This is a genomic window from Enterobacter cloacae complex sp. P6RS (assembly GCF_014982245.1).
In the GTDB taxonomy this organism is placed as follows: domain Bacteria; phylum Pseudomonadota; class Gammaproteobacteria; order Enterobacterales; family Enterobacteriaceae; genus Enterobacter; species Enterobacter bugandensis.
Window position 1 is genome coordinate 20,420 of the sequence record NZ_JADCLB010000013.1, and the last position, 56,810, is coordinate 77,229.

General features: G+C 55.2%; 55 protein-coding genes (1 of these 55 cut by a window edge). 44 read left to right on the forward strand and 11 right to left on the reverse strand.

Going from position 1 to position 56,810, the window contains the following annotated elements:
* Positions 1 to 60: 60 nt before the first annotated feature.
* Entirely contained in the window at positions 61 to 330 is a 270-nt protein-coding gene (locus INF73_RS07665; RefSeq protein ID WP_032644970.1) for a DUF1435 domain-containing protein, read from the reverse strand.
* Between the two features lie 216 nt (positions 331 to 546).
* Here INF73_RS07665 and INF73_RS07670 point away from each other — a divergent pair, with 216 nt between their 5' ends.
* Both INF73_RS07670 and fhuF read left to right on the forward strand, forming a co-directional pair.
* Positions 547 to 1,611: a GGDEF domain-containing protein gene (locus INF73_RS07670; protein WP_028015427.1), complete on the forward strand. Its 1,065-nt coding sequence runs from the start codon at positions 547 to 549 to the stop codon at positions 1,609 to 1,611.
* 94 nt (positions 1,612 to 1,705) lie between these two features.
* On the forward strand, positions 1,706 to 2,494 hold the full coding sequence (gene fhuF, locus INF73_RS07675; protein WP_193541905.1) for a siderophore-iron reductase FhuF: 789 nt from the start codon (positions 1,706 to 1,708) through the stop codon (positions 2,492 to 2,494).
* A 96-nt stretch (positions 2,495 to 2,590) separates the two neighbouring features.
* Here the strand turns inward: fhuF and INF73_RS07680 are convergent, their stop codons facing one another.
* A complete protein-coding gene (locus INF73_RS07680; protein ID WP_028015425.1) occupies positions 2,591 to 3,937 on the reverse strand; it encodes a PTS sugar transporter subunit IIC in 1,347 nt (448 codons plus the stop codon).
* A gap of 328 nt (positions 3,938 to 4,265) precedes the next feature.
* Here INF73_RS07680 and INF73_RS07685 point away from each other — a divergent pair, with 328 nt between their 5' ends.
* Complete coding sequence (locus tag INF73_RS07685) at positions 4,266 to 4,724, forward strand: YbaK/EbsC family protein (RefSeq protein ID WP_023331967.1); 459 nt, start codon at positions 4,266 to 4,268, stop codon at positions 4,722 to 4,724.
* A 40-nt stretch (positions 4,725 to 4,764) separates the two neighbouring features.
* Here the strand turns inward: INF73_RS07685 and bglJ are convergent, their stop codons facing one another.
* Together bglJ and INF73_RS07695 are read right to left on the reverse strand one after the other, a co-directional pair.
* The gene (bglJ, locus tag INF73_RS07690) at positions 4,765 to 5,400 is read right to left on the reverse strand and encodes a DNA-binding transcriptional activator BglJ (protein WP_028015424.1); all 636 of its coding nucleotides are present in this window, start codon (positions 5,398 to 5,400) and stop codon (positions 4,765 to 4,767) included.
* Complete coding sequence (locus INF73_RS07695; protein ID WP_028015423.1) at positions 5,397 to 6,134, reverse strand: LuxR C-terminal-related transcriptional regulator; 738 nt, start codon at positions 6,132 to 6,134, stop codon at positions 5,397 to 5,399. The genes bglJ and INF73_RS07695 overlap by 4 nt, the downstream gene beginning before the upstream one ends.
* A gap of 408 nt (positions 6,135 to 6,542) precedes the next feature.
* Here INF73_RS07695 and INF73_RS07700 point away from each other — a divergent pair, with 408 nt between their 5' ends.
* The 17 genes from INF73_RS07700 to INF73_RS07780 all read left to right on the forward strand — a co-directional run bounded on the left by INF73_RS07700 (position 6,543) and on the right by INF73_RS07780 (position 21,355).
* Positions 6,543 to 7,319 (forward strand): threonine/serine exporter ThrE family protein, encoded by a 777-nt coding sequence (locus INF73_RS07700; RefSeq protein ID WP_028015422.1) that lies wholly within the window; start codon positions 6,543 to 6,545, stop codon positions 7,317 to 7,319.
* Complete coding sequence (locus tag INF73_RS07705) at positions 7,310 to 7,783, forward strand: threonine/serine exporter (RefSeq protein ID WP_041911301.1); 474 nt, start codon at positions 7,310 to 7,312, stop codon at positions 7,781 to 7,783. Before INF73_RS07700 ends, INF73_RS07705 begins: the two co-directional genes overlap by 10 nt.
* A 67-nt stretch (positions 7,784 to 7,850) precedes the next feature.
* Positions 7,851 to 8,492: a TetR family transcriptional regulator gene (locus INF73_RS07710; protein WP_028015420.1), complete on the forward strand. Its 642-nt coding sequence runs from the start codon at positions 7,851 to 7,853 to the stop codon at positions 8,490 to 8,492.
* A gap of 41 nt (positions 8,493 to 8,533) precedes the next feature.
* Complete coding sequence (locus INF73_RS07715) at positions 8,534 to 8,986, forward strand: MarR family winged helix-turn-helix transcriptional regulator (protein ID WP_028015419.1); 453 nt, start codon at positions 8,534 to 8,536, stop codon at positions 8,984 to 8,986.
* A gap of 84 nt (positions 8,987 to 9,070) precedes the next feature.
* The gene (locus INF73_RS07720) at positions 9,071 to 9,499 is read left to right on the forward strand and encodes an organic hydroperoxide resistance protein (protein WP_013095463.1); all 429 of its coding nucleotides are present in this window, start codon (positions 9,071 to 9,073) and stop codon (positions 9,497 to 9,499) included.
* A 147-nt stretch (positions 9,500 to 9,646) separates the two neighbouring features.
* Complete coding sequence (gene dnaT, locus INF73_RS07725; RefSeq protein WP_193541903.1) at positions 9,647 to 10,192, forward strand: primosomal protein DnaT; 546 nt, start codon at positions 9,647 to 9,649, stop codon at positions 10,190 to 10,192.
* Positions 10,189 to 10,926 (forward strand): DNA replication protein DnaC, encoded by a 738-nt coding sequence (dnaC, locus tag INF73_RS07730; RefSeq protein ID WP_045259520.1) that lies wholly within the window; start codon positions 10,189 to 10,191, stop codon positions 10,924 to 10,926. Before dnaT ends, dnaC begins: the two co-directional genes overlap by 4 nt.
* Positions 10,927 to 11,010: 84 nt before the next feature.
* Positions 11,011 to 11,493: a DUF2501 domain-containing protein gene (locus tag INF73_RS07735; protein ID WP_028015416.1), complete on the forward strand. Its 483-nt coding sequence runs from the start codon at positions 11,011 to 11,013 to the stop codon at positions 11,491 to 11,493.
* 268 nt (positions 11,494 to 11,761) lie between these two features.
* Complete coding sequence (gene opgB, locus INF73_RS07740) at positions 11,762 to 14,053, forward strand: phosphatidylglycerol--membrane-oligosaccharide glycerophosphotransferase (RefSeq protein WP_193541901.1); 2,292 nt, start codon at positions 11,762 to 11,764, stop codon at positions 14,051 to 14,053.
* Between the two features lie 180 nt (positions 14,054 to 14,233).
* The gene (locus INF73_RS07745) at positions 14,234 to 14,872 is read left to right on the forward strand and encodes an EAL domain-containing protein (RefSeq protein WP_193541899.1); all 639 of its coding nucleotides are present in this window, start codon (positions 14,234 to 14,236) and stop codon (positions 14,870 to 14,872) included.
* A gap of 178 nt (positions 14,873 to 15,050) precedes the next feature.
* A complete protein-coding gene (locus tag INF73_RS07750; RefSeq protein ID WP_193541897.1) occupies positions 15,051 to 15,545 on the forward strand; it encodes a spore coat protein U domain-containing protein in 495 nt (164 codons plus the stop codon).
* A 2-nt stretch (positions 15,546 to 15,547) separates the two neighbouring features.
* Entirely contained in the window at positions 15,548 to 16,324 is a 777-nt protein-coding gene (locus INF73_RS07755) for a molecular chaperone (RefSeq protein ID WP_028015412.1), read from the forward strand.
* On the forward strand, positions 16,245 to 18,533 hold the full coding sequence (locus INF73_RS07760; protein WP_227413047.1) for a fimbria/pilus outer membrane usher protein: 2,289 nt from the start codon (positions 16,245 to 16,247) through the stop codon (positions 18,531 to 18,533). Before INF73_RS07755 ends, INF73_RS07760 begins: the two co-directional genes overlap by 80 nt.
* Complete coding sequence (locus INF73_RS07765; RefSeq protein WP_193541895.1) at positions 18,524 to 19,480, forward strand: spore coat protein U domain-containing protein; 957 nt, start codon at positions 18,524 to 18,526, stop codon at positions 19,478 to 19,480. Before INF73_RS07760 ends, INF73_RS07765 begins: the two co-directional genes overlap by 10 nt.
* 123 nt (positions 19,481 to 19,603) lie before the next feature.
* On the forward strand, positions 19,604 to 20,344 hold the full coding sequence (locus INF73_RS07770) for a winged helix-turn-helix domain-containing protein (RefSeq protein ID WP_193541893.1): 741 nt from the start codon (positions 19,604 to 19,606) through the stop codon (positions 20,342 to 20,344).
* A gap of 1 nt (position 20,345) precedes the next feature.
* On the forward strand, positions 20,346 to 20,819 hold the full coding sequence (locus tag INF73_RS07775; RefSeq protein ID WP_028015408.1) for a hypothetical protein: 474 nt from the start codon (positions 20,346 to 20,348) through the stop codon (positions 20,817 to 20,819).
* Between the two features lie 29 nt (positions 20,820 to 20,848).
* A complete protein-coding gene (locus tag INF73_RS07780) occupies positions 20,849 to 21,355 on the forward strand; it encodes a GNAT family N-acetyltransferase (RefSeq protein WP_193541891.1) in 507 nt (168 codons plus the stop codon).
* Between the two features lie 90 nt (positions 21,356 to 21,445).
* Here the strand turns inward: INF73_RS07780 and tsr are convergent, their stop codons facing one another.
* Complete coding sequence (gene tsr / locus INF73_RS07785; protein ID WP_193541889.1) at positions 21,446 to 23,110, reverse strand: methyl-accepting chemotaxis protein; 1,665 nt, start codon at positions 23,108 to 23,110, stop codon at positions 21,446 to 21,448.
* 83 nt (positions 23,111 to 23,193) lie between these two features.
* A complete protein-coding gene (hpaR, locus tag INF73_RS07790; RefSeq protein WP_023334396.1) occupies positions 23,194 to 23,634 on the reverse strand; it encodes a homoprotocatechuate degradation operon regulator HpaR in 441 nt (146 codons plus the stop codon).
* Positions 23,635 to 23,905: 271 nt separating this feature from the next.
* Here hpaR and hpaG point away from each other — a divergent pair, with 271 nt between their 5' ends.
* From hpaG to INF73_RS07865, 15 genes are all read left to right on the forward strand, one after another.
* Positions 23,906 to 25,183 carry a 4-hydroxyphenylacetate degradation bifunctional isomerase/decarboxylase gene (gene hpaG / locus INF73_RS07795; RefSeq protein WP_193542007.1) on the forward strand — a complete coding sequence of 426 codons (1,278 nt, stop codon included), beginning with the start codon at positions 23,906 to 23,908 and terminating at the stop codon, positions 25,181 to 25,183.
* Positions 25,180 to 26,646, forward strand: coding sequence for a 5-carboxymethyl-2-hydroxymuconate semialdehyde dehydrogenase (gene hpaE, locus INF73_RS07800; RefSeq protein WP_047367279.1), 1,467 nt, complete (start codon positions 25,180 to 25,182; stop codon positions 26,644 to 26,646). The genes hpaG and hpaE overlap by 4 nt, the downstream gene beginning before the upstream one ends.
* A gap of 2 nt (positions 26,647 to 26,648) precedes the next feature.
* On the forward strand, positions 26,649 to 27,500 hold the full coding sequence (gene hpaD / locus INF73_RS07805) for a 3,4-dihydroxyphenylacetate 2,3-dioxygenase (protein WP_041911312.1): 852 nt from the start codon (positions 26,649 to 26,651) through the stop codon (positions 27,498 to 27,500).
* A gap of 9 nt (positions 27,501 to 27,509) precedes the next feature.
* Positions 27,510 to 27,890, forward strand: a complete 381-nt coding sequence (locus INF73_RS07810) for a 5-carboxymethyl-2-hydroxymuconate Delta-isomerase (protein WP_193359903.1) — start codon at positions 27,510 to 27,512, stop codon at positions 27,888 to 27,890.
* A gap of 8 nt (positions 27,891 to 27,898) precedes the next feature.
* The gene (gene hpaH, locus INF73_RS07815) at positions 27,899 to 28,702 is read left to right on the forward strand and encodes a 2-oxo-hept-4-ene-1,7-dioate hydratase (RefSeq protein WP_045259529.1); all 804 of its coding nucleotides are present in this window, start codon (positions 27,899 to 27,901) and stop codon (positions 28,700 to 28,702) included.
* A gap of 10 nt (positions 28,703 to 28,712) precedes the next feature.
* A complete protein-coding gene (gene hpaI, locus INF73_RS07820) occupies positions 28,713 to 29,507 on the forward strand; it encodes a 4-hydroxy-2-oxoheptanedioate aldolase (protein ID WP_193542005.1) in 795 nt (264 codons plus the stop codon).
* A gap of 21 nt (positions 29,508 to 29,528) precedes the next feature.
* A complete protein-coding gene (gene hpaX / locus INF73_RS07825) occupies positions 29,529 to 30,872 on the forward strand; it encodes a 4-hydroxyphenylacetate permease (RefSeq protein ID WP_193542003.1) in 1,344 nt (447 codons plus the stop codon).
* Complete coding sequence (gene hpaA / locus INF73_RS07830; RefSeq protein ID WP_047363639.1) at positions 30,844 to 31,734, forward strand: 4-hydroxyphenylacetate catabolism regulatory protein HpaA; 891 nt, start codon at positions 30,844 to 30,846, stop codon at positions 31,732 to 31,734. The genes hpaX and hpaA overlap by 29 nt, the downstream gene beginning before the upstream one ends.
* A 195-nt stretch (positions 31,735 to 31,929) precedes the next feature.
* Positions 31,930 to 33,492: a 4-hydroxyphenylacetate 3-monooxygenase, oxygenase component gene (gene hpaB / locus INF73_RS07835; protein WP_045259532.1), complete on the forward strand. Its 1,563-nt coding sequence runs from the start codon at positions 31,930 to 31,932 to the stop codon at positions 33,490 to 33,492.
* A 17-nt stretch (positions 33,493 to 33,509) separates the two neighbouring features.
* Positions 33,510 to 34,022 carry a 4-hydroxyphenylacetate 3-monooxygenase reductase subunit gene (locus tag INF73_RS07840; protein WP_193542001.1) on the forward strand — a complete coding sequence of 171 codons (513 nt, stop codon included), beginning with the start codon at positions 33,510 to 33,512 and terminating at the stop codon, positions 34,020 to 34,022.
* A gap of 176 nt (positions 34,023 to 34,198) precedes the next feature.
* Positions 34,199 to 35,116 (forward strand): YafY family protein, encoded by a 918-nt coding sequence (locus INF73_RS07845; protein WP_193541999.1) that lies wholly within the window; start codon positions 34,199 to 34,201, stop codon positions 35,114 to 35,116.
* 192 nt (positions 35,117 to 35,308) lie between these two features.
* A complete protein-coding gene (locus INF73_RS07850; protein ID WP_028015394.1) occupies positions 35,309 to 37,462 on the forward strand; it encodes a carbon starvation CstA family protein in 2,154 nt (717 codons plus the stop codon).
* Positions 37,463 to 37,527: 65 nt separating this feature from the next.
* Positions 37,528 to 37,731, forward strand: a complete 204-nt coding sequence (locus INF73_RS07855; protein ID WP_003856610.1) for a YbdD/YjiX family protein — start codon at positions 37,528 to 37,530, stop codon at positions 37,729 to 37,731.
* Between the two features lie 10 nt (positions 37,732 to 37,741).
* On the forward strand, positions 37,742 to 38,695 hold the full coding sequence (gene yjiA / locus INF73_RS07860; protein ID WP_193541997.1) for a GTPase: 954 nt from the start codon (positions 37,742 to 37,744) through the stop codon (positions 38,693 to 38,695).
* Between the two features lie 186 nt (positions 38,696 to 38,881).
* Complete coding sequence (locus INF73_RS07865) at positions 38,882 to 40,729, forward strand: 3'-5' exonuclease (protein WP_193542900.1); 1,848 nt, start codon at positions 38,882 to 38,884, stop codon at positions 40,727 to 40,729.
* Between the two features lie 77 nt (positions 40,730 to 40,806).
* On the opposite strand, the gene INF73_RS07870 is transcribed toward INF73_RS07865, so the two are convergent.
* Complete coding sequence (locus INF73_RS07870) at positions 40,807 to 42,165, reverse strand: esterase-like activity of phytase family protein (RefSeq protein WP_193542898.1); 1,359 nt, start codon at positions 42,163 to 42,165, stop codon at positions 40,807 to 40,809.
* A 410-nt stretch (positions 42,166 to 42,575) separates the two neighbouring features.
* Here INF73_RS07870 and INF73_RS07875 point away from each other — a divergent pair, with 410 nt between their 5' ends.
* Complete coding sequence (locus INF73_RS07875; RefSeq protein ID WP_028015391.1) at positions 42,576 to 43,121, forward strand: YfaZ family outer membrane protein; 546 nt, start codon at positions 42,576 to 42,578, stop codon at positions 43,119 to 43,121.
* Positions 43,121 to 43,441 (forward strand): hypothetical protein, encoded by a 321-nt coding sequence (locus INF73_RS07880; RefSeq protein ID WP_045259538.1) that lies wholly within the window; start codon positions 43,121 to 43,123, stop codon positions 43,439 to 43,441. The genes INF73_RS07875 and INF73_RS07880 overlap by 1 nt, the downstream gene beginning before the upstream one ends.
* 45 nt (positions 43,442 to 43,486) lie before the next feature.
* Here the strand turns inward: INF73_RS07880 and INF73_RS07885 are convergent, their stop codons facing one another.
* Entirely contained in the window at positions 43,487 to 44,857 is a 1,371-nt protein-coding gene (locus INF73_RS07885) for an NAD-dependent succinate-semialdehyde dehydrogenase (protein WP_060573262.1), read from the reverse strand.
* Positions 44,858 to 45,008: 151 nt separating this feature from the next.
* Here INF73_RS07885 and INF73_RS07890 point away from each other — a divergent pair, with 151 nt between their 5' ends.
* The 6 genes from INF73_RS07890 (at position 45,009) to INF73_RS07915 (ending at position 54,436) form a co-directional block, all read left to right on the forward strand.
* Positions 45,009 to 45,752 (forward strand): AraC family transcriptional regulator, encoded by a 744-nt coding sequence (locus tag INF73_RS07890; RefSeq protein WP_193542896.1) that lies wholly within the window; start codon positions 45,009 to 45,011, stop codon positions 45,750 to 45,752.
* A 47-nt stretch (positions 45,753 to 45,799) separates the two neighbouring features.
* The gene (locus INF73_RS07895; RefSeq protein WP_136343920.1) at positions 45,800 to 46,438 is read left to right on the forward strand and encodes a LysE family translocator; all 639 of its coding nucleotides are present in this window, start codon (positions 45,800 to 45,802) and stop codon (positions 46,436 to 46,438) included.
* A gap of 175 nt (positions 46,439 to 46,613) precedes the next feature.
* A complete protein-coding gene (locus tag INF73_RS07900) occupies positions 46,614 to 48,881 on the forward strand; it encodes a class I SAM-dependent DNA methyltransferase (protein WP_193542895.1) in 2,268 nt (755 codons plus the stop codon).
* A complete protein-coding gene (locus INF73_RS07905; RefSeq protein ID WP_150144775.1) occupies positions 48,881 to 50,263 on the forward strand; it encodes a restriction endonuclease subunit S in 1,383 nt (460 codons plus the stop codon). The genes INF73_RS07900 and INF73_RS07905 overlap by 1 nt, the downstream gene beginning before the upstream one ends.
* Positions 50,260 to 53,520: a type I restriction endonuclease subunit R gene (locus tag INF73_RS07910; RefSeq protein WP_193542096.1), complete on the forward strand. Its 3,261-nt coding sequence runs from the start codon at positions 50,260 to 50,262 to the stop codon at positions 53,518 to 53,520. Before INF73_RS07905 ends, INF73_RS07910 begins: the two co-directional genes overlap by 4 nt.
* Positions 53,513 to 54,436 carry a DUF5655 domain-containing protein gene (locus INF73_RS07915; protein WP_136343916.1) on the forward strand — a complete coding sequence of 308 codons (924 nt, stop codon included), beginning with the start codon at positions 53,513 to 53,515 and terminating at the stop codon, positions 54,434 to 54,436. The genes INF73_RS07910 and INF73_RS07915 overlap by 8 nt, the downstream gene beginning before the upstream one ends.
* A gap of 90 nt (positions 54,437 to 54,526) precedes the next feature.
* Here the strand turns inward: INF73_RS07915 and tssD are convergent, their stop codons facing one another.
* The 3 genes from tssD to INF73_RS07930 are packed head-to-tail and all read right to left on the reverse strand — an operon-like array spanning position 54,527 to position 55,893.
* Entirely contained in the window at positions 54,527 to 55,018 is a 492-nt protein-coding gene (tssD, locus tag INF73_RS07920) for a type VI secretion system tube protein TssD (protein WP_193542094.1), read from the reverse strand.
* Positions 55,019 to 55,531: a hypothetical protein gene (locus INF73_RS07925; RefSeq protein ID WP_193542092.1), complete on the reverse strand. Its 513-nt coding sequence runs from the start codon at positions 55,529 to 55,531 to the stop codon at positions 55,019 to 55,021.
* Positions 55,531 to 55,893 carry a tlde1 domain-containing protein gene (locus INF73_RS07930; RefSeq protein WP_047363831.1) on the reverse strand — a complete coding sequence of 121 codons (363 nt, stop codon included), beginning with the start codon at positions 55,891 to 55,893 and terminating at the stop codon, positions 55,531 to 55,533. The genes INF73_RS07925 and INF73_RS07930 overlap by 1 nt, the downstream gene beginning before the upstream one ends.
* Positions 55,894 to 56,134: 241 nt before the next feature.
* Here INF73_RS07930 and INF73_RS07935 point away from each other — a divergent pair, with 241 nt between their 5' ends.
* Positions 56,135 to 56,810, forward strand: partial view of a DUF445 domain-containing protein gene (locus INF73_RS07935; RefSeq protein WP_059357826.1) — the 5' portion only. It continues 602 nt past the right edge of the window; the window shows 676 of its 1,278 coding nt (coding positions 1-676); it begins with the start codon at positions 56,135 to 56,137; its stop codon lies off the right edge, out of view.

A 56,810-nucleotide genomic window follows, 5' to 3' on the forward strand; every position in this document is an offset into this window, starting at 1 on the left:
AGTCCCCCCCCTCGCACCAATTATCTTATCTCCCTTCTGTAATACCTCTTATTTTCCCTGTTATTTCAAACTCATCATTATCACCAGAATTGCGCTGACTAATGCGACGCATGATGGCAGTAACACATAATGGCGTAGGTGCTTATGCCAGATCATGCCTGACGTCATCAGCAGCCCTGACACAATGATGGCCTTCCAGCTTTCGATGGAGAGATCGGCAAACATCAAACCGCCAAGGATTACGCCCGGCAACAATACTCCCCATGCACTTCCCAGCGCCCTGTTCAACATACATCGCCCTTTCATAACGATAATGATAAACAATATCATATGATAAAAATTATCATTTGTCAGCGCGGTGAAGCAAAAAAAATCGCCCTTTCCCCTTATGTAGAATGACAGAAATTTCCTAAGGTGATAAATTGCTCACCTGTTAACTACACATAAACTTTTTCTTATAATTACGCTTTGAGTTTTTTGCATAATTAAGTGCGAAACCACACCTATTCATCTGTTTTAATTAAGTTTTAATAAAAACGCACGACTATGACATCACAATCCTGGCGGTCTTTGGTTCAAAGAAAATATCAATTATCGTTACGTTTATTTTTATTTCTGAACGCAACGTCAGCCGTGTTCTCGGTAACAAACCCGCTCTATTCTGTACGCGTGTTTTCTGCCCCTCTGATTGCTATTTTCGCGATCAGTACTGGCCTGTTCGTCTGGCACTGGAAAAAACGCGCGCGGAAGATAAATATTCCTGCCGTTTCAGCAATCTTTGGTATTTTGTGGGCCTGGCAAATAGATTCGAAATTTTCGCTAATTACCCATGACCAGGCGATGTATTTGATAATAGCTTTACTCACGGTGCTTTTTATCGGAACGCTGGCCTTCGCCAGTAATATCAAAGCATTTACGCTGCACTCGCTCCCCGCCTTTATTGTCTGCCTGTGGTTAAGTGACCAGGATATATGGCTAAGAATGTCCTATTATTTCGCACTTCCTGTGGTGGCTATTGCTATTCATAACATTTTGCAACGGCGCAACGATCGCTTCGCCCAGGAGCTGCTCTCTCGCCTGCTGGAAGAACGGGAAACTCTGACCGATCTCAGTATGATGGACCCGCTAACCGGGCTCTATAATCGTCGCGGCCTGCAAAGCCGTCTGGAGAATCTGCCGGCGGTAGAAAACGGCGAACATTTTGTTCTTTTGATGGATATCGACCACTTCAAAGCCTATAACGACCATTATGGCCATATGATGGGTGACCAGGCGCTGAAGCGCGTCTCTGCGGCAATTCGTGATGCCGTCCGTTCGCGCGATATTGTGGCGCGTTTCGGTGGGGAAGAGTTCATGGTGCTGCTGACGAATATTTCACTTGAACACGCCCGCCATACGGCAGAGCGGATCCGTCAGAAAGTCTATGATTTGAAAATCCCCCATCTGTTCAACGAAAGCGTCGCCACCAATGTCACCATCAGCATCGGTATTGCCATTTTCGAAAACGAGGACGTGGAAAGCGCTCTGGAGAGAGCGGACAGAGCCCTCTATGAAGCAAAGCATTTAGGTCGCAATAACATTCTGCTGAGTGAAGAGCTACAAACCGCTTAAGCGCGTCTTCGGTTAATCAGGACAAAAGTCTTGCCATTGGTATGAGCAATAGTTAGGATTGGCAATCATTATCATTTAGATTTCTATCTCAACTATGGCTACGCATACCGCACACATCGTTGAACCACTCCTCTGGCGAGCGCCCGTCACCAGCGGGAATGCGTCGCTTGCGGATGCCATACGGGACAAGATTGCTAAGACGCGCGCCCACCTGCTGGACTTTATCAGGCTTGATGAAGCGCCCCCGCACCACGCCATGACGCTCGCTGAGTGGCAGCAGCCCTCTACGCTGCAGTCGCTGCTTGCAACCTATTCCGACCATATCTATCGCAATCAGCCGACCCTAACGCGGGAAAATAAACCTCTGCTTTCCCTGTGGGCACAGTGGTATATCGGGCTGATGGTTCCCCCACTCATGCTGGCGGTATTAACCCAAAAGAGCATGCTGGCGCTCTCCCCGGATCATTTTCACGTCGAGTTCCACGAAACTGGCCGAGCAGCCTGCTTCTGGATTGATCTGCACGAAGATCGCGGCGCAGAGCAGTTCTCTGCTCAGGAACGTCTGGAACAGCTTGTCATCCAGGCCCTGATCCCAGTGGTAGAGGCACTTGAAGCAACGGGCGAGATCAACGGGAAGCTTATCTGGAGTAATACCGGGTATTTAATTCACTGGTATTTAACAGAAATGAAGCCGCTGCTTGGCGATGAGAAAGTGGAGGCCCTGCGCCAGTCCTGCTTCTTTGCCAAACAGCTTTCCGATGGTCGCGATAATCCGTTATTCCGTACCGTTGTGCTCCGTGACGGGCTTCTGGTACGCCGTACCTGCTGCCAGCGCTATCGCCTGCCGGACGTTAAGCAGTGCGGGGATTGCACCCTGAAGTAGTGCAGTGAATTGCCCGGTGACGCTTCGCTTACCGGGCCTACAAAAACCTCGACTCGTAGGCCGGGTAAGGCGCAGCCACCACCCGGCACATCGTCTTTAAGCCACCTGCTGATTGTCCTCTTCCCCATTACGCTGTGCTTCTTCCGCTTCCTGCTCCAGCAGCTGCTTCTCGTACACTTTGAAGAACGGGTAGTAGATGATTGCCGACACGCAGGCCAGAACCACAACCAGGATAGCCGCGCGGAAATCCCAGCCCAGAGCCCATGCTGCGCCTATCGGCGCCGGTGCCGTCCAGGGGACGACTGAAATAACACGACCAATCAGATCAAACGTCATCGCCGCCCAGGCCAGCACGGCGTTAACCATTGGGGCTAGCAGGAACGGAATAAAGAACACCGGGTTCATTACAATCGGCGTACCGAAGATAACGGGTTCGTTGATGTTGAAGAAGCTGGGCACCACGCTCAATCGGCCAATAGAGCGTAAATGCGCTGAACGGCTGCGCAGATAGCAAATCACCAGACCCATCGTCGCACCCGACCCGCCAATCACGATGAAGAACGTCCAGAAGGCTTCCATAAAAATATGTGGCAGAGGATGGCCGGCAGCCAGCGCGGTCTGGTTCGCTCCGAGGTTAGTCAGCCAGAACATCTGCAGCATCCCGGAGACAATAGCCGCCCCGTGGATCCCGGCGAACCACAGCAGGTGGCCAATCAACACCGCCAGCAGGATCGCGGGCAGTGAATCCGCCGCGGAAACCAGAGGCTTGAAGATGGACATAATTGCCTGCGGGATCAGCATGTCAAACTGAGACTGAATCACCAGGCTCAGCGGATAAAGCGTTAACACCACCACCAGCACCGGGATCAGCAGGTCAAAGGAGTTTTTGATCATCGGCGGCACCTGGTCCGGCAGGCGAATACCGATGTTATGCGCCTTCAGGAAACGCATCATTTCAACGCAGTAAATCGCCACCAGAATGGCGGTAAAAATACCCGTTCCACCCAGGCTGTCGACGGGAAGCGTGCCTTTGGTTTTCGGGGCGGCAACCAGCAGAAACGCCATCAGCGACAGCATGGCGCACATGAACGGATCCAGCTGGTGCGTTTTGACATAATGTTTGCCAAGGTTATAGGCGATGGCCGCGCAGATATAAATGGACATAATGCCCATCGTCATATCAAACGGCGTCAGGATCTGGCCTTCAAACTGCTTCGCCATATCCAGCCAGGCGCGCGCGAAACCCCAGGTGGTATCAGGCGAAAACGGCGGGTAAGCAAACACTAATAAAAATGAACCCACAATCATGAACGGCATCGCAGAGATGAACCCATCACGGATAGCCATGACATGACGCTGGGACGAGATCCGCCCGGCGATCGGGCTCACGTAATTTTCAACGAAACGGAATATCAGATTAAACGCAGCATGGTTGGCAGACATGGTTGATCTCCTGTCAGACGTTTATTACAGGCGCGCTCGCGCCGCACGTTGTTCCATAAATCAGCTTCACAACCTTGCTGGCTTGCGTACCAGCGGTACTGCTCAGACGAAATGGTTTCATAATTGGCTCTTATTATTGGATACAGGGGACGTTACATACTCAGTATTAATCTACGCATCACGCTCTGCAACCGGTTACTGTAACCGGTTTCTGTGATTGTGAAGAGGATCCAGAAATCAGCCATCCTGGATATTTGTTACTTAAGAGATATTTACAGAGCATAAATTCTTATGACAGATTACGCAGGATATTTGTCAGGAGGAAACAATGAGTTTGCAGTCCGTACAGCAGTTTTTTGCCGACAACGCGCCGGAAATAGAGGTAATAGAACTTAGCCAGAGTACGGCTACCGTTGCGCTGGCTGCTGCCGCCCACCGTGTAGAGCCGGGACAAATCGCCAAAACCCTATCGTTGAAGGTTAAAAATGAGGTGATTCTGGTGGTGGCGAAGGGTGATGCGCGTCTGGATAACAAAAAACTGAAAGACACGTTTGGCGCGAAAGCACGCATGCTCAGCAGTGATGAAGTGGTTACCGTGACGGGTCATCCCGTTGGTGGCGTCTGCCCGTTTGGGCTTGAAAACCCACTTGCGGTTTACTGCGATATCTCTTTAAAACAATACGCTGAAGTGCTCCCCGCCGCTGGCGCTATCCATAGTGCCGTACGTATTTCTCCGGACAGAATGGCAGAGCTGACTTCAGCAAAGTGGGTTGATGTGTGCATCTGAATGACGCGCCAGAGCACATCTGGCGCGCAAAAGGCACAGGTTACAAAAATGTCGGTTTGCTTAGACCCACATTTCGAGGTTCTCTAACCGGAAGATGGGTAAGAATATCCGCTGCATCAAGCAATCCTACGTCAGAATTCACCCCTAGCTTCACCATCGCATTAAACTTATGCGCGCGAATAGTCTTGATATTGCGTTCAAGCTGCGCCGCGATTTCGGGAATGGAATATCCGCATGACATATAACGTAAAATTGCTCTTTCCGTTGGGCTTAACATCCGGTTCTGACTGCAGTACCAGTGGTTAAGCATATTGTCATTAATGCGCAGCGTTTCGCTCAACAATACCACTAACTCCTTCAGCAGGTGTTCAAGGGTCACCGATTTACTGACCACACCGTGAAGACGTGAAGGCGAAAGATGGCTAATCAACCTCGCCTCCATCTCATCCGAGACCAGGATAATGCGCTGAATATGGCTATGCGTAAACGCGAGATCCCGCAGATGCGCCAGGCAGTTACGTCGTTCTTCTCGCGCATCGGAAAGCGAATAGATCAGCGAGAAAAAATTCACGTGATGCAGTGCTTTCTTAAAGCCATCAAAATCATTAAACAGGTGCAGTTGATATTGGCTGAGTTCAGACTGCGTAAAAAGATGCTGCAGCCCGACCGCACTCATCGAGCAATTTTCGATGATGGCGATATGTCTTGTTGAATCGGTTTTTTCCATTCCTCGAACTCTCCATAGGCTGACATTAAACTCAGCTCTCTCATTCCCTGTGTACTGTTGATCCAGGCGTACATATCGGCATTACTCCGTAATGACAGCCTTCTCATCGCACTGTTTTTCTGCGCACTGATCGTTTTATTGCTCTTTTTAAGCAACGTAGCGATTTGGTTAATCCCCCACCCTTTGCCTAACAGGCGAAGCACCTTACGTTCTGAGTGCGTGAGCGCAATAAAGTGTTCGTCGTCATCCTCACTTTGCTCAGGTTCTGGGGTTAATAACGTCTGGCTTATCCGTTCTGCGCGTTCGCTCCCTGCCCGGATAGCGTTAACGACACCTTCGATAGGTTCCATATCAGAAAGCAGCGTGCTTTCCGGCCGCATAAGCAGCTCAACGGCAATAGGGTAAAACGGCCGGGAGACCAAAAAGATCCAGTGGATTTCCCGGTACTGGTTCAGTAAGCGGTAATACTCTTCGAGCGTACCCCGTGGGTTCCTGTATTCGCCTGAAACGTCGGCGATAATCACATCTGCGCGGCGCAACTGAAGCAGGGTTAACTCCTGCAGTGAGCGGCAGTAGGTCAATTCAAAATCGGGGAAATGACGTGCCATCACGTCCCCTAACCCATTCTGCATGACGGGTATCCGGCTAATGACAACGCCATGCTTACCAGGCAACGACAACATAGACCCTCCGTGTCCATTTTCCTTCGGTGCGTCAAGTAAAACGCACCAAGGTTTAAATATTTTCTTCCCTGAGTATAAAAAGATTAATACAAGCAGAAGATGAGATATGTTCTTAGTTTAGGAAATGCCTAAAACAGCGCTAATATCTCACAAAGCGCAAATCAATTTAATTGCGCAGACATTAAAATAACAACAAAATAAAATTAGAATTTCTAAATACAAATATTTTATTATTTCAAATTAATAATTCATCATATTAATAAATTAATCCTGTAAGTCGTCGTGACGCGGGGGGTAACTGTTTGCATAAACCTTGATCTGACCCACAGCAAGGGCCACTGCACTTTGTGCTAAAAGTAGGCATTACGGGCCAACCGGCAACTATTCACCTTATCTTCGGGACAATACATGCAGGCAGATCGGTCAACGCAGCGTGCTATCACGCGGCTCTGTATTCAGTGCGGTCTTTTTCTGCTCCAGCACGGCGCGGAAAGCGCGCTGGTCGAGGAGCTTTCAACCCGGCTGGGGCTGGCGCTGGGAATGGACAGCGTTGAGAGCGCTATCTCGTCCAACGCCATTGTGCTGACCACCATTAAAGACGGGCAGTGTCTTACGTCCACCCGTAAAAACCACGACCGCGGCATTAATATGCACGTTGTAACCGAGGTCCAGCACATCGTCATCCTGGCTGAGCATAAGCTTCTCGATCTCAAGGAGATTGAAAAACGTTTTAACCAAATCAAGCCATTACGTTATCCACGCTGGCTGGTCGTGCTCATGGTGGGGCTGTCGTGCGCCTGTTTTTGTAAGCTCAATAAAGGCGGCTGGGACGGCGCGATCGTCACCTTTTTCGCCAGCAGCATCGCCATGTACGTGCGCCAGCTGCTGACGCACCGGCAGCTGCACCCGCAAATTAACTTCTGCATTACCGCGTTTGTTGCCACCACGGTGTCTGGCCTGCTGCTGCGCCTGCCGCAGTTTGCCGCGACCCCGACGATTGCGATGGCCGCCAGCGTGCTTCTGCTGGTGCCGGGCTTCCCGCTGATCAACGCCGTTGCCGACATGTTTAAAGGGCACATCAACACCGGGCTGGCACGCTGGGCTATCGCCAGCCTGCTGACGCTTGCGACCTGCATCGGCGTGGTGATGGCGATGACGCTGTGGGGGTTACGAGGATGGGCGTGATAGATTTTCTGCTGGCGCTGGCACAGGACATGGCCCTGGCGGCCATTCCTGCCGTCGGCTTTGCGATGGTATTTAACGTTCCGCAACGCGCTCTGCCGTGGTGTGCACTGCTGGGCGCAATTGGCCACGGCTCGCGAATGGTGATGATGACGGCGGGCTTTAACATCGAATGGTCGACGTTTATCGCCTCTATGCTGGTCGGCAGCATCGGTATTCAGTGGTCGCGCTGGTATCTGGCGCATCCGAAAGTGTTCACCGTCGCCGCCGTTATCCCGATGTTCCCCGGCATATCTGCCTATACGGCGATGATTTCCGCGGTGAAAATCAGCCATTTTGGCTACACCGAGCCGCAGATGATTCTTCTCCTGAGCAACTTTCTTAAGGCGTCCTCCATCGTCGGTGCGCTCTCTATCGGGCTGTCGATACCCGGGCTATGGCTCTACCGCAAACGCCCGCGCGTTTGATATTTGTGTTATTTCGCTGCCGTGGAGATAATCTTTCTGGTCCGTTTAGTAAAAATAAGGAAAGGATGTGGCTAACTCTGGCAGCGAACACCCCGATCACAGTGAAGAATCGAGCCTGAAAGAGAAAATTTTTCAGAGCGCTATCGCGCTGTTTGCCGAATTTGGACTGAACGGCGCCCGCATGGAGCAGATCGCGGAGAAAGCAGGTACCACCAAACGCATGGTCGTTTACCATTTTAAAAACAAAGAAAATCTCTACCTGCTCGTCCTGGAGTACGTTTACACCCAAATTCGCGCTAGTGAAAAGGCGCTTAGCCTGGCGGATATGCCTCCCGTCGAAGCGCTGGTCCATCTGGTTGAAGCCACCTTTGACTATCATGCCGACCACCCGGATTACATCCGCATTATCTGCATGGAAAACATGCAGCGCGGCCGTTTTATGCAGCAGTCAAACTATCTGCGGCAGGTCAACCGCAGCGCGCTCGACCTGCTGGAAGGCATCCTGCGCCGGGGCAAAGAAAAACAGCTTTTCAGCCAGACGGTTGACGCCCGCGACCTTCACCGTCTGATCAGCAGCTTCAGCTTTCACTACGTTGCCAACAGCTACACCTTCACCCTGCTGTTTGAAGAGGGTGCAGACGAGCAGGCCCAGCGCCAGCACTACCGTAAAATGGCCGTTCAGGTGGCGCTGCGTTATACTTGCCCCTAAAATTGCTTGCAATTAAATCGTGCACAATCTATATTCATTTCATGAACGCAAAAACGAACGACACGACCGCTGCGCTCCTGCTGGATAACCAGCTCTGTTTTGCCCTCTACTCGGCAAATCTGGCGCTTAATAAGCTGTACCGGCAACTGCTGGCGCCGCTAAACCTGACTTACCCGCAATATCTGGTGATGCTGGTGCTGTGGGAGCAGGATGACGTGACGGTGTCGGACATCGGTGAACGGCTGTTTCTTGACTCCGCAACGCTGACGCCGCTTCTGAAGCGTCTGGAAAGCGCAGGGCTAATCAACCGCCACCGTTCGCGTAAAGATGAACGTCAGGTCGCCGTCACGCTGACTGAAGCCGGACGTGAACTTCAGCAGCAGGCACTGGGTATCCCACACGCGGTGGGGTGCGCCGCACAGTGTGATACCGACACCATGCTGGCGCTCAAGCAGCAGCTGGAACTTTTGCGACAACAGATTCAACGCGCGTAAGGCTATACTTTACGCGTTTTAATTCACCCATATACATCGCACGCTATTTAATAGCACATACAAAAGTAAGATGAGGAACCTGCCATGTCTTTAGAAAAAGTTGTTTATACCGCCAAAGCAAAAGCAACCGGGGGCCGTGACGGCCGCGCGACCTCTTCCGATGGCGTTCTGGACGTTAAACTGGGCGTGCCCAAAGAGATGGGCGGTATGGGTGGAGAAGTCACGAACCCTGAGCAGCTGTTTGCTGCGGGTTACTCTGCCTGCTTCCTGGGCGCGATGAAGTTTGTGGCGGCTCGCGACAAATTTACCCTGCCAAAAGAGGCGTTTATTGAAGGCGAAGTGGGTATCGGCCCGCTGCCGACCGGTTTTGGTATCGAAGCAAAACTGAATATCCACGTTGAAGGTATGGATCCTGCGGAAGCCAAAAAGCTGGTCGATGCGGCGCATATCGTTTGCCCGTACTCTAACGCGACCCGCGGCAACATCGACGTGACGCTGAATATCATCGCGTGATAACTGCCTGATGGCGCTGCGCTTTTCAGGCCTACGACTGTAGCCCCGGTAAGCGCAGCGCCACCGGGGAAATCCCCTCCATCCCCTCCCCTCTCTGTGCTACCATAAGCCCATATCACGCCCGTAGTAATCAGTTGAGTAAGCGTTATGTCCTCCAGAATTCTGACCACCAGCATTGCTGGCATTGATGCCTTTATGCGCGACCCACGCGGTGTGTTGATCCACGCCGAAGGCGGCACGGTTGCGGTTTTTGCCGACAACGCGCCGGCGTTTTACGCAATCACGCCGGAACGTCTGGCGCAGCTTCTGGAGATCGAAGCGCAGATGTCACGTCCGGCAAGCGACGTCACGCTGGATAACCAGTTTTTTGAAGAACCGGTTAATACCCCGCTAACCGTTCCGATGGGCAAATTTGTCCTGTACGCGGGCTGGCAGCCTGACGCAGATTTTCAGCGGCAGGCAGCATTGTGGGGCATTGCGTTAACTCAGCCAGCCACCGCGGAAGAGCTCGCCGCGTTTATCGCCTGGTGGCAGGCGGAAGGCAAAGTGTTCACCCACATTCAGTGGCAGCAAAAGCTCGCGCGTCATCTTCAAATTACCCGCGCCAGTAACAATGGCCAGCCTAAGCGCGATATCAACACGTTTTCAGAACCGGATAAACAGATCCCGAGTGGATTCCGAGGTGCGAAATGAAGAACGTCGGCGACCTGATGAAACGTCTGCAAAAAATGATGCCAGCCAACGTGAAGCCCGCCTTCACCACGGGTGAAGAGCTGCTGGCGTGGCAAAAGGAGCAAGGTAAAATTCGTGCCGCCGCGCTCGCCCGCGAAAACCGGGCGATGAAAATGCAGCGCACCTTTAACCGCTCCGGTATTCGCCCCCTGCACCAGAACTGCTCGTTCGATAATTATAAAGTTGAGACCACCGGGCAGATGAACGCGCTCGCCGCCGCGCGTCAGTACGTGGATGAATTTGACGGCAATATCGCCAGCTTCATTTTTAGCGGCAAGCCGGGCACAGGCAAAAACCATCTTGCTGCCGCCATCTGCAACGAACTGCTTCTGCGCGGCAAATCGGTCCTCATCATCACCGTGGCCGATATTATGTCCGCCATGAAAGACACCTTCAGCAACCGTGAAACCAGCGAAGAGCAGCTGCTTAACGATCTGAGCAATGTCGATCTACTGGTCATCGACGAGATTGGCGTGCAGACGGAATCCCGTTATGAAAAGGTCATCATCAACCAGATAGTCGATCGCCGCTCTTCGTCCAAACGTCCCACCGGCATGCTGACGAACCACAACATTGACGAGATGACCCGCTTACTGGGCGAACGCGTCATGGACCGCATGAAGCTTGGCAACAGTCTGTATGTCATCTTCGACTGGGACAGTTACCGCAGCCGCGTCACCGGCAAAGAGTATTAAGACAGTTCCAGGAATCGCCAGCAGGGCGCAGGTATATACTGGAACCCCTTCCGGCCCAAAACGGACCTTTTTGAGAAAGCCATTATGAAAAAACAGATTCTTATCAGCACCTTTTTAGGCGCGCTGCTGATTACCGGCGCAGCACAAGCGGCTTCGTGGCAGGAGTCCCTGTCAAGCGCCGCGAATGAGCTGACCAAAGAGAGCAGCAGCGCCCAGGGCGGGCTCTCGGCCTCTTCTCTCACCAGCCTCCTGAGCAACAGTTCCCAGAGCCTGAGCGCGGGCACGATGAACAACGCGGCGGGGATTCTGGAATATTGCGCTAAGCAAAAGCTGGCCTCGGTGACCGACGCGCAAAACGTGAAAAACCAGGTGCTGGGTAAACTGGGTCTCGACACGCAGGAGCAAAAAGCGGATACCAGCTATATGGACGGCATTCAGGGCCTGCTTAACGCGCAAAACGGCCAACAGCTTAACCTAAGCACCCTCGGCAACTCCGCCCTGGCAAAACAGGTGAAAACCAAAGCCTGCGATCTGGTGCTGAAACAAGGCGTTAATTTCATCTCCTGATCCACCCCATTTTCTGCCACAACACGCCGCGTTTAATGCGATAGGCTTGCATCGCGGCGTTAAACGAGCGTTTTTCCTACCTGCCACCGTCTCAGCGTCCGTTTATCAGGATGCGACCATCCTCATAAAAACGATTTTATAAACCAAATCCTAACAACAGCACACTTTCGTGACACTAAAATTGCAGCTAAACGACATCGCCATTACATTGTCTTACCAAAAATAAACAGTTAGCCAGCGAAGCACCTGGCGTCATGAGGATATGCTGTTGTCAGAATTCATCTCTCTTATCCTTTTTCTGGCTTCCGTCGGCGTTTATGCCTGGAAAGCCGGCCGTAACACCTGGTGGTTTATCGCCACGCTGGTGGTGCTCGGCATTTTTATCGTTTTAAACATTACCTTATACGCCAGCGATTACTTCACCGGCGACGGCATTAACGATGCTGTGCTCTACACCCTGACGAACAGCCTGACGGGCGCGGGAGTAGGTAAATACATCCTTCCGGGGCTGGGACTGATCGTGGCGCTGGTGACGATTTTCGGCGCGCTCGCCTGGGTGCTGCGCCGCCGTCGCCATCTTCCTCACCATCATGGCTACAGCCTGCTGGCGCTTTTCCTGGCGCTGGCCTCCGTCGACGCCAGCCCCGCGTTTCATCAGATCACCGAGCTTGTAAAATCCCAGTCGCGCGACGGCGATCCGGACTTCGTGGCCTACTATAAAGAGCCGTCGAAAACGATCGCCAACCCGAAGCTCAACCTGGTCTACATCTACGGTGAAAGCCTGGAGCGCACCTACTTTGATAACGATGCGTTTCCGAACCTCACGCCGGAACTGGGCGCGCTGAAAAACGAAGGTCTCGATTTCAGCCACACCATGCAGTTACCCGGCACGGATTACACTATCGCCGGGATGGTGGCCTCCCAGTGCGGTATCCCGCTGTTCGCACCTTTTGAAGGCAACGCCTCCGCCTCGATGTCGACGTTCTTCCCGCAGAATATTTGCCTGGGCGATATCCTGAAAAACTCCGGCTATGAAAACTACTTTATGCAGGGAGCAAACCTGCGCTTTGCCGGAAAAGATGTGTTCCTGAAATCCCACGGTTTTGACCACCTGTATGGCTCAGAAGAGTTAAAAACGACGGTTGCCGATCCCACCTACCGCAACGACTGGGGCTTCTATGACGATACGGTGCTGGACGAAACCTGGAAGAGATTCGAGGAACTTTCCCGCGCCGGGAAGCGTTTTTCTCTCTTTGCGCTGACGGTAGATACGCACCATCCGGACGGGTTCGTCTCGCGCACCTGTAAGCGAAAAAGCTATGACGTGGACGGCAAAAACAACAAGTCTTTCAGTGCGGTGACCTGTAGCCAGGAGCACATCGCCGCGCTGGTCGAGAAAATCAAAGCCTCGCCCTGGTTTAAAAACACCGTCATCGTCGTATCGTCTGACCATCTGGCGATGAAAAACAGCGCGTGGGACCAGCTCAGCAAGCAGGATCGCAGCAACCTGTTCTTCGTGCTGCGCGGCGACCAGCCGCAGCAGGAGTTAATCGCCACCAAACGCAACTCCATGGATAACGGCGCAACCGTGCTGGACATTCTGGGGGGCGACAACTTTATTGGCCTCGGGCGCAGCACGCTGTCGGGGCAATCCCTGTCGGAAGTGTTCCTCAACATGAAGGAGAAAATCCTCGCCTGGAAGCCCGACATCATCCGCCTGTGGAATTTCCCGAAAGAGATGAAAGACTTCACCGTCGATCGGGATAAAAACACCGTTGCCTTCTCCGGCAGCAATTTCCGCCTGCCGCTGCTGGTGCGCGTGTCGGATAGTCGCGTCGAACCGCTGCCGGAAAGCGAGTATTCCGCGCCGCTGCGCTTCCAGCTGGCCGATTTCGCCCCTCGCGATAACTTCGTCTGGATTGACCGGTGTTACAAAATGGGTCAGCTCTGGTCGCAGCCGCTGGCGCTCTCTACGGACTGGTGCGTCTCTCAGGGCCAGCTTGGCGGGGAGCAAACCGTGCAGCATGTCGACAAAGCCCAGTGGAAAGGCAAAACCGCCTTTAAAGATACGGTGATTGATACGGCTCGCTATCAGCACAACATCGACATGCTGAAAATCGTCGACAACGACATCCGCTATAAAGCGGACAGCTTTATCTTTAACGTGGCCGGCGCGCCCGAAGAGGTGAAGCAGTTTAGCGGCATCTCCCGTCCGGAGTCGTGGGGACGCTGGTCAAACGCGCAGCTGGGCAACGAGGTGAAAATCGAGTACACCCATCCGCTGCCGGAACAGTTCGACCTGGTGATCACCGCCAGGGCTTATGGACCCAATGCCAACAAGCCCGTCCCCGTTCGCGTGGGAGATCAGGAGCAGACGTTAACGCTTGGAAACGACGTGAGCACGCACACGCTGCACTTTGAGAATCCTTCGCGCAGTAATACCCTGGTGATCGTACCGCCGGACCCGCAGTCCACGAATGAAGGGAATATCCTTGGGCACTCACCCCGCGAGCTTGGAATCGGCATGGTCGAAATCAAAATCGTCAGCAAGGCGGGTTAAGACGCGTCGCGCCCGGCGTTCTGCCGGGCGCTTATGAAAATAAATAATCCTACATTATCCTTATAAATTAGATCAAAACACTTTATATAAGCCATTTTTATCTATAAATATCCCGCCAAAATCCAGATCCGTAAAATTCCAAGCTCCTGAAATCACCACGGAGCGTTACGCACGTTTATCATGCTAACCGGCTATAAGTTCGAATCCATCCGGGCACTGCGCACTGAAAATGTGATTGCCTGGGAGGTATTGTCCACAGCAAAGCCCAACGTAAATCTTGAAGATTACTTTGGCTCGCTGTCGGCGACGCAGCGTAAAGTGCACTTCTTTGCGCAGCTTCGTCACGCCATGTTTTGCAAGGATGGCGACAAGTATTACCTCAATGCAACATCGGATTTACTGCTGGAAACGGACTTCCTCGACAGGCTAAAAGAAGAAACCCCGAGCCCGGAGAAACTTGCTATCGAGATCACCGATCTCCATACGATGATCCAACTCGACGTTACGCAAAGCCAGGCGCTGAGGAAATGCATCGCGACGCTCCATCAGTGGGGGATAGAAGTGTGGGCAGACGATGTCTGTGAAGACCTACTTCCCGACCTGCTGACCAGCCAGATCCGCTTCTGCGGCATCAAAATTGACAAACATACCTTCTGGAACGGACGGACCGAGCAGGCGAAGTTTCTGCATCTCACCCGCGAGTGCAAGCGCGTCGCCAGCAAGGTGCTGATCGAAGGCATCGAAACCGCGGGTGATTTCGCGCTGGCCTGCGCGAGCGCGGCCGATTACGGCCAGGGCTATCTGTGGGGGAGAAAGTGACCCCTTTCATTTTGAATGCTGGCGATCGGGTCATCGTTCTGCGCGGCAACGCCTGCTTATGGCCTTGCCCCACTTTTTGCTGCCATACCCTGGCGGAATGCCATCAAAAACGCTGCCTGCTGGACGCTCAGTCATTCGCTTTGTAATTGCACTGTTACTCACGTCAGGAAATAAGATCATGAAAATTATTCCCACCGTTGTATGTTGTTCCGCTCTCCTGCTTCCTGCTGCTGCGATCGCCGCAGACAGTACCGCAAGCGCGACGATGCATGTATCACTTGAGGTCGTGAAGTCCTGCACCCTTAAAGCCAACGACCTCAACTTCTCGCGTCACGGCTCCGATGAGTCGAGCGAAATCCTGGCCAAAACGCAGGTCGATATCGTCTGTACCAACGGCACGCCGTTCACCCTCACCGCCACCAGCCCCGACGGCGAAAGCGGCACCTTCTGGCTGAAGCCGGAAAACGGCGAAACCGGGGCGCAGAAGATTGCGTGGAAACTCTTTGCTGACGAAGGCAAACAGAAGCAAATCAACGAGACGACTGGTCTGGACGATACCGGCAACGGTGCGGAACAGGAAGAAACGCTGTATGGCGTCATTGACGCCGGGGCGCTGACAACCGCCCAGGCAGGGAACTACAGCGACGATATCACGTTAAAACTGGAGTACTGATCGTGCGTCGCTACCTTCCCTGCTTCATTCTGTGGCTCATGATGCTGGCGCTGCTGTCGCGCTACGCGCTGGCCGCCACGCTTCAGGTGGCCCCGGTAACGCTCGATCTGCAGAGCGACCAGCGGGCAGCAGCGGTCTATCTCACAAACAGTGGGAAAGCGGCCATCAATGCGCAGATTCGGGTATACGAATGGACGCAAAAAAACGGTAAAGATGTGCTGGTGTCCACCGGGGAGGTGGTCACCAGCCCGGCGATGACTTCACTGGCGCCGGGCCAGCAGCAGCTGGTGCGCATTATTGTCATGCAGCCCGGCATCCGTGCGCAGGAGCAAAGTTACCGGCTGGTTATTGACGAACTGCCGGACGCCGCGTCCCGTGCCGCCAACCCCTCCGCGGTACACTTCCTGCTGCGCTACTCGATTCCGGTGTTTATTGCCGGGAGCCAGAGCGCGCCCGTCAGCCACGATGCCCTGAGCTGTGAGCAGGCAGACATACCGGCCACTCTCCGCTGCTTTAACGCCGGAAACCGCCACATCCGCCTGAGCCATCTTGAGGCCCTGACGGCCGATGGGAAGGTTGTCGGGTCGATTAAAGGCCTGGCGGGCTATGTGCTCCCGGGACAAACCGCCCTTTTATCGCTCAAGCAGCCCACACGTCACGCGCTCAGCTCGCTGCGCGTCTATCTTAATGATGACCATCATGCCAGCCAGATACCCCTGCGCCCGCTCGCTTCTCGCGCTCCTGTTTTGGCTACCGCTCATGCTGTCAGCCCGGACTGAGCCCGCCGACACCGTGCAATGGCTGGCCATTACCGTGAACCACGCCCCGCGAGGCGAGCTATGGGCCTGCCGGGTGGTGGATAATGCGCTATGGATAAGCCGCAGCGACATGAAAAAGCTGGGGCTTCACGCCCCGGACGATCGCGCAGAGTGGGTTGAGCTGACCTCCCTGCCGGGCCTGAACGTCAATCTCGACGTGCTGTCCCAGCAGGTGTCGATTACCGCAGAGGCAGACGCGCTCGAGGGCCAGCAGCATCTGACCGTCTCAAGGCCCACGCCGATGTACCGCTATCCTGATGCGCAGCCCGTCAACGCCTATACGCTCGGATATGCGCTCTACGCCAGCGACGTGCAGGGGAAGCGCCAGCTTAACGCTCAGACCATGCTGACCGCGTCCGGTGGGCTACCCGGAACGTTCAGCAGCAGTTTTTCAAGCCATGTCGGGGAGGAAAACAGCGCCGGTCGACCGACCCATACGCGTCTCGAAACCCGCTGGCAGTGGGACAACACCGACTCGCTGACCACGCTGGCGCTGGGCGACAGCGTCACCACCGGCACCGGCTGGAGCCGACAGGTGCGCTTTGGCGGGCTGCACTGGGCACGTAACTTTGAGCTCAATCCCCAGCTCAATACCGAACCGCGTAGCCGCTACAGCGACACGGCCGTGCTGCCTTCCACGGTCGATTTGTATATTGACGGCCTTAAGCAGAGCAGCCAGCGCGTCACGCCGGGAGACTTTCTGCTGGATACCCTGCCCTCCTTCACCGGAAGCGGACAGGCGGAGGTGGTCATTACCGATATCAACGGCCAGCGTCGCACCGTACAGCTCGATCTCTACGGCGCGCCGGGCATGCTGGCGGAAGGGTTGAGCAGCGGTTCGCTGGACATCGGCTGGATGCGCGAAAACTACGCCCTGCGCTCCGACGACTATGCCGCCTCGCCGCTGCTGGACGCGGGCTGGCGCTATGGGGTGAATAATAGCCTGACGCTAGCGCTGCATACGGAACAGCAGCGCAGGCTGCGCAACGTGGGTATGGGCACTGACTGGCTGGTCTCTCCCGCCTTGGGGGTGGTCAGCCAGCACGTTGCCGTGAGCGACAGCCCTTATGGGCAGGGCGTTCAGTGGGGCCTTGGCTGGCAGTGGAACGGCAGAGGAACGAGCATTTCTGCCAGCACCGTCCGTACCGAGGCGGATTTCGCCGACAACGCCCGCATGAGCGGTGCCGCGCCCGTCAGACGCAGCGACAGCGTTTGGGTAAGCCAGTCCATCCCCCACTTCGGTACCGTAGGCGCGGGCTGGGTACAGCAGAACATTCAGGGCAGCACAGAGCGTTACCTCAACGCCTCCTGGTCGGTATCGCTGCCGGCACACATCTCCACCACGCTGAGCTACACCCGCTCGTTTACGGACGCGTCGAGCCACGTTCAGCTACTGCTTTCCGTCCCATTGGGTCGCGAGGACACGCTCTCCGCTCAGGTCAGCCGGGATACGCCGCGCATGGATTACCGCCACCAGCCGGACGATGAGGCCGGCGGCTGGTCATGGGAGCTGGGCCAGGGCTTCGGCGAACGACGTGAAAGATATGCGGACCTCGGCTACCTGGGCCGAGCGGGCGAATGGCACGTTGGGCTGCAGCAAGGTGCCAACCAGGGCAACCAGTACGCCTCCGCCGAAGGCAGCCTGACGCTGCTGGACGGCAGCCTGTACCCGCTGCGCTACATCCAGCAGGGCATGGCGCTGGTGTCCACGCACGGCATTGGGCACGTACCGGTAATGCTGGAAAACCGCCCGGCCGGTGAAACGGATGAAGACGGTTATCTCCTGCTGACCGACCTGCCGCGCTACCACAACAGCAAAGTCAGCATTAACCCGCTCGATCTGCCTGCCGATGTGATCGCCCCTGTTACCGACATGCATGCCAGACCGGGCAACAGCAGCGCGGTGAAAGTCGAGTTTAACGTCCATCACGCCGTCACGGTTCAGGCCCGGCTGGTCGACAGCCGCCGCAGGCCGCTCCCGCTGGGCAGCGTCGTGTCAACGCCGCAGGGTGCGACCATCGTGGGACGCGACGGCTTTATCTGGCTTGAAGATCCGCCCCTGCCGGGCGAACTGGTGGTTAAGACCGGTGAGGGAGAGTGCCGGGTCACGCTTCCGGCGCCCCGTACCGCGTCATCTATACAGAATATCGGAGAACAACTGTGTCATTAAGAGCGCCGTTATTATTGCTGCTCGTCCTGTCCGTGAAGGCGATGGCGACAGCCTGCTGGATAACCTCCATGCCCGCCATTAACTTTGGCAACGTCGTGGCGGGCAATACCACCTCCGTCAACACCGAGGTCAAATTTAGCTGCCAGGCCGACAACGAGGGCAGGACGGAATATATTAACGTCTGCCTGAGCAGCGTAGACGCCCCGCCCTTTGAGATGATCTCCCAGGGAGATCAGGAGGGGAAACAGTACACCCTTCTCTTCCGCCTGCTTAACGGCGCAGCGCGCTCTCAGGAGCTGGGGCCTGCCAGCAACGGGAACCTGATTCAGCAGACCCTCGCCGCGGAAAGCAATGCCAACGTCAGCGGTACCTTTCCGCTTATCGCTACCATTCCGCCAGGGCAAAGCCAGCTTCCGGCCTACCACTATTACAACTACAACATGAATCTGCGCATCGCCTGGCACAGCGCCCTGCGCCAGGACGCGCTGCAAAACTGCTCGGACGGTTCCGCAGAGGGGCAGCAGGTGCAGGGCGGCACCAGCGCGCAGGCCGAAATCAGCCAGGGGTGTTACATCGAGCGCGTGACGCCGCTTAACTTCGGCACGCTGACCAGCACCGCTACCCTGAGCCCGACGCGATCCTCCGCCACCCTCACCACGCGCTGTCCGGCCGGAACCGCGTTCACCCTTGCCATGGGAAAAGGCAACCATGCCAGCGGTAACCAGCGGCAGCTCTGCAACAGCGAGGGTCATTGCCTGCGCTACGGTCTCTGGCAGGATGAGGCGGCCACGCAACGCTGGGGAGATCAAAACAGCGGCGATGCGCTGCAGGTCACCAACCCTGCAGGCGGCACCCAGAACTACACCGTTTACGGCGAGGTCCCGGCACAGCCGCTAACCGGTACCGGGGAGTTTATTGATGACGTGATTATCACGCTGACTTATTAAATCACCCAAAAACCTGTCTGGATCAATGTTATCGGTAACAGTGGCGTTAAAATAGCCAGCAATGCAGCCTTGCGGGCGTAAGCCTTTTTTCATTCATTATCTCTGTTTTTATTACAACAACTTATGAAATACCTGCTTGCTGACGCCATCGTCTATAACGACGAGGACGGCTCTGTTTCTCTTATCAATGCGCCGGATGAGGATGCGCAGCTCCTCACCTGCACGGCCAATACCATCATGAGGCTGCTGGTTCAGCATCATGGGAACGTGGTCGAACGGGAAACCTTTCTCCAGGAAGTCTGGGATCGTCGAGGGCTCCAGGGGTCTAACAACTCCTTAAACCAGTACATCAGCATTCTGCGCAAGATGCTGGCGACCCTGCTTCCCGACGCGCTGTTTATCGTTACCGTACCGAAAACGGGCTTTATGCTCAGCGCAGACGTCACCGTCACTCCGCTGGAGGAGGCCCCCCCGATCGCCAAAACGGTGAAACCTGCATGGCGCGTTCGCCCGGAATGGCTGTTCTGCGGCGCGCTCTCGCTGGTCGTCGTTGCGCTAAGCATCTGGATCGCGCTCATCAAGCCAGACGCCCCGCAGCGGGATATCCATCTGCTGACGCATATCGGCACCTGTCCGGTTTACACCTTTACGCCGCTGGCGGACGTGTTTCACGGGAAGGCGATTAAGCTCGCGCAAACGCTTCAAAAGGACGGTCACCTTCCGTGCCTGAAAAATTCGATTTTCTACATGCACATTCAGAGAACGCTTTTCTACGGCCACGAAGGGCGGCTGGTGCTCTCCCAATGCTCCCTCACGCGGGGTAAAGCCAGCGCCTGTCGTACGCTTTACTATTACGAGTGGTGATATGAGACAGAAAAAAGTTTGGCTAATCCTGATCCTCAACCTGCTGCTGCTGGGCACAGCGCTGGCGTGGTATTTTCACACGCCTCCGCTGTCGGTAGCCTGCGACGGAAACCTGACGTTTACCGACGAGCGCGACAGCCACAATTTCACCTTTGACGGTGAGGTCATTATGCGCTTTCACCCCGACAAAACGGGGTACATCACGGTTAACGGCAACGTGGTGAATGCCCCGCGCAGCTGGGAGGTTTCCCGCCAGGAGATGTTTAAATGGCGTCACGTGGAGGACGAACTGTATGAGATCGTCATTCAAAAAGTGGAGCGTTTTAGCCATGACGCGATGCCGCCCGGGGTCTTTGAAAAATACGTTGCCGGCCTGACGCTGGGCAATAAAAGGCTTCTGACGATAGAGCGCACGCCGGAAGACGCGCTGGTGATCAGCAATTTTTATTCGCCGGTGCTGATCTGCTCGGAATAATGTCGACGGGTCAGGCTATACTTGCCGCCATGACTATTCGCATTCGCCCCACCACCCTCAGCGACGTTGCCGCCCTGTCCGCCATTGAACGCGCGGCGGCCGGGCGATTCCGCGACATCCCGGAACTCGCCTGGCTTGCCGACGGCGAGGTCATTCCCGCTGAGCAACACCTCGACTATGCCGAACGCGGGCTCAGCTGGCTGGCGCTGGCAAACGACCAGCCCGTCGGGTTTGTCCTTGCCGAAGCCCACCCGTCATCACTGTTTATTGTCGAACTCTCGGTTGATCTGGACTGGCAGGGAAAAGGGATTGGCAGACAGCTCATCGCCTGCGTGGCAGATTGCGCCCGTAAAAGGGGGCTGACCGCGCTGACGCTGACGACGTTCCGGGACGTACCGTGGAATGCGCCCTTCTATACGCGGCTGGGGTTTGAAAAAATGACGACGCTGACGCCTGAACTGCGTCGGAAAAGGGAAGAAGAGACAGCGCACGGTTTCGCGTATGAAACGCGCTGCGCCATGCGCCTGCCTCTGTAATATCGCCCGGAGGCGCTTCGCTTACCGGGCCTACAACAAGCTTCCGTTGGCCGGGTAAGGCGTAGCCGCCACCCGGCACAACGCGCTGGATCAGAACGTTTCCCAGTTATCGCCCGCGTCCGCCGTCGCGACTTTACGCGACATCACCGGCGCGGCAATGCTTTTCGCGGCAGCGAACTCGCGCGCCTTCATCTGCTCCTGCTGAATGCGGAACACCGCCACGGCCTGCGTCAGACGGCTTGCCTGCTCTTCCAGCGCCGCCGCCGCTGCGGCTGACTCTTCCACCAGCGAGGCGTTCTGCTGGGTCACGCGATCCATCTCCGCCACTGCCAGACCGACCTGGTCGATACCGCGGCTCTGCTCGTCGGACGCAGAGGCAATCTCGCCCATGATATCGGTCACGCGGGTCACCGCGTTCACGATCTCACCCATGGTTTCACCGGCGCTTTCCACCAGCGTTGACCCCACTTCCACGCGGCCCACGGAGTCTTCAATCAGGCTCTTGATCTCGCGTGCCGCCTGGGCGCTGCGCTGGGCCAGGTTACGCACTTCTCCTGCCACCACCGCAAAACCACGGCCCTGCTCGCCCGCACGCGCCGCTTCTACCGCCGCGTTCAGTGCCAGGATGTTGGTCTGGAAGGCAATGCCGTCGATCACGCTGATGATATCGGCAATTTTCTGCGAACTGCCCGCGATGTCACGCATGGTTTGCACCACGTTGTCCACCACCTTGCCGCCCTTCTGCGCGGTTTCAGACGCACTCAGCGCCAGGTGGCTCGCCTGACGGGCGTTCTCGGCGTTCTGCTTAACGGTCGCCGTCAGCTGCTCCATGCTGGCAGCGGTCTCTTCCAGGGAAGCGGCCTGCTGTTCAGTACGGGAAGAGAGGTCGTTATTGCCCATCGCGATTTCGCTCGCGCCGCTATAGATAGCGTTCGCGCCGTTACGCACGTCGCCCACGGTACGCACCAGTTCGCCCTGCATATGACGCAGCGAGTCGGCCAGTTCGCCCATCTCGTTAGAGCCTTCCACGTCGATGCGCTTCACCAGGTCGCCGCTGGCGATGTGGCGGATATTGTCAATGAGACGCGTCAGCGGAGAGATCAGCGCCTGCTTGATACCCAGCCAGACGGCCACGATCACCACCAGCACGGCAACCAGCACGCTGATCAGCACCCAGATAGCCTGAGTGTAAGATCTGTTGCTGTCTTCAACCGCCATCTGGTACAGCTTGTCGTTCTGCTGCAGGTAGCTCACGTACTGCTTCTCGAATCCATCCTGGTAGCTCTGGGTCGGCTGGTCGAAGAAGGCGTTGATTTTGCCCGCCCCCAGCAGCTGAATTAGCTCAGCCAGCGCACCGTGGTAGATATCGTAGTTACGTTTAATTTCCAGCGCAGCGGCGTCGCTCTGACGCGGGTCGCGCGGCAGGGCTTCATAGTCAGCCCAGTTTTTTTCCGCCTGTTTCAGCGAGGCAGACGCAATCTGCATCAGATCGTTAACGGTCGCGCCGCTGCCGATATTGTTCTGATCCATCATGTAGCGGATGCCCGCGCGGTTCAGGGTATTACGGGTTTGCAGCAGCGCAACCCAGCTCCCGTTAAGGGTGGATTGTTGCTGACGAATGGTTTGCAGGACGGTGAAATTCTCTTTGTCATTCTTCAGAGCATTAAAGAAAAGACCACCGGATGTGAGTTGTAAAAGGCCAAATATCGCTAAAACCAGCATTAAGCTGGTGACAATCTTGATACGGTTTAACATGTTTTCTCTTTCCTCAGACAGATACAGAATTTTCGGCCTGGAAAGGGAAAACTTTACGAAAATCATCCTGGAATTTGTGGTTTTTACTCTTCTTCCCGCGCTGCGTTATGCCGGTTCCCGAGTTCAATAAACTCTTCCAGCAGCGCCGTCAGCTGCTTCATCTTCTCCGGCGTGTATTCCGCCTCAATCTGCTGATACGCCTCTTCCACCTGCGCCTGGGCGTGCTCGTACAGCGCATTTCCCTCTTTGGTCAGCGACACGTACAGCTTGCGCTGGTCGTTCACCGGCTTTAAGCGCAGCACCAGGCCGTCGCGCTCCATGCGCGTCAGAATGCCGGTCAGGCTCGGGCGCAGAATACAGGTGCGAAACGCCAGATCGTGAAAATCCATCGACGGATGTTCAGCCAGCACGCGCACGATGCGCCACTGCTGCTCGGTGAGGTTATGCCGCTTCACAATCGGACGGAAGTACGACATCGCCGCTTCCCGCGCCTGCAAAAGCGCGATGGTTAATGAATCATGCATAGCCTCTCCCCTTCACATCATTAACAAGTAAACAATTCATAAAAGATGTTTTTATAAACAACACGTTTCCTGCCAGAAAGTCTAACAGAAACCATTCGTTTTTATTAATCAACTGATTTACATAGGATTAAAATCCAGAATGTAAATTTATTGTTATTCATATCACAAATTTTTCACTTCTGATTGCGAAATAAACAGCAAAAGCATAAAAACAGATCATTAACATATTAATGAAATTATAACCCGGACCGTCGGGGTGAGGAGTAAGTGAATGAAAGGTACCGTATTTGCCGTCGCGCTGAACCACCAGAGTCAGCAAGAAGCCTGGGCTGAGGCGTTTGAAAAAGCCCCTTACAACACGCCGCCAAAAACGCCGGTGTGGTTTATCAAACCGCACAACACGGTGATTCGCGCGGGCGAGCCCATTCCTTTCCCGCAGGGGGAAACGGTGTTAAGCGGCGCGACGGTGGCGCTGGTTGTGGGTAAAACCGCCAGCAGGGTGCGCGTAGAGGACGCCGCGGCCTACATCGCCGGGTACGCGCTGGCCAACGAGGTGAGCCTGCCGGAAGAGAGCTTCTACCGTCCGGCTATTAAGGCCAAATGCCGGGACGGCTTTTGCCCGCTTGGCGAGCTGGCCGCCGTTGATAACGTCGGCAACCTGACCATCATCACCGAGATCAACGGCCGCGAAGCGGACCACTGGAACACCGCCGATCTGCAGCGCAGCGCCGCCGAACTGCTGAGCGCCCTGAGCGAATTCGCCACCCTCAATCCCGGTGATGCGATCCTGCTCGGCACGCCGCAAAGCCGCGTGAAGATCCGCCCGGGCGATCGCGTGCGGATTCTGGCGGAAGGTTTCCCGCCGCTGGAAAACCCGGTGGTGAACGAGCGCGACGTTGCCCTTTCCCACCGCACGCCTGAACACGCCACGCTGTTCGCCCTCGGTCTTAACTACGCCGATCATGCCAGCGAGCTGGACTTCAAGCCGCCCACCGAGCCGCTGGTGTTTATCAAAGCGCCGAACACCTTCAATGGCGACAACCAGACCTCGGTGCGCCCGAACAATATCGAATACATGCACTACGAGGCGGAGTTGGTGGTGGTCATCGGTAAAACCGCGCGTAAGGTGAGCGAAGCCGAGGCGATGGATTATGTCGCGGGCTACACGGTCTGCAACGACTACGCCATCCGCGACTACCTGGAAAATTACTACCGCCCGAACCTGCGGGTCAAAAGCCGCGACGGATTAACCCCCATCAGCCCGAACATCGTGCCGAAAGAAGCCATTCCTGATCCGCATAACTTAACCCTGCGCACCTTCGTCAACGGCGAACTGCGTCAGGAAGGCACCACCGCCGATCTCATTTTCAGCATTCCTTACCTGATTGCGTATCTGAGCGATTTTATGACCCTACAGCCGGGCGACATGATCGCCACCGGCACGCCGAAGGGGCTGTCCGATGTGGTGCCGGGCGATGAAGTGGTGGTGGAAGTGGAAGGCGTGGGCCGCCTGGTGAACCGGATTGTCAGCGAGGAGACTGCAAAATGAAAAAGATTAACCACTGGATCAACGGTAAAAACGTCGCCGGAAGCGAGTACTTCCATACCACTAACCCGGCCTCCGGCGAGGTATTAGCGGAAGTCGCCTCCGGCGGTGAAGCGGAAATTCATCAGGCCGTTGCCGCCGCTAAAGAGGCGTTCCCGAAATGGGCCAACCTGCCGATGAAGGAGCGCGCGCGCCTGATGCGTCGCCTGGGGGATCTGATCGACCAGAACGTGCCCGAGATCGCCGCCATGGAAACCGCCGACACCGGCCTGCCGATTCACCAGACCAAAAATGTGCTCATCCCGCGCGCCTCGCACAACTTCGAGTTCTTCGCCGAGGTATGCCAGCAGATGAACGGCAAAACCTACCCGGTCGACGACAAAATGCTCAACTACACGCTGGTGCAGCCGGTGGGCGTCTGCGCGCTGGTGTCGCCGTGGAATGTGCCGTTTATGACCGCCACCTGGAAGGTCGCGCCGTGCCTGGCGCTGGGCAACACCGCGGTGCTGAAGATGTCTGAACTCTCGCCGCTGACCGCCGACCGTCTGGGCGAGCTGGCGCTGGAGGCGGGCATTCCGGCGGGCGTGCTGAACGTGGTGCAGGGCTACGGGGCGACGGCAGGCGACGCGCTGGTGCGCCACCACGACGTGCGCGCCGTCTCCTTCACCGGCGGCACCGCCACCGGGCGCAACATCATGAAAAACGCCGGGCTGAAGAAATATTCCATGGAGCTGGGCGGCAAATCCCCGGTGCTGATTTTTGAAGATGCGGACATCGAGCGCGCGCTGGACGCCGCGCTGTTCACCATCTTCTCCATCAACGGCGAGCGCTGCACCGCGGGCTCGCGCATCTTCATCCAGCAGAGCATTTACCCGGAGTTCGTCAAGCGCTTCGCCGAACGCGCCAATCGCCTGCGCGTGGGCGATCCGACCGATCCGAACACCCAGATTGGCGCGCTCATCAGCCAGCAGCACTGGGAGAAAGTCTCCGGCTATATCCGCCTCGGCATTGAGGAAGGCGCCACCCTGCTGGCGGGCGGCCCGGACAAACCGACCGATCTGCCTGCACACCTGAAAGGCGGCAACTTCCTGCGCCCGACGGTGCTGGCGGACGTCGACAACCGCATGCGCGTGGCGCAGGAGGAGATCTTCGGGCCGGTGGCCTGCCTGCTGCCGTTTAAGGACGAGGCGGAAGGCCTGCGCCTGGCGAACGACGTGGAGTACGGCCTGGCGTCATACATCTGGACCCAGGACGTCAGCAAGGTGCTCCGTCTGGCGCGCAGCATTGAAGCGGGCATGGTGTTCGTGAACACCCAGAACGTGCGCGACCTGCGCCAGCCGTTTGGCGGCGTGAAGGCCTCCGGCACCGGCCGCGAGGGCGGCGAGTACAGCTTTGAAGTGTTCGCGGAGATGAAGAACGTCTGCATCTCCATGGGCGACCATCCGATTCCAAAATGGGGGATCTGACAATGGGCAAGCTAGCGTTAGCGGCAAAAATCACCCACGTGCCGTCGATGTATCTTTCCGAGCTGCCGGGGAAAAACCACGGCTGCCGCCAGTCGGCCATCGACGGGCATAAAGAGATCAGCAAGCGCTGCCGCGAGCTGGGCGTGGACACCATCATCGTGTTCGACACCCACTGGCTGGTAAACAGCGCATACCACATCAACTGTGCGGATCATTTTTCAGGCGTCTATACCAGTAACGAGCTGCCGCACTTTATCCGCGACATGACCTACGACTACGACGGCAACCCGGAGCTCGGGCAGCTGATCGCCGACGAAGCGGTGAAGCTCGGCGTGCGCGCCAAGGCGCACAACATCCCGAGCCTCAAGCTGGAGTACGGCACGCTGGTGCCGATGCGCTACATGAACGCGGATAAGCACTTCAAAGTGATCTCCATCTCCGCGTTCTGCACGGTTCACGATTTCGCCGACAGCCGCAGGCTGGGCGAGGCCATCGTCAGCGCCATCGAAAAGTACGACGGCACCGTGGCGGTGCTCGCCAGCGGCTCGCTCTCGCACCGCTTTATCGACGACCAGCGTGCGGAAGAAGGGATGAACAGCTACACCCGCGAGTTCGACCGTCAGATGGACGAGCGGGTGGTCAAGCTGTGGCGCGAAGGCCAGTTTAAAGAGTTTTGCAGCATGCTGCCGGAGTACGCCGACTACTGCTACGGCGAGGGGAACATGCACGACACGGTGATGCTGCTGGGGATGCTGGGCTGGGATAAATACGACGGCAAGGTGGAGTTCCTCACCGAGCTGTTCGCCAGCTCCGGCACCGGCCAGGTCAACGCCGTTTTCCCGCTTCCCGCATAAGGAGTTGTTATGCCGCACTTTATTGCTGAATGTACCGACAACATCCGCGCGCAGGCCGACCTGCCGGGGCTGTTCGCCAAAGTGAACGAGGCGCTGGCCGCCACGGGCATCTTCCCGCTCGGCGGCATCCGCAGCCGCGCCTACTGGCTTGACACCTGGCAGATGGCGGACGGTAAGCATGATTACGCCTTTGTGCATATGACGCTGAAGATCGGCGCCGGGCGCAGCCTGGAGAGCCGGAAAGCCGTGGGGGAGATGCTGTTTGCGCTGATCAAAACCCACTTCGCGGCGCTGATGGCAAGCCGATATCTGGCGCTGTCGTTGGAGATAGACGAACTGCATCCGACGCTCAATTACAAACAAAACAACGTGCACGCGCTCTTTCGCTGAGGTCTTTTATGCTGGACAAACACACCCATACCCTGATCGCCCACCGCCTGCATCAGGCGGAACAGTCCCGGGAGCAGATCCGCGCGATCTCGCTGGAGTACCCGGAGATCACCATCGAAGACGCCTACGCCGTACAGCGCGAATGGGTGAGCCTGAAAATTGCCGAAGGCCGCGTGCTGAAAGGCCATAAGATTGGCCTCACCTCGAAAGCGATGCAGGCCAGCTCGCAAATCAGCGAGCCGGACTACGGCGCGCTGCTGGACGACATGTTCTTCCACGACGGTAGCGACATCCCCGTCGACCGCTTTATCGTCCCGCGTATCGAAGTGGAGCTGGCCTTCGTGCTGGCAAAACCGCTGCGCGGCCCGAACTGCACGATCTTCGACGTCTACAACGCCACGGATTACGTCATTCCCGCCCTGGAGCTGATCGACGCCCGCTGCCACAACGTTGACCCGGAGACCCAGCGCCCGCGCAAGGTGTTCGACACCATCTCCGATAACGCCGCCAACGCCGGGGTGATCCTCGGCGGTCGTCCGATTAAGCCCGACGCGCTGGATCTGCGCTGGATCTCCGCCCTGCTCTACCGCAACGGCGTGATCGAAGAGACCGGCGTCGCCGCGGGCGTGCTTAACCACCCGGCGAACGGCGTGGCGTGGCTGGCGAACAAGCTCGCGCCGTACGACGTGCAGCTTGAGCCCGGACAGATCATCCTCGGCGGCTCGTTTACCCGTCCGGTTGCCGCCAGCAGAGGCGACACCTTCCATGTTGACTACGGCAACATGGGTTCCATCAGCTGTCGCTTTGTATAAGGAGGCGACCATGCAAAACGCATTCAAAGCGGCGCTGAAGGCGGGCCGCCCGCAAATCGGTTTATGGCTGGGGCTGACCAGCAGCTACAGCGCCGAGCTGCTGGCCGGGGCCGGTTTTGACTGGCTGCTGATCGACGGCGAGCACGCGCCGAACAGCGTGCAGACCGTGTTAACTCAGTTACAGGCTATCGCCCCCTATCCCAGCCAGCCGGTAGTGCGCCCGTCGTGGAACGATCCGGTGCAGATCAAGCAGTTGCTGGACATAGGCGCGCAAACCCTGCTGGTGCCGATGGTGCAAAACGCTGACGAGGCGCGGCTGGCGGTAAGCGCCACCCGCTACCCGCCTGCGGGCATCCGCGGCGTCGGCAGCGCCCTGGCGCGCGCGTCGCGCTGGAACCGCATCCCGGATTACCTGCATCAGGCTAACGACGCCATGTGCGTGCTGGTGCAGATCGAAACCCGCGAGGCGCTGAAAAACCTGCCGCAGATCCTGGACGTGGAAGGCGTCGACGGCGTGTTTATCGGACCGGCGGATCTGAGCGCCGACATGGGCTTTGCCGGCAATCCGCAGCACCCGGAGGTGCAGGCCGCCATCGAGCAGGCGATCGCGCAGATCCTCAGCGCAGGCAAAGCGCCCGGCATCCTGATGGCGAATGAACAGCTGGCGAAACGCTATCTCAGCCTCGGCGCATTGTTTGTGGCGGTCGGTGTGGATACCACCCTGCTCGCCCGCAGCGCCGAAGCGCTAGCGGCCCGCTTTACCGACGTCACCACAGCAGTTGATAACAATAAATCCGTCTACTAAACGTACGATGTGGAGCGCAACATGACGACCTCAACCCTGCATAATAAAGATGTAGAACATCGCGCAATAAATAAGCTGTTCCGTCGTTTGATCGTGTTTCTCTTTATCTTGTTTGTTTTCTCGTTTCTCGATCGCATCAACATCGGCTTTGCCGGGCTGACGATGGGCAAAGATCTGGGCCTCACGTCGACCATGTTTGGCCTGGCCACGACGCTGTTTTACGTCACCTACGTGCTGTGCGGGATCCCCAGCAATATCATGCTGGCGAAGGTCGGCGCGCGCCGCTGGATCGCCGGGATCATGGTGGTGTGGGGCATCGCCTCCACCTGCACCATGTTCGCTACCAGCCCCGAAACGCTTTACGTCCTGCGCATGCTGGTAGGCATTGCGGAAGCCGGTTTCCTGCCAGGGATTTTGGTCTATCTCACCTGGTGGTTCCCGGCCTATCACCGCGCCCGCGCCAACGCGCTGTTTATGATCGCCATGCCGGTGACCATGATGCTTGGCTCGATCCTCTCCGGGTATATTCTGGCGATGGACGGGCTGTGGAACCTGAAGGGCTGGCAGTGGCTGTTTCTGCTGGAGGGGTTGCCGTCGGTGGTGCTCGGCGTGGTGACCTGGTTTTACCTCAACGACACGCCGGATCAGGCCACCAGGCTGGATGAGGACGAAAAGCAGGCGCTGAAAACGATGATCGCGCGCGAGCAGGAGGTCGCCATCGCCCAATCCGTCACGCCGCGCTCGACGCTGCGCGAGGTGCTTACGCCCGCCGTGCTGCTCTACACGCTGGCCTACTTCTGTCTGACCAATACGCTGAGCGCGATCAACATCTGGACGCCGCAGATCCTGCAAAGCTTCAACACCGGCAGCAGCAATATCGTGATTGGCCTGCTGGCGGCGATCCCGCAGTTTTGTACCATCCTCGGGATGATCTGGTGGAGTCGCCGCTCCGACAGGCTGAAAGAGCGAAAAAAGCACACCATCCTGCCGTACCTGTTTGCCGCGGCGGGATGGATGCTGGCCTCCGTGACCGATCACAGCCTGATCCAGCTGCTTGGCATCATCATGGCCTCAACCGGATCGTTTACCGCCATGGCGATATTCTGGACCACGCCGGACCAGGTTATTAGCCTGCAGTCACGCGCGGTGGCGCTGGCGGTGATCAACGCCATCGGTAACGTCGGATCCGCAGTCAGCCCGCTGCTGATTGGGATCCTGCGCGACGCGACCGGCAGCTTCAGCTCCGGGCTGTGGTTTGTGGCGGGTCTGCTGGTGGTCGGCGCGCTGGTGCTGACGCGCATCCCGATGACGCAGCGGGTTCAACAGAGGAACGATCATGTGCCAGAGCCCTATCGCCAACATTGATATCAGCAAGGAGTACGACGAAAGTCTGGGCACCGACGACGTGCACTATCAGTCGTTCGCCCGCATGGCGGCCTTTTTTGGCCGCGACATGCAGGCGCATCGTCACGACCAGTACTTTCAGATGCACTTTCTCGATACCGGACAGATTGAACTCCAGCTCGACGACCACCGCTATTCGGTGCAGGCGCCGCTATTTGTGCTGACGCCGCCGTCGGTGCCGCACGCGTTTATCACCGAATCCGACAGCGACGGGCACGTGCTGACGGTGCGCGAGGATCTCATCTGGCCGCTATTAGAAGTGCTCTACCCCGGCACGCGGGAAGCGTTTGGCCTGCCGGGGATCTGCCTGTCGCTTGCCGACAAACCTGACGAACTGGCGGCGCTGAAGCACTACTGGCAGCTCATCGCCCGGGAATCCACGGCGCAGCTGCCGGGCCGTGAGCATACGCTGGTCCTGCTGGCGCAGGCGGTATTTACCCTGCTGCTGCGCAACGCGAAGCTCGACGACCACGCGGCCAGCGGGATGCGCGGCGAGCTGAAGCTGTTCCAGCGCTTTACCCAGCTGATCGACACCCACTATCACCAGCACTGGACGGTACCGGAATACGCCAGCGAGTTGCACCTGACCGAATCCCGCCTGACGGACATCTGCCGCCGCTTCGCCAACCGCTCGCCGAAACGGCTGATCTTCGACCGGCAGCTGCGCGAGGCCAGGCGCCTGCTGCTGTTTTCCGACAGCGCGGTCAGCGAGATTGCCTGGCAGCTGGGATTTAAAGATCCAGCCTATTTCGCCCGGTTTTTCAATCGCCTGACGGGCTGCTCGCCCAGCGCGTATCGGGCGCAGAAAGTACCGGTTTCCTGAACGCATCACGGTTCGTAGGGCGGGTAAGCGCAGCGCCACCCGCCAAAAACCCGCACAGATCACAAATCCCAATCCCGCCCGAAAAGTACCCGCCGTTGTCCCAATCGTCCCTTCACGTTCCGCCCCTCTCACGCTTCAATTAAACAACAAAAACAAAACATAAATTTAACAACCATCTTCCGATACGAGGTCCCTATGAAGCCTGAAGAATTCCGCGCTGATGCCAAACGTCCGTTAACCGGCGAAGAGTATTTAAAAAGTCTGCAGGACGGTCGTGAGATTTATATCTACGGCGAGCGCGTTAAGGACGTCACCACCCACCCGGCGTTTCGCAATGCGGCGGCGTCTATCGCCCAGATGTACGATGCGCTGCACAAGCCGGACATGCAGGACACGCTGTGCTGGGGCACCGACACCGGCAGCGGCGGCTACACCCACAAATTTTTCCGCGTGGCGAAAAGCGCCGACGACCTGCGCCAGCAGCGCGACGCCATCGCCGAGTGGTCGCGCCTGAGCTACGGCTGGATGGGCCGCACGCCGGACTACAAAGCGGCGTTCGGCTGCGCCCTCGGCGCTAACCCTGCCTTCTACGGTCAGTTCGAGCAGAACGCCCGCAGCTGGTACACCCGCATTCAGGAAACCGGCCTGTACTTCAACCACGCCATCGTCAACCCGCCGATCGACCGCCACAAGCCGGCGGACGAGGTGAAGGACGTCTACATCAAGCTGGAGAAAGAGACCGATGCCGGGATTATCGTCAGCGGTGCGAAAGTCGTCGCAACCAACTCGGCGTTGACCCACTACAACATGATCGGTTTTGGCTCCGCGCAGGTGATGGGCGAAAACCCGGACTTCGCGCTGATGTTCGTCGCGCCGATGGATGCCGAAGGCGTGAAGCTGATCTCCCGCGCCTCGTATGAGATGGTGGCAGGCGCAACCGGCTCCCCGTACGACTACCCGCTCTCCAGCCGCTTCGACGAGAACGACGCGATCCTGGTGATGGATAACGTGCTGATCCCGTGGGAAAACGTGCTGATCTACCGCGATTTCGACCGCTGCCGTCGCTGGACGATGGAGGGCGGCTTCGCCCGCATGTACCCGCTGCAGGCCTGCGTGCGTCTGGCGGTGAAGCTCGACTTCATCACCGCCCTGCTGAAGAAATCCCTGGAGTGCACCGGTACCCTTGAGTTCCGCGGCGTGCAGGCGGATCTCGGTGAAGTAGTGGCCTGGCGCAATATGTTCTGGGCGCTGAGCGACTCCATGTGCTCCGAAGCCACGCCGTGGGTGAACGGCGCGTACCTGCCGGACCACGCGGCGCTGCAAACCTACCGCGTGATGGCCCCGATGGCCTACGCGAAGATCAAGAACATCATCGAACGTAACGTGACCTCCGGGCTGATTTATCTGCCGTCCAGCGCGCGGGACCTGAACAACCCGCAGATCGACCAGTATCTGGCGAAGTACGTGCGCGGCTCCAACGGAATGGATCACGTCGAACGCATCAAGATTTTGAAACTGATGTGGGACGCCATCGGCAGCGAGTTTGGGGGTCGTCACGAGTTGTACGAAATCAACTACTCCGGCAGCCAGGATGAGATCCGCCTGCAATGCCTGCGTCAGGCGCAAAGCTCCGGGAATATGGACAAGATGATGGCAATGGTCGACCGCTGCATGTCCGAGTACGACCAGCACGGCTGGACCGTGCCGCACCTGCACAACAACAGCGATATCAACATGCTCGACAAGCTGCTGAAATAGCGCAGCGGGAGGTTACAATGCATTCAGATGAACAACGCCTGCGTTTTCGCGACGCAATGAGCAGCCTGTCGGCGGCGGTCAATGTGGTCACCACCGAGGGCGACGCCGGACGCTGCGGCATTACCGCCACCGCCGTCTGCTCGGTGACGGATACCCCGCCGTCGGTCATGGTCTGCATTAACGCCAACAGCGCCATGAACCCGGTCTTTCAGGGCAACGGCAGGCTGTGCGTCAACGTGCTGAACCACGAGCAGGAGATCATGGCCCGCCACTTCGCCGGGATGACGGGGATGGCAATGGAGGAGCGCTTTGCCCTCTCCTGCTGGCAGAAAGGCCCGCTGGGGCAGCCGGTGCTGAAAGGCGCGCTGGCGAGCCTGGAAGGCGAGATTACCCAGGTGCAAACCATCGGCACGCATCTGGTTTATCTTGTCGAAGTGAAAAACATCATCTTGAGTGAAGCGGGACACGGCCTGATCTACTTTAAGCGCCGTTTCCACCCGGTGATGATGGAGATGGAAGCCGTCGTGTGATCCCCCTCGCGCTGGCCTTTTTTCGGGCCAGCGCCGCTTTCTACAAAAATTGCTAAGGTTTCCGCTAAATCACGCCGTTATATACCCATAAGAGAAATTTTCTGTGCCTGAATACTGACATCTCCGGTCAGTGCTTTTGCATTGTTCAGCGCATACCCAATATACAGGAAGACCTTATGGCTAAAACGACGCGGAGCCGCTCGGCTGAACGTCTGGTCGATATTCTCCTTGAGCTACATTTACACGGGGTGGTAAACCGCAGTGCGCTAATGGAGAAATTTAAAATTACCGAGCGTACCGTCTACCGGGATTTAAATGCGCTCTCGCCCATTGTTGAACATACCGGTAACGGGCTATATCGACTGATCCACTCCGCCCAATCTCCCGGCGGGCAGGGATTACATCATGCTCTGGCTAACTTCCTGAATGCCGATAACTTTTTCCCTGAAAGAAATACGGACTTCTGGCAAAAGCTGGAGGCGCGCGTCGACGAAAACCATATTCTTATCCTCGGTAATGACGCAGAGCACACGGTGCAGCGTGATATCCGCCGCCATTTAGCGAAAATCGAGAAATCGATTAAGAACCATAATATCTGTCAGATCGTTTATAAGGGTAAAACCCGTCTGATTAATCCCTATAAACTCATTAACAAAAAAAATATATGGTATTTACAAGCTACCGAAAATAGCCGGTTGAAATCCTTTTCATTAAGCCAGATTAGCTGGTTTGATGTTCAAAAAACCTTTTTTACTCCTGATGAAAATGTTCGGGAACTGCTGGAAAAAAGCCTCGACCCGTGGGTGTCCGAAACTACTTTCACCGTGAAAATATTCATTAAGGATAACATTTCACATTACTTCCTGCGTCGCGATCTCCTGCCGGAACAGGAGCTGCTGGAGGAGCGGCGCGGCGGCGTCACGCTGCGCTGCCAGGCGGCACACGAAAACCAGATCCTGCCGCTGCTGTTCTACTGGCTGCCGAATATTCAGATCCTGGAGCCGAGCTGGCTGAAGGAGAAGCTCATCAAGACGCTGGAAAGCTACCTGTCGATGGAGCGCAGCCCGGAAAACCACGTGATCTCAATCACATAATTTCCCCGACCAGCGGCGAGCCTGAACCACTCGCCGCGTCCTTTGACCGCTCACCCATCACTTTCAACCACTCACTCATTTACCGTCCTTTACGCGCGCGCGGATCTGGCACGATCGCTCCAGCATTAATCAATACCTCCTCACAACGAACCCTGACCCTTTTTTCTTTACATAAAAAAACCAGGTCTTACTATGGATACTAAAAAACTACTTAAGCACGTGCCCTGGGCCTTACTCGGGATCCTCGGCGCTTTCTGTCTGGCGGTTGTCGCATTACGCCGGGGCGAACACGTCAGCGCCCTGTGGATCGTGGTCGCGTCGGTCTCCGTCTACCTTGTGGCCTATCGCTACTACAGCTTATACATCGCGCAGAAGGTCATGAAGCTCGACCCGACGCGCGCCACCCCGGCGGTCATTAACAATGACGGCCTTAACTACGTACCAACCAACCGCTACGTGCTGTTTGGTCACCACTTTGCCGCCATTGCAGGCGCGGGCCCGCTGGTCGGCCCGGTGCTGGCCGCGCAAATGGGCTACCTGCCGGGTACGCTCTGGCTGCTGGCGGGCGTGGTGCTGGCGGGGGCGGTGCAGGACTTTATGGTGCTGTTTATCTCCTCGCGCCGTAACGGCTCGTCGCTGGGCGAGATGATCAAAGAAGAAATGGGCCGCGTGCCGGGCACTATCGCCCTCTTCGGCTGCTTCCTGATCATGATCATCATCCTCGCGGTGCTGGCGCTGATCGTGGTGAAAGCGTTGGCCGAAAGTCCATGGGGCGTCTTCACCGTCTGCTCTACCGTACCGATTGCGCTGTTCATGGGCATCTATATGCGCTTCCTGCGCCCAGGCCGCGTGGGTGAAGTGTCGGTCATTGGTATCGTGCTGCTGGTCGCCTCCATCTACTTCGGCGGCGTGATTGCGCACGACCCGTACTGGGGCCCGGCGCTGACCTTTAAAGACACCACCATCACCTTCGCGCTGATCGGTTACGCGTTCGTTTCCGCCCTGTTGCCGGTGTGGCTGATTCTGGCTCCGCGCGACTACCTGGCGACCTTCCTGAAAATCGGTGTCATCGTCGGGCTGGCGATCGGGATTGTCATCATCAACCCTGAGCTGAAAATGCCGGCGGTGACCCAGTACATTGACGGCACCGGTCCGCTGTGGAAAGGCGCCCTGTTCCCGTTCCTGTTTATCACCATCGCCTGCGGCGCCGTTTCAGGCTTCCACGCGCTGATCGCTTCCGGCACCACGCCGAAGCTGATGGCTAACGAAACCGACGCGCGCTTTATCGGTTACGGCGCGATGCTGATGGAGTCCTTCGTGGCGATCATGGCGCTGGTTGCGGCCTCGATTATCGAGCCAGGCCTGTACTTCGCGATGAACACTCCACCGGCGGGTCTGGGCATCACCATGCCAAACCTGCATGAGATGGGCGGGGAAAATACCGCGCTGATCATGGCGCAGCTGAAAGAGGCCAGCGCACACGCGGCGGCGACCGTCAGCTCCTGGGGCTTCGTGATCTCGCCTGAGCAGATCATGCAGACCGCGAAGGACATTGGCGAACCGTCCGTGCTGAACCGCGCAGGTGGCGCGCCGACGCTGGCCGTGGGTATCGCACACGTGTTCCACAAAGTGCTGCCGTGGGCGGACATGGGCTTCTGGTACCACTTCGGTATTCTGTTCGAAGCGCTGTTCATCCTCACCGCGCTGGATGCCGGTACCCGTGCGGGCCGCTTCATGCTGCAGGATCTGCTGGGCAACTTCGTGCCGTTCCTGAAGAAAACCGACTCTCTGGTAGCGGGTGTTCTGGGTACTGCCGGGTGCGTAGGCCTGTGGGGCTACCTGCTGTATCAGGGCGTTGTCGACCCGCTCGGCGGCGTGAAGAGCCTGTGGCCACTGTTCGGTATCTCTAACCAGATGCTGGCAGCCGTTGCCCTGGTGCTCGGTACCGTCGTCCTCGTGAAGATGAAGCGCACCAAATACATCTGGGTGACCGTGGTTCCTGCGCTGTGGCTGCTGCTCTGCACCACCTGGGCGCTGGGCCTGAAGCTGTTCAGCACCAACCCGCAGCTGGAAGGCTTCTTCTTCATGGCTAACCAGTACAAAGAGAAGATTGCCGCAGGCGGCGCGGATCTGACCGCGCAGCAGATTGCTAACATGAACCATATCGTGGTGAACAACTACACCAACGCGGGTCTGAGCATTCTGTTCCTGGTGGTGGTGTACAGCATTATCTTCTACGGCATCAAAACCTGGATGAAAGTGCGCAACACCGAAGGCCGTACGGATAAAGAGACCCCGTACGTGCCGGTGCCGGAAGGCGGCGTGAAGACCTCTTCACACCATTAATTAAGCCTGTCACTGTAGGCCCGGATCGCTGCACGCCTCCGGGCTTCTTCTATCTGGAACCCTCAATGTTTGGTAACTTAGGCGAAGCAAAAAAATACCTCGGTCAGGCGGCGAAGATGCTGATTGGCATTCCGGACTATGACAACTACGTTGAGCATATGAAGACCAACCATCCGGATAAGCCGTACATGACCTACACCGAATTCTTCCGCGAGCGTCAGGAAGCGCGCTACGGCGGAAGTGGAGAAGGCGGCGTCCGCTGCTGCTAAAGGAGAGACCATGACCCCGATTGCCGTTACCCTGCTGACCGGTTTCCTCGGCGCCGGTAAAACCACCCTGCTGCGCCACATCCTGAACGAGCAGCACGGCTTCAAAATCGCCGTCATCGAAAACGAATTTGGCGAAGTCTCCGTTGACGATCAATTAATCGGAGACCGCGCCACGCAAATCAAAACCCTGACCAACGGCTGCATCTGCTGCACCCGCTCTAACGAGCTGGAAGACGCCCTGCTGGACCTGCTCGACAGCCGCGATCGCGGTGACATCGGCTTCGACCGCCTGGTGATCGAGTGCACCGGCATGGCCGACCCCGGCCCGATTATTCAGACCTTTTTCTCGCACGATATTCTTTGCCAGCGCTACCTGCTGGACGGGGTGATTGCCCTGGTAGACGCGGTCCACGCCGACGAGCAGATGAACCAGTTCACCATTGCCCAGTCCCAGGTAGGCTACGCCGACCGCATTCTGCTGACCAAAACCGACGTGGCGGGCGACAACGAAAAACTCCGCGAGCGCCTGACGCGCATCAATTCACGCGCGCCGATTTATACGGTGACGCATGGCGATATCGATCTATCCCAGCTGTTTAACACCAACGGCTTTATGCTGGAGGAGAACGTCACCACGAAACCGCGCTTCCACTTTATGGGAGACAAGCAAAACGACGTGGCGTCGATTGTGGTGGAGCTGGACTATCCGGTGGACATCAGCGAGGTCTCCCGGGTAATGGAAAACCTGCTGCTGTCGTTTGCCGACAGGCTGCTGCGCTACAAAGGCATGCTGTGGATCGACGGCGAGCCGAACCGCCTGCTGTTTCAGGGCGTACAGCGCCTGTACAGCGCCGACTGGGACCGCCCGTGGGGCGATGAAGCGCCGCACAGCGTGATGGTGTTTATTGGTATCCAACTGCCGGAAGAAGAAATCCGAGCAGCGTTTGCGGGGCTGAAGAAGTAAATCGTTGCTCCCTTTTAATCAGAAAAGGGAGCGTATTTCATTCAGGCAAAATGCGGGTGTCGCCCTTTCTGTTTGCTATATTGTCTGTTAATGTTCTTACCAATAATGCAATCATGCTTTGATTAATATTCCTTAAAATATTAATTAAATGGATTTATATAATTCTCATGAATTGGTAGGCGTAATATGGCAATCATTATTCCCACAATCAGCAGCTGTAGCGAGAAGATTACGGCAGGAGAAAAAAGGCTGGCGAGGCTTCTTGAGGGTGGGCTCAGCGAACAATGTACCTGCTGGTATGATACCCGAATGGGAGACAGGCAAGAGCATCCTGATTTTGTGATTCTGGCACCGGAAAAAGGTTTGTTGTTTATTGAGGTGAAAGACTGGTTTATCACGAAAATAAAATCTGCGAATAAAACGCATATTGATTATGAGACCAAAAACGGCATTGAGCCCCTAAAAAACCCGCTCGAACAGGTTCGACAATATACCTTCCACATCATTGACAGCCTGAAAAAAGATCCTCTGCTTCGCCAGCAGCAGGGTGATTATGAGGGCAGCTTTATTATGCCGTATGGATACGGGGTGTACTTGAGCAATATCACCCGGGCGCAGCTGGAAAAGAATTTTACACCCGACGAGCTGAATGAAATATTGCCCACCAGCCAGGTGATTTGCAAAGACGAGCTCACCGAGTTTATGACCCGGGAACAGATCTCCGCCCGGCTCGAATCCCTTCTCAGACATCGCTTCGTTCATCACGCTACCCCACAACAGCTCGACCGCATTCGCTGGCATCTTTATCCCGACGTACGTATTAACGCGTCCGTGACGCGGGTCGATCTGGATAATTTTACGTTCCACACCCCTGATGTGGTCTGCATGATGGACAGGAACCAGGAACAACTCGCCAGAAGTATGGGGGCGGGACACAGGGTCATTCACGGCGTGGCAGGCTCCGGCAAAACGCTCATTTTGCACCACCGATGTATAGAGCTTGCCAACAATATTGAAAACACCAAACCGATACTGGTGATTTGCTACAACATCACGCTCGCCAAAAAGCTCAAAGCGCAACTGGAGCAACACACTCTCCGTCTTCCTGTCGAAATTACCCATTTCCACGCCTGGTGTTATCAACAATTAAACGCGCATCGGCGTCTTCCCCCCAGGAGCAAAAACTTTATTGAACTGATGGAAAATGCGCTGACGGTGGCATTTGAAGAGGGCGTGATCAAACCAGAGCAGTACAGCGCCGTGTTGATCGATGAAGGACACGATTTTAAGCCGGAATGGCTAAGGATTCTCGCCAGGATGCCGGACAATAAAGATAGCTCCCTGCTTTTCCTGTACGATGACGCTCAGTCAATTTATCAGAAAAAGAAAGCGCTCGATTTTACCCTCTCCAGCGTCGATATAAAGGCTCAGGGCCGCACAACGATTCTGGATACCAATTATCGCAATACCCGGCAAATACTCCATTTTGCCAGCAGCGTAGCATTTAATTATCTCAATAATCACATAGAAGCCTCTCTCAAATACCAGCAGCCTGCCGCAGGAGGGCTGTCAGGGCAGTATCCGTCGCTGGACAGCTTTGATAATCAGGACGAGGAGATTACACGCGTCCTTGATTGGGTCACAGAGCAGCGTCAGCAGGGGGTTTCATGGTCGGAAATCGCCATACTGTGCCCCTCCACCTACAGCATTTCAGGTATGCTCGGACCACGGCTCGAAGCCCGCAAGATCCCCTACCAGATGATTGTCTCCAGCGATGATAAAAAGCACTGGTCACCGCAGAATGATTTCCTCTGCGTCATGCCGCTGCCCAGCAGTAAAGGTCTTGAATTTCACTCAGTCGCCATTATGGATGCGGCAAAGGAAAGGGACAGTGAAGATCTGAGTGACGATATCAAGCGCCTTTACGTCGGTTTTACCCGCGCACGACAGAATCTTCTGGTGACAATGCACGGAACCGGAAGCCTGCGAGATCATCTGGTCGAGACCTGGGAAAAGAGCGTTAAAACTATCTAGCTGCTCCGCGTTGATAAATATCTGCACCGAACAATCCCCTCTCCCCTGTGGGGAGAGGGTTAGGATGAGGGATAAAATTATTTCAACGCCTCCGACAGCTTCACAATCCACAGCTCGCTCTCTGACTCCGGCTTCTTCAGCGGCTTCACGCTGAGCGTGGTTTCCACCGGTTTATCATCCAGCGTCAGCTTGCCTTCCTCGTTCACCCGATAGTCCTTGAGCTTTTTGCCCTCAACCGGATGCTGCATCGCCACCTTCACGCCAAAGTCGTTATCGTTCGCCACCGCAAGCCGTTTGCCGTCGATCAGCGCCAGTCCTTCGGCCTTCTCCTGTTTCCAGCCCAGCGCGCGCAGATCGACGACCTGCGTTTTTGCAGCAAGGGTAATGCCGCGCTGCGCCAGGGTTTTCTCATCATCAAACTCCGGGTACTCGCCCGGCTTGTCGAAAGCGGTCAGGTCGCTCGCCTTGCTGAGATCCACCTTGTAGATAAGGTTACGCATCGCGTCATTTTTATCCTCACCCTGTTCAATCAGCAGGATGTGCTGGTCGTCCAGCGCCACGATGTCGCCGATTTTAGCGTCGCTGTTTTTGTCGTAGGCCGCGCTGTCGATGGGGTAGCCATACATCGCCGTTTTGCCGGTCGCCGGGTCGAAGCTCACCAGACGGGTAAACAGCGCCTGCTTTTTGCTCTTACCGTCGATATCCAGCGTGCTTTGCACGGCGGCGATAATCCGCCCGTCCGGCATCCGGGTCAGGCCTTCAAAGCCCCGGTTAGGCTGGCGCCATTTGATAACGTTTGGCAGACCGCCCGCGATGGATTTTTCCCCTTCCGCCGCCTGCGGCCCGTGGATCGCCAGAATTTTCCCTTTGCTGTCGACGTTAATCAGGAACGGGCCATACTCGTCGCACAGCCAGAAGCCGCCCTTGCCGTCCGGCGTGATGCCTTCCGTGTCCAGCCCGCGGTTGTCACCCTTCAGAATTTTGAGGGTATCGCTGAACGCTACCTCATTGGTGGCTCCAATCACGCCGCTTTGCAGCGGCAGGCCGTTAATCTCGCCTTTATCATCATGCAGCGGGCGGGCATCCGTTGCCTCCGCTTTTCCGTTCTGAACGCGAATTGTCATCAGCAGCGGCGCGAAATCCGGCGTGACAAAAATTTTGGCTTCGTTTTTACCCATTTTGGGCGCATCGGCGTTAGGACCGCGATCGGTCACGGTCGCGAAGGTCAGAGCGTCGCCCTGCTTGCCCGTAAACAGCAGGCCGGAGCCAATCCCTACCGGGAGTCCATTCGGAAACGCACCGGCAAACGCGCCGCTGTATTTCACGTGTGAGCCGTCAGGGAAGCTGACGACATAGCGCTCAGCCGTGGGCTGCGCCGCCAGGCCAGAGAAAGAGAGCGTACAGCCGATAAGCACAGGAATAATTTTTCTTTTCATATTGTTAGCATCCGGAAAGTGAAGCCCACAACGTAATGAACAAACGTGTCAGAAAAATGACATGAAAAGGAAACGTGGCCGGACATCTGAACGAATAATGACCATAAAAATGTAAAAATTTGTTTTTTTATGTGATTTTAGAAATGGAATTGGAAATTATTAGAAGCCCAATTAATGCATATCAAATCACTATCCCTGCCTCGTTCAGATTTCGTTTAGTCAAAAAATTAAACTGTTCCTCAACGCCTCAAATTTGCGCGTTGACACACCGACAACCCAACTTAAACGTTACAAATAAAGATAAAAGAATTAACAATTACAGCATGAAAAGTCGATTTGCATCACATTTGCAGTCATAAACATCGCTTGTTAAGGTGCCCCCAGATTAATTTGATGATGAGGCACGAAACATGAAAAAACTGAACATTCTTCTTCTTTCTGCATTGACCGCCATCTCGGGTTCCGCACTGGCAATGGGCGGCAGCATTGAGCAGGGTAAAAACTTTACCAACCTCAACCTGGAAATGGGCAAATCCTCATCCGGTGTTTATCTCGAAAGTAACTGGCTGAAAAACACCGACGACGGTACCCAGACCGGTGGCGTGGGCGCAGGCTACAACCTGGAAGTGGGCCCGGTGATGCTGAATGCGGGCGCAAAAGCCATCTACATCGGACCGAAAAAAGGCGATAACGGCGTGGCCTTCCCGATTGGCGGCGGCGTAAACGTTGCGCTGACCGACAGCATCCACGTCTATGGCGAAGGCTATGCGGCACCAGAAGGCCTGAACAACAGCGTTAAAAACTACGTTGAAGCTAACGGCGGCGTAAGCTGGACCCCAATCAAACCGGTTACGCTGAAAGTAGGCTACCGCCACGTGAGCGTTGACGGCAAAGATGGTCGTCCAAACCACACCCTGATTGATGGCGCATACGTAGGCGGTGGAGTTAGCTTCTGATGAAACACCGCATTACCGCGCTTTGCGTTCTGAGCCTCACGCTGATGCTCACCGGCTGCGTCCAGTACAAATGGGTAAAACCGGGCGTGAGCGACGCTGAGATGAATAAAAAGCTCACCGAATGCGAAGCGCAGGCCCTGATCGATCTGCCTCCGGATAACGTGGTGACCGGTTCGAGCTCGGAAAAAACGGACAAAAAGAACAAGAAAAAGGATATTTCCACGAGCTACACGGTTGAAGACGCGAATGCAGATAGCCGGGATACGTTAGTCGACAGCTGCATGTTCAAAAGCGGCTGGGACAAGATCGTAGTGCAATAATCCCTTAAAAAAACCTGCCAGCTGGCAGGTTTTTTATCTCTGGCGTTACTTACGCACCACCACCAGCTTCTGGTTCACAAACTCTTTGATCCCCAGATCCGACAGCTCGCGTCCGTAACCGGAGCGCTTCACGCCGCCGAACGGCAGCTCCGGCGCGGTATCGGTGAGCCAGTTGATGTACACCATCCCGGTCTCGATCCGCGACGCCATTTTCTTCGCGCGCTCGATGTCCTGGCTGAACACCGCCCCGCCCAGGCCGTAGTGGGAGTCGTTCGCCAGCGCGACCGCTTCGTCGTCGTTTTTCACCACATACATCTGCGCCACCGGGCCGAAGAACTCTTCGAAGTACGCCGGGTTGTCGCGCGAGATATTCGTCAGGATCGTCGGTTCGAAGAAGCTCCCGTCGCGCTGCACCGGCTTGCCGCCAAAGTGCAGCGTGGCACCGTTTTTCACCGCCTCGTTAACCTGTTTGGTCAGCGTTTCCAGCGCATCTTTGGAAGAGAGCGGCCCCAGCGTGGTGCTCTCGTCCAGCGGATCGCCAATCTTCACCTGCTTAAACGCCTCGGTGAATTTGCTGAGGAACGCGTCAGCAATTTTCTCGTGCAGGATAAAGCGCTTCGCCGCGGTACAGACCTGCCCGGCGTTGTTGAGTCGCGCATTCACGCCAATCTTAACCGCTTTATCCAGGTCCGCGTCGTCCAGCACCACGAAGACGTCGTTACCGCCCAGTTCGAGGGTCGATTTCTTAATGTGCTTCGCCGCCTGCGCGGCCACCACGCTGCCCGCCTTTTCGGAGCCGGTTAGCGCTGCGCCCTGCACGCGATCGTCTGCGATGATATTCGCCACCTGTTCGGACGAGATAAACAGGTTCGTCCACGCCCCTTCCGGCGCACCCGCCTCGCGCACCAGATGCGCAAAGGTCTCGGCGCAGTGCGGCACGATGCTGGCATGCTTGGCGATAACGGGGTTACCCGCCGCCAGGTTTGGTGCCAGGACGCGCATCAGCTGGTAGTACGGGAAGTTCCACGGCTCGACGGCCATCAGCACGCCGATGGGGTGATGCTCCACCCACGCTTCCCCAAGTTCAGAGTCGTACTTCACCGGGGCGAGGAACTGCTTCGCGTTGTCGGCGTAGTAGCGGGCGATCTGAGCGCACAGCTTCACCTCGCCGCGGCTCTGTTCGATGAGCTTACCCATCTCCTGGCTGGCGATTTTGGCCAGATCCTCCACGCGCTCGTCGATCAGGTCGGCAAGCTTATGCAGCACCGGCAGGCGCTGGCTGATGTCGCCTTTCGCCCATTCCGAATGGTAAAGCGCATCGGCCGCCTTCAGCGCCGCTTCGATATCCGCGTCGGTATGTGAGGGGTATTCTTTGATGAGCTGGTTAGTGGCAGGATTTACTGTCTGATAAGCCATATCGAATCTCCATGTTTTACCGCTTAGGGTATTAAGGGTAGTCAACATGACTGGCTGTGGACGTAAAGTTGGGTATATCCGGAAGGTTCTGAGTTAAGCAGTGCCGGACGGTTCGCTGACGTGGTATAAAAAACGTCCAGAAGGAGTTTCCATGACCGATACCCGATACGTTCGCCAGACTTTTCACCGCGCCAGGGGCATTGAGCTGCGCAGCACCTGGCAGAGCACGCAGGCGTACAAACGCCACTGTCACCCTCAACTCTCCATCGGCGCGATTGTTGAGGGCCAGACCTGCTGCGTGTGCCATGACCAAGAGTACATTCTTCATCCCGGGGACCTCATTGCGATCCCGGCTTATGCGCCGCACAGTTGCAACCCCGTCGACGGGCAGTCGCGCAGCTATCATATGCTCTATATCGACACCGATCTTCCTCTGGCGCTACAGGTGATTCGTAACCCTGCCCTGTTTGCCCATTACCTGGACGTCGTTAAGACAATGTCTCCAGCGTCCGTGGAAGCGCTGCTTTCTGCCCTTCCCCGCTGCGCGGATAACGCAGACGCGCTTCGGCCAACCAGCCAGCAGGTTCAGGAGGCGTTTCTTTCCAATCTCACCAGCCCGCCCTCTCTCGACGAACTTGCCCAACGCTTCTCGCTGCGCAAGGAGACGCTGATCCGCACCTTCCGGCAGGACACCGGCCTGACGCCGGGCAGCTTCCTCAACATCTCCCGCGTGGAGTTCGCCAAAGCGCGGCTACGTGCCGGGGACGACATCGCCGACGTCAGCTACCAGAGCGGCTTTGCCGATCAGAGCCATTTTCATAAGACCTTCGTCAGCTATACCGCCGCCACGCCGCGCCAGTACGCCACGGGCCGATCAATATCAGACAATAAATAGGTTCTGCAGCGCCGTAGCCTGTCCTCAGATGGTTAACTGAGGTCGCTATGGAACTGTTCTTCCCTTCCGCTTTTCTCGCTCTGGCGCTGGCGCATTTTGTTGCGCTGTTGAGCCCGGGTCCGGATTTTTTCCTGCTTGTGGGCTACGCGGCGCGCTACCGACTGCGCGGCAGCGCCGGGCTGTGCGTCGGCATCGCCGCGGGTAACGCGCTCTATATTGTTCTGGTGATTATCGGCTGGAGCGCGCTGCGCCAGTTTACGTGGCTGTTTACGCTTATCGAGGTATGCGGGGCGCTGTACCTGCTGTGGATCGGCTCGCATCTTGTGCGCAGCCAACCGCAGGCACTGGCGCTGAATGAACCCCGTCAGCGCTGCCCCTCGCTGCGCAAGCAGATCCTGCTGGGGCTCGGCTCGGCGCTGCTTAATCCGAAGAACGCGTTGTTCTATCTGGCGCTGATGACGGCGCTACTGGGACCGGACGTGACGCTGCTTCAGCAGTCGACCTGCGGTCTCTGGATGGTGATGGTGGTGCTGGTCTGGGATCTGGCGCTGGTGTCGCTGATGGGTTTGCCCGCGGTCCAGCAGAAGCTCAGCCGTGCGCTGTGGCTGATAGAGCGCACGGCGGGGGTGGTGCTGATGGGGTTTGGCGGGTGGGTGCTGTGGCGATTATGCGTTAATGCTATATAACCAGACTCCATCATTTATTTTGAAAAATACATTCATTAAATCCATAAATCACTGCAATATATATCCATAACATACTGATTTAGATCGGTTTTTAGTGATCAATGGTTTTAACCATGATAAAAAGAGGGTTTTAATTGATCATCAAAATGCCTTAAAAATGGGCAAGGACGCTTTTATGAGTACCCTGAATTTCTCCCAAACGGCAGCCTTTATCTGGTCTGTCGCCGATCTCCTGCGCGGTGATTTTAAGCAATCTCAGTATGGCCGTATTATTCTCCCATTTACCCTGTTGCGCCGCCTGGAATGTGTGCTTGAAGAGACGAAAGAGGCCGTTGTTATTGAGGCTCAAAAAGTCCGATCGTCTCCCCTACCGGAAGAAGCGAAAGAAAAGTTAATTCTGCGCGCCACCAATGGACTGACGTTCTTTAACGCCTCACCGCTGGACCTGAGCAAAATGGGGCAAAATGACATCAAGGCCAACCTGGAAAACTACATTCAATATTTTTCCAGAGACGCGCGGGAGATTTTCGAGCACTTCAAATTCAGCGAATTCATTGGGTTGCTGGATGATGCTAATCTCCTCTACAAAGTGGTGCAGAAGTTTGCCACCACCGATCTCAGCCCGCAGGCCATCTCCAACCATGATATGGGGCTGGTATTTGAAGAGCTGATCCGTCGTTTCGCCGAAAGCTCGAATGAAACCGCCGGTGAACACTTCACGCCGCGCGATATCGTGCGCCTCACCACTTCGCTGGTGTTTATGGAGGATGACGAAGCGCTCACCAGAGAGGGCGTTATTCGAACTCTTTACGACCCAACGGCGGGTACGGGAGGCTTTCTCTCGGCCGGGATGGAGTATGTTCACGAGCTGAATCCAAAAGCGGTAATGCGCGCGTTTGGGCAGGAGCTGAACCCGGAATCCTACGCCATCTGCAAGGCCGACATGCTGATAAAGGGTCAGGACGTCAGCCGCATCAAGCTGGGTAACACCCTTTCTAACGATCAGCTTCCTGCCGACCGCTTTGATTACATGCTGTCGAACCCGCCGTTTGGCGTGGACTGGAAGAAAATCGAAGCTGACGTAAACAACGAGCATCGCAAAGGATTTGACGGGCGTTTCGGGCCTGGCCTGCCGCGCGTATCCGACGGCTCACTGCTGTTCCTGCTGCATTTAATCAGCAAAATGCGCGATGCCGATACCGGCGGGCGCATCGGAATCATCCTCAACGGTTCGCCACTGTTCACGGGCGGCGCGGGCAGCGGCGAAAGCGAGATCCGCCGCTACATCCTTGAAGCCGATCTGCTGGAAGGGATCGTCGCCCTGCCCACCGACATGTTCTACAACACCGGGATCGCCACCTACGTGTGGATCCTGTCGAACAAAAAGGCAGCGGAGCGTAAGGGCAAGATCCAGCTGATCGACGCCAGCAAGCTGTGCAGCAAAATGCGTAAGTCACTGGGCGCGAAGCGCAACATGATGAGCGAGGAGGATATTCGGCTTATCACCCGCACCTTTGGCGAATTCGAGGTCGTAGATCTTAAAGAAGCCGATGACAAACGCACATTCGCCTGCAAAATATTCAACAGCACCGACTTTGGCTTCCGCCGCCTGACCATTGAGCGCCCGCTGCGTTTAACGGCACAGGTCACGGATGAATCCATCGCCGTACTGCGCTTTGCCCCAAAACCGCTCAACGCGCCGATGGCGTGCCTGTACGACGCGTTCGGTGCCTTCTGGCAGGACGAGAACTACGGTAGTTTTGCCGAGTTCGAGGTGGAAGCACGCGCCGTTATCAAGGCCGAATTCCCCGAGCTTAAAGAGAAGCAGATTAAAGATCTGCTCGACGCCACGCTGTGGCAACAACAGCGTGCGCTGATGTTAAAAGCGCAAAAAATCCAGACGGCACTGGACGGTAAAGCGGGTGGTCGCGCTGAGCCGAGCGATGATTTCAATCAGTTCCAGCTGACGCTCAAAGAGGTGTTCAAAGCCGCCGCCGTTAAGCTGGATGCTAAAGAACATAAGCAGTTTATCGAGGCCATTACCCGCAAAAACCCGGACGCGGAGCCGGTCGTTAAAAAGGTGCTCAAGGAGGATGCGCAGCCGCTGTACGGCGCGTTTGCGTACCGCGGTCAGGTGGTGGAGTTTGAGCAGGACGCCGACCTGCGCGACAATGAGAACGTAGCGCTCGATCCGTCTGTTTCGACCAGCGATTTGATTGAAGGTTATGTAAAGGCGGAAGTGCTGCCGCACGTGCCGGACGCCTGGATTAATGCCGATAAGCGCGACGCCCGCGACGGCGAGGTTGGGGTCGTTGGGTATGAGATTCCGTTTAACCGGCATTTTTACGTCTATAAGCCACCGCGCCCGCTGGAAGAGATTGACGCGGAGCTGGATGCGCTGAGTGCGGAGATAATGAAGCTGCTGCAGGAGGTACACTCCTGATGGCTAAGTATAAGGCGTATCCGGAATATAAGGATTCTGGGGTTGAGGGGGTAGGGGAGATTCCCGAGCATTGGAAAATGAGCAAAGTAAGATATTGTTTTTCATTCGATAAAGGTCTAACTATCACAAAAGAAAACCTCCAGGACGAAGGTATTCCATGTTTAAACTATGGGGAAATACATTCCAAGTACGGGTTTGAATTTAACCCTTCTATTCATCCTCTAAAATGTGTAGACAAAAAATATTTAAATGATAATATCAAATCTTTAATTTGCAAAGGAGATATTATTTTTGCTGACACGTCCGAAGATATTATTGGTTCAGGAAATTTCTCTCAATTAGTTAGTGAGGTTATAACTTTCGCTGGTTACCATACTATTATTTCCCGCCCGATAAACCGCGAAAGCTATCGTTATCTTGCTTACATGCTAGATTCTCAAGAATTAAGATCACAAATACAAACTTCAGTTAAGGGTGTAAAGGTTTTTAGTATTTCACAAGCTATATTACGTGGATTGTCATTATGGCTTCCTCGGGTAAATGAACAAAAAAACATTTCCACATTTCTTGATTACCACACAGCAAAAATAGATAAACTTGTAGAAAAACAACTACAGCTTATCGAACTTCTAAAAGAAAAACGTCAGGCAGTGATTAGCCACGCCGTAACCAAAGGGCTAAACCCTGATGTGCCGATGAAAGATTCTGGGGTTGAATGGTTGGGTAATATACCAGAACACTGGATGCTGAAAAGAGCAAAATTTATATTCCGTAAAATGCAAAGGCCGATATCAAAGCATGCTGGAATAATTACGGCATTTCGTGACGGACATGTCACACTTCGACAAAACAAAAGAACAGATGGGTTTACTTTCGCCATTAAAGAAATTGGGTATCAAGGGGTTTTAAAAGGAGACCTTGTGATACATGCTATGGATGGTTTTGCTGGTGCAATTGGGGTTAGTGATTCGAATGGAAAGTGCTCTCCTGTTTGTTCTGTTTGTATCCCTTATGAAAAAACACTTATTTATACTTACTATTATGGCTATCTCGTTCGTCAATTAGCAGTTACTAATTTTATCCAATCTTTATCTAAAGGAATCAGAGAGCGCTCAACAGAATTTCGTTTTAATGAGTTTGCAGAATTATCTCTTCCTATTCCTAATTATGAAGAACAGATGTTCATCTTCAAACATATAAAGAAAAAGGAAGAAAATATAGAGGAACTGTTACAAAAACAACTCCAACAAATCGAACTCCTCAAAGAGCGCCGCACCGCCCTTATCTCCGCCGCCGTCACTGGCAAAATCGATCTGCGCGACTGGACGCCTCCCGCCAGCAGCAGCGAGGAATCCCTCACCACTGAGGAGGCCACCGCATGATCGCCGACGTCACCAAAGAATCGAACCTGCAGACCGATATCATAAACCAGATGTGTCAGAACGGCTGGATCCCCGGCACGGGCAGCAAGTACGATCGCGAACGCGCGCTCTATCCGCAGGATGCGCTGACGTTTGTCCAAATCACCCAGCCGCAGGAGTGGGAAAAATTCACCCGCATCTATCCCAACGACACCGAGCGTCATTTTCTTGATGCACTGGTCGCGCAGCTTAAAAAAGCCGATGCCAACGCCACCGATCTCCAGTCCCGGACCTACGGTACTCTGGGGGTGCTGCGCCACGGCATCAAAAGCCATAATGCGCGCTTCTCATTATGCCAGTTCAAGCCGGATCACAACCTCAACCCGGACACCCTTGCGCGCTATCGGCAGAACATCTGTCGAATCGTCCCCGAACTGGTTTACAGCCCCCACGCGAGCGGTACCGATGCGGAGGCCAAAGCCAAACGCTGGCGCATCGATCTGGTGTTGTTTATTAACGGCCTCCCCGTCGCAACGCTTGAGCTGAAATCCGAGTTCAAGCAGACGGTCAACAGCGCCATTAACCAGTATAAAAAAACGCGCCTGCCAAAAGATCCGGCGACCAACAAGCCTGAGCCGCTGCTGACCTTCAAGCGCGGTGCGCTGGTGCATTTCGCCGTCAGCCAGTATGAGGTCTACATGACCACCCGGCTTGCTGGCGATGACACGTTCTTTCTGCCATTCAACAAAGGCACTAAAGAGGGAGGTGCGGGTAACGATATCCCGGAGGATAACCATGAATACGCCACCAGCTATCTCTGGAATGAAGTATTACTCCCTGACAACCTGCTAAAAATTCTTGCCTGCTTTGTCCATCTGCAAATCGAGGAGAAAGAGGACTGGGACGGTAAAAAGGTCAAAAAAGAGAGCCTGATCTTCCCGCGTTATCATCAGTGGGACGTGGTGAACAAGCTTATTGCCGCCGCAGACGAAGAAGGCACCGGCAACAAATACCTTATCCAGCACAGCGCCGGATCCGGGAAATCGAACTCCATCGCCTGGACGGCGCATCAGCTCTCCTGCCTGCATAACGAAAAGGGTGAGAAACGCTTCCACTCGGTGATTGTTGTGACTGACCGCACCGTGCTGGACGATCAGCTGCAGGACACCATCTATCAGTTTGAACATGCGGACGGCGTGGTCGGACGAATCAACAACCGCGAGGGCGAAGGGTCGAAATCTGAGAAGCTCGCCAGCGCGCTGGAACACTCGCAGCCCATCATCATCGTCACCATTCAGACCTTCCCGTTCGTACTCAAAGCGATCGAAAACAGCACCTGCCTCAAAGAACGAACCTACGCGATCATTGCAGATGAAGCGCACTCCTCCCAGAGCGGCTCCACGGCGCGCCAGCTGAAAGAAGTGCTGATGAGCGAAGGGGCCGACGACGATGTGGTCCTGACCTCTGAAGATATCCTCGACGCCACTCTTGCCGCGCGCAGCGGGAGCAGTAACCTTAATTTCTACGCCTTCACCGCGACGCCGAAGGCGAAGACCCTGGAGCTTTTTGGCCGCAGACCCAACCCGCACGAACCCGCGTCTAGAACCAACAAACCTGCGGCGTTCCATGTTTACTCCATGCGCCAGGCCATCGAGGAGGGCTTTATCCTCGACGTGCTGAAGAACTACACCAATTACAAAGTCGCCTATAAGCTGCTGCAAAAAATGGGTGATAAAGACCAGGAAGTGGACAGCAATCGGGCGAAGATCAGGCTCAACCAGTGGGTGACGTTGCATGAACACAATGTCGCGCAAAAGGTAAAAGTCATCGTTGAGCACTACCGTCAGCATGTGATGCATCTGCTCGGCGGGCAGGCAAAAGCGATGGTGGTGACCAGCTCGCGCAAGGCTGCGGTGCGCTACAAGCTGGCGTTTGATAAATACATATCTGAAATGGGCTACGGGAAAATCGCCGCAATGGTGGCATTCTCAGGCGAGGTCGAGTTCCAGGAAAATGACATGAACGACCTCGCGCTGTTGCACCAGAAATTTACTGAAATCAGTATGAACCCGGCGCTTAAAGGCCGCGATATGCGTAAGGCGTTTGATACTGATGACTATCAGGTGATGCTGGTGGCCAACAAATTCCAGACCGGCTTCGACCAGCCGAAGCTGTGCGCCATGTACGTGGATAAAGCGCTTGGCGGCGTGGAGTGCGTTCAGACGCTGTCACGGCTGAACCGAACCTACCCCGGTAAAAAGGAATCCGGCACCTTTGTACTCGATTTTTATAACGAACCTGACGATATCCTCGCGTCCTTTCAGCCCTACTACCAGACGGCAGAATTGACCGATGTCAGCGATCCAGGTCAGGTTTTCGATCTGTACGAGAAACTTCGCGCAATGGGCATATTTTTATGGCACGAAGTCGAACAGCTTTGTGAGGCTTTTTACAGCAAGAAAAAATCGAATGCGAAGATCAGCAATATCTGCCTGCCCGCAGTAAACCGCTGGGCAATGCGGTATACCTCCGCGAAAGAGGCGTATATCAGCGCCAAACAGATCTATGAGTTAACGAAAAGGGATTCCCCTAATCCCATTTTGCTCGCAAACGCGGAAAACAGTTTTAAAGCCTGCAAGCAGGAAAAAGATCGTCTCGAGATCTTCAAAAAAGATCTCGGCAGCTTTGTACGCTTTTACGAATTTATGTCCCAGATCGTCGCCTACGATGACAGGTCGCTGGAGAAGTTAAGCCTTTATTGTCGTCACCTTCGCCCCTTGCTGCGCGAAGAGGCAATAGATGAAGATGATGTCGATCTTTCTAATGTTGAAATGAGCCACTATCGGCTTTCAAAGATCCAGGAGCAGCATATTAAGCTTCAGGAGGATGCAGCAGAGTATAAGCTCAACCCGGTTAATGACGTCGGCACCGCAAAAGCAAAAGATAAGAAAGAGGAGTTTTTGTCGCAGGTGCTGTCACAGCTTAACGAGTTGTTTATCACCGAAAACCTGACCGATAAAGACATGCTCAACTACGCCTTCGTGGTATACGATAAGCTTGCAGAAAACAAACTTGTCATGACCCAACTCGACAACAACACCCGTGAGCAGGCGATGCTGGGCGACTTTACGAAAGCCATTGATGATGCCGTGATGGACAGTAATGAAGCGCACAAGGAGATGATGATGCAGTACTTATCGTCCCCTGACGTTGCCAAAGGCTTTGCTCACCTGATGTATGACATCGCAAAAATGCGCAGAGAATTGACTCATGAGTGATATCCAGCTGTTCCGTTACAGTGCTAGCGGCGTAAAAGAACTTTCCGGGAAAGCAATAACCATCGAAAAAGAGCTGCAATCCTTGATCGAATCCCGAATGGAGACTTTTCTCGGGGTTCGTTTTCTCGACAGTGAATACAGCACCGGTAAGACTCACCGTGGACGTATTGATTCACTGGGGTTGGACGAAAATAACTGTCCGGTCATTATCGAATACAAACGTCACAGCAACGAAAATGTGATCAACCAGGGGCTGTTTTATCTGGACTGGCTTCTCGATCATAAGGCTGAATTTAAGTGGCTGGTAATGGAGAAGCTCGGCAAAGAGACGGCGGAGGCTATCGACTGGTCAGGTACGCGCCTGCTTTGTATTGCCGCTGATTTCAATAAGTATGACGAACATGCCGTACAGCAGATTAACCGCAATATCAGCCTGATTCGTTACAAGCTTTTTTCTGACGACCTGCTAATGTTCGAACTGGTCAATGCCGTGGTTGAAAACGCGTTCTCGGAAGCAGCAAACGATACGCTAACCTCAACCGCAGGCAAGCGTAACACACGAACGCATAGCGAACAGCTCGCCAGCGCGTCCACAAAATTAGCCACCTTATTCGAGCAGCTAAAAAGCTACGTCCTTTCTCTTGGCGATGAAGTGCAATACAAAGAGCTGAAGCTATACGGCGCATTCCGTCGTCTGAGGAATTTTGTTTGCGCCGGCGTTTACCCCGTCACCGATCCCCATATCCGCTTATGGCTGAAACTGGATCCTGAGCATATTCAGCTGGAAGAGGGATTTAGCCGGGATGTAACGCATATTGGGCACTGGGGAACGGGCAACGTTGAGCTGGTCGTTCGCAATGAAAATGACCTGATGAAAGCGAAACTGCTCATCGAAAAGGCTTATCAGGAGAACTGATACTCATTTGTTCCAGGGTCAAAAGCGTTACATTCTGTTCGTCAGAATGCGTTCATGCTCCGGGGAAAATTTTCTCCCGGAGCTGGCTAATCAAGCCCCTAACCGGTAATCCCAGTCATCCGAATGAATAACGTTACCGTCACGGTAATGCCATGTAATCTTTTCATAACGAAGCAAAACGAGCTCAAGATGCCCCTGCTTTTCATGGTAAGTCTCTTTCACGTCATGCATTAATGAAAACACCGTGACGACCTTCACCGCTTCCAGCGTTATTGTGAAATAAATTTCTTCCTGACCGGCATCATTGATTCTGTACAGGTCGATAGTCGCTTTCCTGAGCGTACCGCCCGTGCTGAGTGCTTTATAGAGAAAAACGCTGGAGGCATCTATTTCTTTCTCAATAAGAAAGGGACGATGCTGGCGTTTGCTCAATGCTCTGCCATTATGCAGGTCAGAATTATAGCTTACGTTATGATAGAGCCCTAAAACCTCAATTTGGTTTTCACGGTCTTTAACTATCACGCTCCCTTTTATGATATTACCCGCATCGTCAGTTAATGACATATATCCCGGAATGGCCATTTAAATATCCTTATCGAATGGAACAGAGAGTTCAAGGGTGGCGATCATAACGGCGAGACATCTTTTACCCTTTGGGCTTTTAACTTTAAACATCTCCCTGATTGAATCGACATAAAGCTTATTACTCTCTGCTTCCGTCTCGGGGAAATTGGCAAAAGCGCAGACTTGTTCAATAGTGAGCAACGGTTTATCGTCATTTAAGATTGCTAAAACACCCTCAGGGTTATGCGGGATGGCTTCAGAAATCGATGCCTTTAAATCTTCAGCCGTACTGGCGTCCACTCCGGGCTCAAGGGCACTCGCCACGGCTAACCATGCCTGAGTTCCTTTACCTATCTCTGGAATGACATGATTCCACCATTCCGACTCACCGCTATCATTAGCATATAACTCTGCTACAACACTTCTTGCACCTTTATCGTTTATCATCTGGATAATCTGCGCAGAAGTGTGGTTTTTGGCAAAGAGAGCCATCGGAGCACATAAGAAGAGCAGTGCAATCATATATTTCATTATCGCACCACCAGTATTGTGTCACCTGAATCATAAATAATATGACGCTTGTCCTGGCCGTTCATAATGATGCAGCCTGCTGATGCAGAACCTGGCGGCTGACCTTTTTTATCACCATGAATTTGAAAATGATCTCTACCAAAGGTATTGGTCCCCGCTATAGGCTCAAGAATAATGGCCTCAGCACTTTTATGATTATTCCATCCGGCAATAAAATAAATACCTCTGGGAATGGGTCCTCTGTTTCGTTGACTTTCACACTCTGGCTTATCTTTCGATTCACCCGCACCGCTGTAGCAGTTAGCGACAAACACACCATTATGACTCAATATCCCTGTCGAAACTTTATACTCCCATGTCATCAATACCGTCTCCTTTCATGAATAGTCCTTTATCTTATGGTTAATAAGAGCGTTAAAATGACTACGATGGTCACAAAACATCACGTCCAAAATAAATAAGCACAAAAAATATAGAAAAATTAATAATAGATAATTTTGATGTATATAATTTTTATATAAAAGCCGTGTGTTCAGGCAGAGATTGCGTCTCCTCCTTACACCAGCTTTGCACTTTTGGTTCACTTGCCTCTATCCTTAACCCATGGAAAAAATCGCTGAACTCAAACGCGCCAAGCTGCTGGCGCTGTCGCTGCTGCTGATTGCCGCCGCGGCCTTTGTCACCACCCTCTTCCTGCCGCAGACCTTCTGGGTGCGCGGCGTCAAAGCCATTGCCGAGGCGGCGATGGTCGGCGCGCTGGCGGACTGGTTTGCCGTCGTCGCGCTGTTCCGCCGGGTTCCCATTCCGTTTATTTCGCGCCATACGGCGATTATCCCGCGCAATAAGGACCGAATCGGCGACAATCTCGGCCAGTTCGTGCAGGAGAAGTTTCTTGATACTCAGTCGCTTGTGGCGCTGATCCGCCGCTATGAGCCCGCGCAAATGATTGGCGCCTGGTTCAGCAAGCCCGACAACGCCCAGCGCGTCGGGCTGCATCTGATGCAGGTGATGAGCGGTTTTCTTGAGTTAACCGACGACGGGCGCATTCAGCGCCTGCTCAAACGCGCGGTGCATAAAGCTATCGACAAGGTCGATTTCACCGAAACCAGCGCCGTCATGCTGGAGAGCATGACCAAAAATAACCGCCATCAGGTACTGCTGGACGCCATCATCAACCGCCTGATTACCCTGATTCAGCGGGAAAGCACGCGGGACTTTATCGCCGACCAGATCGTCCACTGGCTCAAAACCGAGCATCCCCGCAAGGCGATGGTGCTCC

What these genes read in the sequence shown, in the direction of transcription:
- INF73_RS07665 (WP_032644970.1), bottom strand. Translation starts at nt 330, where the DNA reads ATGATATTGTTTATCATTATCGTTATGAAAGGGCGATGTATGTTGAAC.
- INF73_RS07670 (WP_028015427.1), top strand. Translation starts at nt 547, where the DNA reads ATGACATCACAATCCTGGCGGTCTTTGGTTCAAAGAAAATATCAATTA.
- fhuF (WP_193541905.1), top strand. Translation starts at nt 1,706, where the DNA reads ATGGCTACGCATACCGCACACATCGTTGAACCACTCCTCTGGCGAGCG.
- INF73_RS07680 (WP_028015425.1), bottom strand. Translation starts at nt 3,937, where the DNA reads ATGTCTGCCAACCATGCTGCGTTTAATCTGATATTCCGTTTCGTTGAA.
- INF73_RS07685 (WP_023331967.1), top strand. Translation starts at nt 4,266, where the DNA reads ATGAGTTTGCAGTCCGTACAGCAGTTTTTTGCCGACAACGCGCCGGAA.
- bglJ (WP_028015424.1), bottom strand. Translation starts at nt 5,400, where the DNA reads ATGAGTGCGGTCGGGCTGCAGCATCTTTTTACGCAGTCTGAACTCAGC.
- INF73_RS07695 (WP_028015423.1), bottom strand. Translation starts at nt 6,134, where the DNA reads ATGTTGTCGTTGCCTGGTAAGCATGGCGTTGTCATTAGCCGGATACCC.
- INF73_RS07700 (WP_028015422.1), top strand. Translation starts at nt 6,543, where the DNA reads ATGCAGGCAGATCGGTCAACGCAGCGTGCTATCACGCGGCTCTGTATT.
- INF73_RS07705 (WP_041911301.1), top strand. Translation starts at nt 7,310, where the DNA reads ATGGGCGTGATAGATTTTCTGCTGGCGCTGGCACAGGACATGGCCCTG.
- INF73_RS07715 (WP_028015419.1), top strand. Translation starts at nt 8,534, where the DNA reads ATGAACGCAAAAACGAACGACACGACCGCTGCGCTCCTGCTGGATAAC.
- INF73_RS07720 (WP_013095463.1), top strand. Translation starts at nt 9,071, where the DNA reads ATGTCTTTAGAAAAAGTTGTTTATACCGCCAAAGCAAAAGCAACCGGG.
- dnaT (WP_193541903.1), top strand. Translation starts at nt 9,647, where the DNA reads ATGTCCTCCAGAATTCTGACCACCAGCATTGCTGGCATTGATGCCTTT.
- dnaC (WP_045259520.1), top strand. Translation starts at nt 10,189, where the DNA reads ATGAAGAACGTCGGCGACCTGATGAAACGTCTGCAAAAAATGATGCCA.
- INF73_RS07735 (WP_028015416.1), top strand. Translation starts at nt 11,011, where the DNA reads ATGAAAAAACAGATTCTTATCAGCACCTTTTTAGGCGCGCTGCTGATT.
- INF73_RS07745 (WP_193541899.1), top strand. Translation starts at nt 14,234, where the DNA reads ATGCTAACCGGCTATAAGTTCGAATCCATCCGGGCACTGCGCACTGAA.
- INF73_RS07750 (WP_193541897.1), top strand. Translation starts at nt 15,051, where the DNA reads ATGAAAATTATTCCCACCGTTGTATGTTGTTCCGCTCTCCTGCTTCCT.
- INF73_RS07760 (WP_227413047.1), top strand. Translation starts at nt 16,245, where the DNA reads ATGCCAGCCAGATACCCCTGCGCCCGCTCGCTTCTCGCGCTCCTGTTT.
- INF73_RS07770 (WP_193541893.1), top strand. Translation starts at nt 19,604, where the DNA reads ATGAAATACCTGCTTGCTGACGCCATCGTCTATAACGACGAGGACGGC.
- INF73_RS07775 (WP_028015408.1), top strand. Translation starts at nt 20,346, where the DNA reads ATGAGACAGAAAAAAGTTTGGCTAATCCTGATCCTCAACCTGCTGCTG.
- INF73_RS07780 (WP_193541891.1), top strand. Translation starts at nt 20,849, where the DNA reads ATGACTATTCGCATTCGCCCCACCACCCTCAGCGACGTTGCCGCCCTG.
- tsr (WP_193541889.1), bottom strand. Translation starts at nt 23,110, where the DNA reads ATGTTAAACCGTATCAAGATTGTCACCAGCTTAATGCTGGTTTTAGCG.
- hpaR (WP_023334396.1), bottom strand. Translation starts at nt 23,634, where the DNA reads ATGCATGATTCATTAACCATCGCGCTTTTGCAGGCGCGGGAAGCGGCG.
- hpaG (WP_193542007.1), top strand. Translation starts at nt 23,906, where the DNA reads ATGAAAGGTACCGTATTTGCCGTCGCGCTGAACCACCAGAGTCAGCAA.
- hpaE (WP_047367279.1), top strand. Translation starts at nt 25,180, where the DNA reads ATGAAAAAGATTAACCACTGGATCAACGGTAAAAACGTCGCCGGAAGC.
- hpaD (WP_041911312.1), top strand. Translation starts at nt 26,649, where the DNA reads ATGGGCAAGCTAGCGTTAGCGGCAAAAATCACCCACGTGCCGTCGATG.
- INF73_RS07810 (WP_193359903.1), top strand. Translation starts at nt 27,510, where the DNA reads ATGCCGCACTTTATTGCTGAATGTACCGACAACATCCGCGCGCAGGCC.
- hpaH (WP_045259529.1), top strand. Translation starts at nt 27,899, where the DNA reads ATGCTGGACAAACACACCCATACCCTGATCGCCCACCGCCTGCATCAG.
- hpaI (WP_193542005.1), top strand. Translation starts at nt 28,713, where the DNA reads ATGCAAAACGCATTCAAAGCGGCGCTGAAGGCGGGCCGCCCGCAAATC.
- hpaX (WP_193542003.1), top strand. Translation starts at nt 29,529, where the DNA reads ATGACGACCTCAACCCTGCATAATAAAGATGTAGAACATCGCGCAATA.
- hpaA (WP_047363639.1), top strand. Translation starts at nt 30,844, where the DNA reads ATGTGCCAGAGCCCTATCGCCAACATTGATATCAGCAAGGAGTACGAC.
- hpaB (WP_045259532.1), top strand. Translation starts at nt 31,930, where the DNA reads ATGAAGCCTGAAGAATTCCGCGCTGATGCCAAACGTCCGTTAACCGGC.
- INF73_RS07840 (WP_193542001.1), top strand. Translation starts at nt 33,510, where the DNA reads ATGCATTCAGATGAACAACGCCTGCGTTTTCGCGACGCAATGAGCAGC.
- INF73_RS07845 (WP_193541999.1), top strand. Translation starts at nt 34,199, where the DNA reads ATGGCTAAAACGACGCGGAGCCGCTCGGCTGAACGTCTGGTCGATATT.
- INF73_RS07850 (WP_028015394.1), top strand. Translation starts at nt 35,309, where the DNA reads ATGGATACTAAAAAACTACTTAAGCACGTGCCCTGGGCCTTACTCGGG.
- INF73_RS07855 (WP_003856610.1), top strand. Translation starts at nt 37,528, where the DNA reads ATGTTTGGTAACTTAGGCGAAGCAAAAAAATACCTCGGTCAGGCGGCG.
- yjiA (WP_193541997.1), top strand. Translation starts at nt 37,742, where the DNA reads ATGACCCCGATTGCCGTTACCCTGCTGACCGGTTTCCTCGGCGCCGGT.
- INF73_RS07865 (WP_193542900.1), top strand. Translation starts at nt 38,882, where the DNA reads ATGGCAATCATTATTCCCACAATCAGCAGCTGTAGCGAGAAGATTACG.
- INF73_RS07870 (WP_193542898.1), bottom strand. Translation starts at nt 42,165, where the DNA reads ATGAAAAGAAAAATTATTCCTGTGCTTATCGGCTGTACGCTCTCTTTC.
- INF73_RS07875 (WP_028015391.1), top strand. Translation starts at nt 42,576, where the DNA reads ATGAAAAAACTGAACATTCTTCTTCTTTCTGCATTGACCGCCATCTCG.
- INF73_RS07880 (WP_045259538.1), top strand. Translation starts at nt 43,121, where the DNA reads ATGAAACACCGCATTACCGCGCTTTGCGTTCTGAGCCTCACGCTGATG.
- INF73_RS07885 (WP_060573262.1), bottom strand. Translation starts at nt 44,857, where the DNA reads ATGGCTTATCAGACAGTAAATCCTGCCACTAACCAGCTCATCAAAGAA.
- INF73_RS07890 (WP_193542896.1), top strand. Translation starts at nt 45,009, where the DNA reads ATGACCGATACCCGATACGTTCGCCAGACTTTTCACCGCGCCAGGGGC.
- INF73_RS07895 (WP_136343920.1), top strand. Translation starts at nt 45,800, where the DNA reads ATGGAACTGTTCTTCCCTTCCGCTTTTCTCGCTCTGGCGCTGGCGCAT.
- INF73_RS07900 (WP_193542895.1), top strand. Translation starts at nt 46,614, where the DNA reads ATGAGTACCCTGAATTTCTCCCAAACGGCAGCCTTTATCTGGTCTGTC.
- INF73_RS07905 (WP_150144775.1), top strand. Translation starts at nt 48,881, where the DNA reads ATGGCTAAGTATAAGGCGTATCCGGAATATAAGGATTCTGGGGTTGAG.
- INF73_RS07910 (WP_193542096.1), top strand. Translation starts at nt 50,260, where the DNA reads ATGATCGCCGACGTCACCAAAGAATCGAACCTGCAGACCGATATCATA.
- INF73_RS07915 (WP_136343916.1), top strand. Translation starts at nt 53,513, where the DNA reads ATGAGTGATATCCAGCTGTTCCGTTACAGTGCTAGCGGCGTAAAAGAA.
- tssD (WP_193542094.1), bottom strand. Translation starts at nt 55,018, where the DNA reads ATGGCCATTCCGGGATATATGTCATTAACTGACGATGCGGGTAATATC.
- INF73_RS07925 (WP_193542092.1), bottom strand. Translation starts at nt 55,531, where the DNA reads ATGAAATATATGATTGCACTGCTCTTCTTATGTGCTCCGATGGCTCTC.
- INF73_RS07930 (WP_047363831.1), bottom strand. Translation starts at nt 55,893, where the DNA reads ATGACATGGGAGTATAAAGTTTCGACAGGGATATTGAGTCATAATGGT.